Source organism: Bradyrhizobium sp. Kon58, assembly GCF_055807455.1.
On sequence record NZ_JBVVOT010000020.1, the window covers coordinates 1 to 56,439 of the forward strand.

The 56,439-nt window shown below is 64.3% G+C and carries 54 protein-coding genes (1 of these 54 only partly in view); 43 read left to right on the forward strand and 11 right to left on the reverse strand.

The window, feature by feature from the left end:
- Positions 1–128 (forward strand): SbmA/BacA-like family transporter (locus AC0L20_RS27090; RefSeq protein WP_473293877.1); only part of this gene is annotated, 128 nt, incomplete at its 5' end.
- 2,515 nt (positions 129–2,643) lie between these two features.
- On the opposite strand, the gene AC0L20_RS27095 is transcribed toward AC0L20_RS27090, so the two are convergent.
- Positions 2,644–3,378, reverse strand: a complete 735-nt coding sequence (locus AC0L20_RS27095) for an outer membrane protein (protein WP_473293878.1) — start codon at positions 3,376–3,378, stop codon at positions 2,644–2,646.
- A 1,215-nt stretch (positions 3,379–4,593) separates the two neighbouring features.
- Between AC0L20_RS27095 and AC0L20_RS27100 the strand changes: the two genes are divergently transcribed.
- Both AC0L20_RS27100 and AC0L20_RS27105 read left to right on the forward strand, forming a co-directional pair.
- The gene (locus tag AC0L20_RS27100; protein WP_473293788.1) at positions 4,594–4,998 is read left to right on the forward strand and encodes a YbgC/FadM family acyl-CoA thioesterase; all 405 of its coding nucleotides are present in this window, start codon (positions 4,594–4,596) and stop codon (positions 4,996–4,998) included.
- Between the two features lie 77 nt (positions 4,999–5,075).
- Complete coding sequence (locus AC0L20_RS27105; RefSeq protein ID WP_473293789.1) at positions 5,076–5,543, forward strand: nuclear transport factor 2 family protein; 468 nt, start codon at positions 5,076–5,078, stop codon at positions 5,541–5,543.
- 208 nt (positions 5,544–5,751) lie between these two features.
- On the opposite strand, the gene AC0L20_RS27110 is transcribed toward AC0L20_RS27105, so the two are convergent.
- Together AC0L20_RS27110 and AC0L20_RS27115 are read right to left on the reverse strand one after the other, a co-directional pair.
- The gene (locus tag AC0L20_RS27110; RefSeq protein ID WP_473293790.1) at positions 5,752–6,465 is read right to left on the reverse strand and encodes a type 1 glutamine amidotransferase; all 714 of its coding nucleotides are present in this window, start codon (positions 6,463–6,465) and stop codon (positions 5,752–5,754) included.
- Positions 6,466–6,482: 17 nt separating this feature from the next.
- The gene (locus AC0L20_RS27115) at positions 6,483–7,415 is read right to left on the reverse strand and encodes a LysR family transcriptional regulator (protein WP_473293791.1); all 933 of its coding nucleotides are present in this window, start codon (positions 7,413–7,415) and stop codon (positions 6,483–6,485) included.
- 151 nt (positions 7,416–7,566) lie between these two features.
- Between AC0L20_RS27115 and AC0L20_RS27120 the strand changes: the two genes are divergently transcribed.
- Genes AC0L20_RS27120 through AC0L20_RS27160 form a run of 9 tightly spaced genes read left to right on the forward strand, consistent with a single transcriptional unit; the run spans position 7,567 to position 16,334 of the window.
- A complete protein-coding gene (locus AC0L20_RS27120) occupies positions 7,567–8,523 on the forward strand; it encodes an N-carbamoyl-D-amino-acid hydrolase (RefSeq protein WP_007596405.1) in 957 nt (318 codons plus the stop codon).
- A gap of 35 nt (positions 8,524–8,558) precedes the next feature.
- Positions 8,559–9,383 carry an ABC transporter substrate-binding protein gene (locus AC0L20_RS27125; RefSeq protein ID WP_473293793.1) on the forward strand — a complete coding sequence of 275 codons (825 nt, stop codon included), beginning with the start codon at positions 8,559–8,561 and terminating at the stop codon, positions 9,381–9,383.
- Positions 9,380–10,237, forward strand: coding sequence for an amino acid ABC transporter permease (locus AC0L20_RS27130; RefSeq protein WP_473293794.1), 858 nt, complete (start codon positions 9,380–9,382; stop codon positions 10,235–10,237). The genes AC0L20_RS27125 and AC0L20_RS27130 overlap by 4 nt, the downstream gene beginning before the upstream one ends.
- Positions 10,234–10,998 (forward strand): amino acid ABC transporter ATP-binding protein, encoded by a 765-nt coding sequence (locus AC0L20_RS27135; protein WP_473293795.1) that lies wholly within the window; start codon positions 10,234–10,236, stop codon positions 10,996–10,998. Before AC0L20_RS27130 ends, AC0L20_RS27135 begins: the two co-directional genes overlap by 4 nt.
- Before the next feature lie 14 nt (positions 10,999–11,012).
- Complete coding sequence (locus tag AC0L20_RS27140; protein ID WP_473293796.1) at positions 11,013–11,828, forward strand: ABC transporter substrate-binding protein; 816 nt, start codon at positions 11,013–11,015, stop codon at positions 11,826–11,828.
- The gene (locus AC0L20_RS27145; protein WP_473293798.1) at positions 11,815–12,699 is read left to right on the forward strand and encodes a polysaccharide deacetylase family protein; all 885 of its coding nucleotides are present in this window, start codon (positions 11,815–11,817) and stop codon (positions 12,697–12,699) included. Before AC0L20_RS27140 ends, AC0L20_RS27145 begins: the two co-directional genes overlap by 14 nt.
- An 8-nt stretch (positions 12,700–12,707) precedes the next feature.
- Positions 12,708–13,358, forward strand: coding sequence for an aspartate/glutamate racemase family protein (locus AC0L20_RS27150; protein ID WP_473293799.1), 651 nt, complete (start codon positions 12,708–12,710; stop codon positions 13,356–13,358).
- Positions 13,359–13,380: 22 nt separating this feature from the next.
- Positions 13,381–14,964, forward strand: a complete 1,584-nt coding sequence (locus AC0L20_RS27155) for an ABC transporter substrate-binding protein (RefSeq protein ID WP_473293800.1) — start codon at positions 13,381–13,383, stop codon at positions 14,962–14,964.
- On the forward strand, positions 14,961–16,334 hold the full coding sequence (locus tag AC0L20_RS27160) for an amidohydrolase family protein (RefSeq protein ID WP_473293802.1): 1,374 nt from the start codon (positions 14,961–14,963) through the stop codon (positions 16,332–16,334). Before AC0L20_RS27155 ends, AC0L20_RS27160 begins: the two co-directional genes overlap by 4 nt.
- Here the strand turns inward: AC0L20_RS27160 and AC0L20_RS27165 are convergent.
- A complete protein-coding gene (locus AC0L20_RS27165; protein WP_473293803.1) occupies positions 16,324–17,238 on the reverse strand; it encodes a LysR substrate-binding domain-containing protein in 915 nt (304 codons plus the stop codon). The genes AC0L20_RS27160 and AC0L20_RS27165 overlap by 11 nt on opposite strands.
- Positions 17,239–17,509: 271 nt before the next feature.
- On the opposite strand from AC0L20_RS27165, the gene AC0L20_RS27170 reads away from it, so the two are divergent.
- The 10 genes from AC0L20_RS27170 (at position 17,510) to AC0L20_RS27215 (ending at position 27,392) form a co-directional block, all read left to right on the forward strand.
- On the forward strand, positions 17,510–18,544 hold the full coding sequence (locus AC0L20_RS27170; protein ID WP_473293804.1) for an ABC transporter substrate-binding protein: 1,035 nt from the start codon (positions 17,510–17,512) through the stop codon (positions 18,542–18,544).
- Positions 18,545–18,567: 23 nt separating this feature from the next.
- Positions 18,568–19,602, forward strand: a complete 1,035-nt coding sequence (locus AC0L20_RS27175) for an ABC transporter ATP-binding protein (protein WP_473293879.1) — start codon at positions 18,568–18,570, stop codon at positions 19,600–19,602.
- On the forward strand, positions 19,599–20,474 hold the full coding sequence (locus AC0L20_RS27180; protein ID WP_473293805.1) for an ABC transporter permease: 876 nt from the start codon (positions 19,599–19,601) through the stop codon (positions 20,472–20,474). Before AC0L20_RS27175 ends, AC0L20_RS27180 begins: the two co-directional genes overlap by 4 nt.
- Positions 20,471–21,277 (forward strand): ABC transporter permease, encoded by an 807-nt coding sequence (locus tag AC0L20_RS27185; protein WP_473293806.1) that lies wholly within the window; start codon positions 20,471–20,473, stop codon positions 21,275–21,277. The genes AC0L20_RS27180 and AC0L20_RS27185 overlap by 4 nt, the downstream gene beginning before the upstream one ends.
- An 8-nt stretch (positions 21,278–21,285) precedes the next feature.
- Positions 21,286–22,422 carry an NAD(P)/FAD-dependent oxidoreductase gene (locus AC0L20_RS27190; protein WP_473293807.1) on the forward strand — a complete coding sequence of 379 codons (1,137 nt, stop codon included), beginning with the start codon at positions 21,286–21,288 and terminating at the stop codon, positions 22,420–22,422.
- A gap of 19 nt (positions 22,423–22,441) precedes the next feature.
- On the forward strand, positions 22,442–22,738 hold the full coding sequence (locus AC0L20_RS27195) for a (2Fe-2S)-binding protein (protein ID WP_473293808.1): 297 nt from the start codon (positions 22,442–22,444) through the stop codon (positions 22,736–22,738).
- Positions 22,735–24,153, forward strand: coding sequence for an FAD/NAD(P)-dependent oxidoreductase (locus AC0L20_RS27200; RefSeq protein WP_473293809.1), 1,419 nt, complete (start codon positions 22,735–22,737; stop codon positions 24,151–24,153). The genes AC0L20_RS27195 and AC0L20_RS27200 overlap by 4 nt, the downstream gene beginning before the upstream one ends.
- Positions 24,150–25,271 carry an NAD(P)/FAD-dependent oxidoreductase gene (locus tag AC0L20_RS27205; protein ID WP_473293810.1) on the forward strand — a complete coding sequence of 374 codons (1,122 nt, stop codon included), beginning with the start codon at positions 24,150–24,152 and terminating at the stop codon, positions 25,269–25,271. The genes AC0L20_RS27200 and AC0L20_RS27205 overlap by 4 nt, the downstream gene beginning before the upstream one ends.
- A gap of 15 nt (positions 25,272–25,286) precedes the next feature.
- Complete coding sequence (locus AC0L20_RS27210; protein ID WP_007596366.1) at positions 25,287–25,634, forward strand: RidA family protein; 348 nt, start codon at positions 25,287–25,289, stop codon at positions 25,632–25,634.
- Between the two features lie 174 nt (positions 25,635–25,808).
- Positions 25,809–27,392 (forward strand): ABC-F family ATP-binding cassette domain-containing protein, encoded by a 1,584-nt coding sequence (locus AC0L20_RS27215; RefSeq protein ID WP_473293811.1) that lies wholly within the window; start codon positions 25,809–25,811, stop codon positions 27,390–27,392.
- 176 nt (positions 27,393–27,568) lie between these two features.
- On the opposite strand, the gene AC0L20_RS27220 is transcribed toward AC0L20_RS27215, so the two are convergent.
- Positions 27,569–28,903: a dicarboxylate/amino acid:cation symporter gene (locus AC0L20_RS27220; RefSeq protein ID WP_473293812.1), complete on the reverse strand. Its 1,335-nt coding sequence runs from the start codon at positions 28,901–28,903 to the stop codon at positions 27,569–27,571.
- 125 nt (positions 28,904–29,028) lie between these two features.
- Here AC0L20_RS27220 and AC0L20_RS27225 point away from each other — a divergent pair, with 125 nt between their 5' ends.
- The 14 genes from AC0L20_RS27225 to AC0L20_RS27290 all read left to right on the forward strand — a co-directional run bounded on the left by AC0L20_RS27225 (position 29,029) and on the right by AC0L20_RS27290 (position 45,806).
- Positions 29,029–30,348: a solute carrier family 23 protein gene (locus tag AC0L20_RS27225; RefSeq protein ID WP_473293813.1), complete on the forward strand. Its 1,320-nt coding sequence runs from the start codon at positions 29,029–29,031 to the stop codon at positions 30,346–30,348.
- 73 nt (positions 30,349–30,421) lie between these two features.
- Positions 30,422–31,258, forward strand: coding sequence for an SDR family oxidoreductase (locus AC0L20_RS27230; protein WP_473293814.1), 837 nt, complete (start codon positions 30,422–30,424; stop codon positions 31,256–31,258).
- 277 nt (positions 31,259–31,535) lie between these two features.
- Positions 31,536–32,894 (forward strand): hypothetical protein, encoded by a 1,359-nt coding sequence (locus tag AC0L20_RS27235; protein WP_473293815.1) that lies wholly within the window; start codon positions 31,536–31,538, stop codon positions 32,892–32,894.
- Between the two features lie 16 nt (positions 32,895–32,910).
- Positions 32,911–33,534: a hypothetical protein gene (locus AC0L20_RS27240; protein WP_473293816.1), complete on the forward strand. Its 624-nt coding sequence runs from the start codon at positions 32,911–32,913 to the stop codon at positions 33,532–33,534.
- A gap of 52 nt (positions 33,535–33,586) precedes the next feature.
- Positions 33,587–34,717 (forward strand): helix-turn-helix transcriptional regulator, encoded by a 1,131-nt coding sequence (locus tag AC0L20_RS27245; RefSeq protein WP_473293817.1) that lies wholly within the window; start codon positions 33,587–33,589, stop codon positions 34,715–34,717.
- A gap of 37 nt (positions 34,718–34,754) precedes the next feature.
- On the forward strand, positions 34,755–35,606 hold the full coding sequence (locus tag AC0L20_RS27250) for an NAD-dependent protein deacetylase (protein WP_473293818.1): 852 nt from the start codon (positions 34,755–34,757) through the stop codon (positions 35,604–35,606).
- A 140-nt stretch (positions 35,607–35,746) separates the two neighbouring features.
- A complete protein-coding gene (locus AC0L20_RS27255) occupies positions 35,747–37,831 on the forward strand; it encodes a hydantoinase/oxoprolinase family protein (protein ID WP_473293819.1) in 2,085 nt (694 codons plus the stop codon).
- 3 nt (positions 37,832–37,834) lie between these two features.
- A complete protein-coding gene (locus AC0L20_RS27260) occupies positions 37,835–39,493 on the forward strand; it encodes a hydantoinase B/oxoprolinase family protein (RefSeq protein ID WP_473293820.1) in 1,659 nt (552 codons plus the stop codon).
- A 39-nt stretch (positions 39,494–39,532) separates the two neighbouring features.
- The gene (locus AC0L20_RS27265; protein WP_473293821.1) at positions 39,533–40,531 is read left to right on the forward strand and encodes a TRAP transporter substrate-binding protein; all 999 of its coding nucleotides are present in this window, start codon (positions 39,533–39,535) and stop codon (positions 40,529–40,531) included.
- A 9-nt stretch (positions 40,532–40,540) separates the two neighbouring features.
- A complete protein-coding gene (locus tag AC0L20_RS27270; RefSeq protein ID WP_473293822.1) occupies positions 40,541–41,134 on the forward strand; it encodes a TRAP transporter small permease subunit in 594 nt (197 codons plus the stop codon).
- A 34-nt stretch (positions 41,135–41,168) separates the two neighbouring features.
- Positions 41,169–42,473: a TRAP transporter large permease gene (locus tag AC0L20_RS27275; RefSeq protein WP_473293823.1), complete on the forward strand. Its 1,305-nt coding sequence runs from the start codon at positions 41,169–41,171 to the stop codon at positions 42,471–42,473.
- Positions 42,474–42,830: 357 nt separating this feature from the next.
- Positions 42,831–44,549, forward strand: coding sequence for an outer membrane protein assembly factor BamB family protein (locus AC0L20_RS27280; RefSeq protein WP_473293824.1), 1,719 nt, complete (start codon positions 42,831–42,833; stop codon positions 44,547–44,549).
- Between the two features lie 63 nt (positions 44,550–44,612).
- Positions 44,613–45,005 carry a c-type cytochrome gene (locus AC0L20_RS27285; protein WP_473293825.1) on the forward strand — a complete coding sequence of 131 codons (393 nt, stop codon included), beginning with the start codon at positions 44,613–44,615 and terminating at the stop codon, positions 45,003–45,005.
- A complete protein-coding gene (locus AC0L20_RS27290; protein ID WP_473293826.1) occupies positions 45,006–45,806 on the forward strand; it encodes a substrate-binding periplasmic protein in 801 nt (266 codons plus the stop codon).
- A gap of 86 nt (positions 45,807–45,892) precedes the next feature.
- Here AC0L20_RS27290 and AC0L20_RS27295 read toward each other — a convergent pair whose 3' ends face one another.
- Complete coding sequence (locus tag AC0L20_RS27295) at positions 45,893–46,537, reverse strand: glutathione binding-like protein (protein ID WP_473293827.1); 645 nt, start codon at positions 46,535–46,537, stop codon at positions 45,893–45,895.
- A 115-nt stretch (positions 46,538–46,652) separates the two neighbouring features.
- Between AC0L20_RS27295 and AC0L20_RS27300 the strand changes: the two genes are divergently transcribed.
- Positions 46,653–47,297, forward strand: coding sequence for a TetR/AcrR family transcriptional regulator (locus AC0L20_RS27300; RefSeq protein WP_473293828.1), 645 nt, complete (start codon positions 46,653–46,655; stop codon positions 47,295–47,297).
- A gap of 168 nt (positions 47,298–47,465) precedes the next feature.
- Here AC0L20_RS27300 and AC0L20_RS27305 read toward each other — a convergent pair whose 3' ends face one another.
- Positions 47,466–49,433 carry a methyl-accepting chemotaxis protein gene (locus AC0L20_RS27305; protein WP_473293829.1) on the reverse strand — a complete coding sequence of 656 codons (1,968 nt, stop codon included), beginning with the start codon at positions 49,431–49,433 and terminating at the stop codon, positions 47,466–47,468.
- A 118-nt stretch (positions 49,434–49,551) separates the two neighbouring features.
- Positions 49,552–50,517: a 2-hydroxyacid dehydrogenase gene (locus AC0L20_RS27310; protein ID WP_473293830.1), complete on the reverse strand. Its 966-nt coding sequence runs from the start codon at positions 50,515–50,517 to the stop codon at positions 49,552–49,554.
- Positions 50,518–50,661: 144 nt separating this feature from the next.
- On the opposite strand from AC0L20_RS27310, the gene AC0L20_RS27315 reads away from it, so the two are divergent.
- The 4 genes from AC0L20_RS27315 (at position 50,662) to AC0L20_RS27330 (ending at position 53,423) form a co-directional block, all read left to right on the forward strand.
- The gene (locus AC0L20_RS27315; protein ID WP_027570323.1) at positions 50,662–51,030 is read left to right on the forward strand and encodes a YciI family protein; all 369 of its coding nucleotides are present in this window, start codon (positions 50,662–50,664) and stop codon (positions 51,028–51,030) included.
- Complete coding sequence (locus AC0L20_RS27320) at positions 51,027–52,337, forward strand: RNA polymerase sigma factor (protein WP_473293831.1); 1,311 nt, start codon at positions 51,027–51,029, stop codon at positions 52,335–52,337. The genes AC0L20_RS27315 and AC0L20_RS27320 overlap by 4 nt, the downstream gene beginning before the upstream one ends.
- A gap of 99 nt (positions 52,338–52,436) precedes the next feature.
- The gene (locus AC0L20_RS27325; RefSeq protein WP_473293832.1) at positions 52,437–52,973 is read left to right on the forward strand and encodes an SRPBCC family protein; all 537 of its coding nucleotides are present in this window, start codon (positions 52,437–52,439) and stop codon (positions 52,971–52,973) included.
- Positions 52,974–53,009: 36 nt separating this feature from the next.
- Entirely contained in the window at positions 53,010–53,423 is a 414-nt protein-coding gene (locus tag AC0L20_RS27330) for a VOC family protein (RefSeq protein WP_456768012.1), read from the forward strand.
- Between the two features lie 107 nt (positions 53,424–53,530).
- Here the strand turns inward: AC0L20_RS27330 and AC0L20_RS27335 are convergent, their stop codons facing one another.
- The 3 genes from AC0L20_RS27335 to AC0L20_RS27345 form a co-directional block, all read right to left on the reverse strand.
- Positions 53,531–53,884 (reverse strand): hypothetical protein, encoded by a 354-nt coding sequence (locus tag AC0L20_RS27335; RefSeq protein ID WP_473293833.1) that lies wholly within the window; start codon positions 53,882–53,884, stop codon positions 53,531–53,533.
- 434 nt (positions 53,885–54,318) lie between these two features.
- A complete protein-coding gene (locus AC0L20_RS27340; RefSeq protein ID WP_473293835.1) occupies positions 54,319–54,756 on the reverse strand; it encodes a hypothetical protein in 438 nt (145 codons plus the stop codon).
- An 82-nt stretch (positions 54,757–54,838) separates the two neighbouring features.
- Complete coding sequence (locus AC0L20_RS27345; RefSeq protein WP_473293836.1) at positions 54,839–55,627, reverse strand: SDR family NAD(P)-dependent oxidoreductase; 789 nt, start codon at positions 55,625–55,627, stop codon at positions 54,839–54,841.
- 154 nt (positions 55,628–55,781) lie between these two features.
- Between AC0L20_RS27345 and AC0L20_RS27350 the strand changes: the two genes are divergently transcribed.
- Together AC0L20_RS27350 and AC0L20_RS27355 are read left to right on the forward strand one after the other, a co-directional pair.
- Positions 55,782–56,147 (forward strand): nuclear transport factor 2 family protein, encoded by a 366-nt coding sequence (locus AC0L20_RS27350; RefSeq protein ID WP_473293837.1) that lies wholly within the window; start codon positions 55,782–55,784, stop codon positions 56,145–56,147.
- A gap of 159 nt (positions 56,148–56,306) precedes the next feature.
- On the forward strand, positions 56,307–56,439 hold the 5' portion of the coding sequence (locus AC0L20_RS27355; RefSeq protein WP_473293838.1) for a YciI family protein. 314 nt of this gene lie beyond the right edge of the window; the window shows 133 of its 447 coding nt (coding positions 1–133); the start codon lies at positions 56,307–56,309; the stop codon falls past the right edge of the window.

The window sequence follows — 56,439 nt, forward strand, 5'->3', positions numbered from 1 at the left end:
TCAACTCCTGGAGCACGATCGTCGAACTGATCTCGATCTATCAGCGGCTGCGGAGCTTTGAGGCAAAGATCCACGGTGGGCCACTGCCGTCGATCGAGATAAGGAAGCCAGCCACAAGATTCCTATAGCTGTAGGGAGTTGACGGACACCTGACCTTCCGTTCCGCGTCAATCGGTCGCAACGCTGCTACTTGAGAGAATGGCGCTCGGCGTGGAGAAACTTAGAAACTGCATATCGGAACCCCCGTGACGTGTTGTTGTGGATGACGGCTAGCGCGCTGTTGCAGCGCGCGGACTGAGGCAAAGGGGCGGCGGATGGCTGTAGGGGCCATTACAGCCGCGGCGGGTAAGCTACAAAGCAGCCGCGTCGCGTTCGACCTGCAGTCGAGCCAGCGGGTTCATGACACCGAAGACTTGCTCCGAGAAAACAGCCATGAATCTGATTTGCTCCTGGAAATGGGTTCTCAGAGTCCACACCGCCTAGCTCTACAAATAAGTACCAGCGTGTCGTAAGTTCGACAGTGTGAGTCAGACACGCCTCAACGGTGTTGTCCCGCGAGCAATCATAATTGTGTCACACATGGCACCGGACACTGACTGACTAGCCAGAACGACCATGCGGGATGTTTCAAACTTGATCCGCCTCCATGGAATACGGTGCTAAACAGGGGTAGGCATTACGTGGGACGGCGAGCCCTTGTGACCGCCGGATGTGTTGGTGTCCATTCTGGTTCTGGCGGAACGGTAATCGAGCCCAGTGGCACCCAAGCTCGTTCTAGCGTCACTGGATCGCGCAGCTGGGCGAAAGTTTCGGTGCGAATATCGAGCCACTCGAACCAGCGATCCTGGACGGCGACAAGCTGGGCTGGCCGGAGCACGCCGAAATGATCTCGAAGAGAAATTCTTATCACCGTAAGCTCAACTGTGAACCGTGCCAGAAGAGTTCAAGATGATGTTGCGTCGTGTTTCAACTACCAGAACCGGGATTTGACAACTCTGAGCCTGCGGACCAATCCGTTTCCGCCGAGCCGGAGCTCTGGCCGTGAACATGACCGCCAGATTGAGCAGCGTGGATTCACAAGCGTGGCTCGCCGACTATAGCAACCGCGCCGCACATCCGGCTCAAAAGGCGCGACGAGCTCCTAAGCTGGAATTGGCGCGATCGGAACAAGCAATCCACTAAGGCTGCCCAATTCACGGCTCGGCGATCCTCACCAAATGCTTTACGAACTTTTGTTGATAGCGTCAGCAAGCGTCGACTTGAAAACCAAAGGACCTATCCGCAGGATGCTTTCTTAAGCCGTCATGCATCCAGAATGAGCGGAGCACGAACTGTCACATTACCGAAACCTAGCTCTTGTACTTGTAGGCTCGGCCGTCTCCCTTACTCCTCCCGCTCCCTGGAGCGAAGAAGGTTTATTCCGCACGGCTTTCCGGGGGCCACCGGCCAGGCGGGCCGGAGCCGAGGTCGGGCAGATCTCCGTTGTTTTTGGATTAGCGCCATGACACCGAAAACCAAACTATGCGCTTTGTTGCGAGGTGTTCTGGACGATGCGATCGGGATGGTGCCCGAAGCAAACCGGACGTCTTCGTTGAAGGCGTGCCTCGCCGAAAAGGTATTAGCTCTGGCCGCAAAAGGCCACTTGGATCCAACTGTCTTGACGCGTCTCGCGCTACGGAGTCTGCAGGAATCCTGTTGTGGTTGCTACGGGTGCGAACTGCAGAACCCCCTTCGAGGTGAAGGACCGAGAATGAACTCCAAACCTATTCCCCGCGCTCCGGCGTGGCTGACCGACTGGGTTTCGGCGGGTTGCAAGGCGACGCGAGACTAGAGTTCTGCCCGGCCATGGAGCTTGCGCCCGGCAGCGATGCCATCTGAGCGCGAGGGTTATGGCGTCCTGGCCGGAGAAACTCGGGTCAGTCCTGCTGTGGATGCCGCCTTGCTTCATCATGGAGTCGCCCGTGTCCGCGGCTTTCACTGACGTCATTGCGCCCCGCCCGCGGCACAGATGATTTCTCCTCGGTCCGCAACGGCGCTTGGCGCGCGATGTCGGCGATGTCGGAGGGCAGGTGCTCGCCTGCTCGGTTGCCGCTCGTAGCCGAAGCAGGCGAGGCCGAGTGATCCGAAAGATCGGACGGGCCGGTGAGATGCTGGAAAGCCGAGCTGCCTATCGTCCGGGTTCGCGACAGACGCGGATGAGCCGATCTATTATGTCCTCAACGCTTGCAGGCGGATCTTGCCGTGCCGCCTCAGCGGAGGCAGCTGTGTTCGACGATCTCGTCTGCCTCGATTGCGACGGCGATGCGCCGCTTACCCTGGCAAGGCGGCAGCCGCAAGCTAAGCAGTATCATTCCCGCGGGATCGACGCAGGTTCCGAGCTCGTCGCCCTTGCGACTACCCTGTCCACGATTACGGCCGACTTTCGGTGTCGAATGTGCTCCAGCGCTGAGCCGGCGGTTCCCCGCCAAGTGCTGCCGAGCTTGCCGTCCGGAGAAGGAGGGATCGCAGGCCAGCGAAAGGCGAAGGGCCGGGATCGCGCGCTTGAATCTCACGTCGGAATTGCCTGAATGGCCGGGCTCTGAGCGGGCCATGCTTTCCTTCGAATGGCCCCGGCTAGGCCGGGGCCATCGACACAAGTACGGATCAATATTTCAGGAGAATCGGACCGCCAAACTTATAGTTGACCCGTACCGTGATAAGGTCGAGACCCTCGCGGATGCGATCGGCCCCACCAATGTTCCCGCTGAATTTCGCCGTGCGGGGCTGGAAGAACAGGTGGTCGTACTCGAAGCCCACCGTCCAGTTCGGTGCGAGGCCGTGCTCGAATCCGACCCCCAACACACCGCCCCAAAGAACGTCACTTTTCCTACTGGCTCCTGCCACGGTCGAGCTGATCTGATGGATGTTGCTCATGACTGCGGCGCCGCCTTTGCCGTAAAGTACGTTGTTCCCGAAGGCATAACCAATCTGCCCCGTCATGAGACCGAACGCGTCAATCTTAGTCTGGTTGGTAGTATCGGAAAACGCGATGCTGTGATTGGACCCGGTCAAATCAGCCCAGTTGCCCTGGCCCTCAACACCCAGCACGATCTGGCCCATCTGCCATCGATAGCCGATCTGGAGGCCCACGCTACCGCCTGTCGGATGATGACAGCCCTCGGGCGTGCTGCCAAGGTACTCCCAACAACTCTCGCCTGAGCTCAGACCACCGTTCACGCCGAAATAGTAAGCACTCCAATCGTAGATTGCAGCCGCGACAGGTCCTGGAGCCGTGGTGTAGAGAGGCCTGATGGGTTGCGCAGGCAGATCAGCACTGAATGCGGGGGCCACCGCAGCAAGCGCCACCGTACTGACTGTCATAAGCAACAAGTTCTTCATTTCTATTCCCATGTCTTGAGTGCCCCCGAGCCGGCTGCGTCTTAACAACGTGCACGCAAATTGCTGTAACTGCATCGCAACATTGGCGCTGGAAGAAATGCGTGAATCAAACGCCGCGTCAGGTTGCGGCGTTGCAGATATCTCCAACTCCTTGACATGCCCCTTCGCTTGCGAGCGTAGATCAGCGCGGTGTCCTGCCTCTTGCGCACCCGACAGCTTGACGGCATCGCTCCACGTCGCGACGTAGTAGCGTGGTAGGTCGACGGGGCGCCCGGTAAGTGCGTGTTCCAGCCGTTCGTGATCACGAAGTCCAAGCCATCGTGATCGCCCATTCCAGAGCATCGTGATCACCGTTTCCAGCCGATCGTGATCGCTATTTCAGCGATTGCGATCGGGGGTAACCAGGAGGCGCGCACCGCTGACAGTCTGCAACCCAGCTACCTTGGTCTTTTGCCTAACTCCGACTGCTTCAGCTATGCGAACGCTACAAGCAATGGGCCGGCCCCCTCAAGCCCATCCTGTCCCCAGGTCCATGTCGCCGGCGAGAAGCTGTTCGTCGACTATTCCGGCCAGGCCATGGAGCTGGGTTGACGGAGTACGATACACGCCAGTCCTGCTCCGGCTCCGCGGACGCAACCGTCAATGCAGGAGCGATCGGTTGGGCTTTCGGTCAGGGGCGGCACCGACGGAGCAACGAACCCGGAAACTCTCACGCAAATAACCGCACACGTTCTTAATGTGGGTCAGTGGTGTGAGGTCCGCGATAGGATCTCCCGAAATCAGGCTCATAAGTGCCGCGGTTTCGCCCATGGCACAAGTACGGGTCTAATTAGGTTGGGGGCGCGTCCGCTCCGCGGACGGGGCTCTATGAGCCAGCTTGCCGAGCCATGCTGTCTCGGCCCTTCGGATCACGATGCCTCGCGCAAGCCATAAAGTGCTCCTCGCCGGGGGCACTCGGAAAACGGGCTCGCCTGTGGCGAGCGTTATCACGGCCCCGTTCCCGCGTACCGCTCAAACACCGGTGTTGTCGCTGCACTCGTCCCGCATGCCCCTTCGGGCCGCTATGCTCGCGGCCGGGGTGACATTTCTCTCGAGGCGAGCTAGGTGAACACTGAAGCTGATCCCGAAGGCGCTGCGGCTCGCCATGAAAGGGACGTAGAAAAATCTGCGCTTGTTCACGCTATCGCCCTCCAGCGCCCCAACGAAATCAAGAAGTTGGTATTCTGTTGCGATATCGTCAAACCAGAGTTTTCCGGCATCGTCTATCACGCCAACTATTTGCGCTTCATGGAGCGCGGACGGACCAATCATCTGCGGCTGATGGGCGCCGAGCAGCAGGCATTGTTCGAGCAGGCCGAGACGGAAGACGCAAGCTTCGCCTTCGTGGTGCGCTCGATGCATCTCGATTTCCTCAAGCCTGCCCGGATGGACGATGTGCTCGATGTCGTGACCTGGCCGGTCGCGGTGAAGGGCGCCTCCATCATGCTGGCGCAGGAGGTGCGACGCGGTGAAGTCGTGCTGGTAAAAGCCGAGGTGCGCGTCGCTTTCATCAGCGGCGGCCGCGCCCAGCCGATCCCGAAATCGATCCGCGCCTTGATGAAGGCTGATCTGATTTCGTGATCGGGCGATAGCGGACGGCCTCTCGACTCCCCCGTGGGCGGCGATAGATTGCACTCCCGCCAACCGATGAGGCCCCCATGTCGCGCCCGCCGCTTCCGCCCTTTACCCGTGAGACCGCAGCGCAAAAGGCCCGCATGGCCGAGGATGCCTGGAATTCACGCGACCCGGTGCGCGTCTCGCTCGCCTATACCGAGGACAGCCGCTGGCGCAATCGCTCCGAGGTTTTTCAAGGGCGTGACGCCATCGTCGCATTCCTCACCCGCAAATGGGAGAAGGAGCACGACTATCGCCTGATCAAGGACCTCTGGGCGTTCGACGAAAACCGCATCGCCGTGCGCTTCCAGTACGAATGGCACGATGCGAGCGGCCAGTGGTATCGCTCCTACGGCAACGAGCAGTGGGAGTTCGACGAGCACGGCCTGATGCGGCGCCGCGAGGCGTCGATCAACGACGTGGTCATTGCGGAGAAGGATCGGCGGTTTCACTGGTCGGCGCCGGGACCGAGGCCGGCGGACGTGGCGGGGTTGGGGACGGATCCGTTCTGAGGCCTATCAAGACGAGCTTGTCGCTTTCTTCCCCTCTCCCCTTGTGGGAGAGGGTGGCTCGCCGCGAAGCGGCGAGACGGGTGAGGGGTCTCTCTCAGCGAGCACCTCTCGCGATTGAATCCGCGGATAGAGACCCCTCATCCGGCGCTTCGCGCCACCTTCTCCCACAAGGGGAGAAGGGAAGAGTCTGCGTGGCGAGAGCTGCGGACTACAGTGACGCACGCCTTGCCAGAAATCTCGTAATCGCCCGTCCGAGCCTGGCGTGGTCCATCGGCTCCGCCAGCGACTCCCTCGCCGAGGCAACGACCGCGTCCGGCGCTTTGCCGTCGCGCAGCTCGCAGCACACTTGCGCAAACTCTACGTCGAATTCCGGATGGGGTTGCACCGACAGCGTCGCGCCGTTGGCGTAGAGCAGGCCGGCATGCGGGGTGAAGTCCGAGGAGAGGATCGTCAGCGCATCGTTCGGCGGCTCAATCACCTGGTCCTGATGCGAGCAGGCGATGGCGACCGCTCCGCCGTCGACGACGCCGTTGTCCGGCAGCACCTGATAGACGTGCCGGCCGATGCCCCAGCCCTTCTCCGATTTGCGCACGGTGCCGCCGAGCGCCTGCGCGATCAGCTGATGACCGAAGCAGATGCCGACCATCGGTGTCCTGTTGGCGTAGGCCGCGCGCACGAAATCTTCCAGCGACGCGATCCAGTCGAGCCCGTCATAGACGCCGGCAGCCGCGCCGGTGATCAGCACCGCCTCCAAACTGCGCGGATCGGGCAGCGCATCGCCGTTCGGGATGCTGACGATGTCGACCGTGGCTGTCGGATCCTCGGCGCGGACCATGCGCTCGAACATGTCCGGGAACGAACCGTGGCGCTCGCGATATTTTTGTGGAACCTGCCCGGTCTCGATGATGGTGATGCGTGCCATGTGCCCTCCGGTAAAGGTCAAGCCTTGTCGCTTCCTGCCCCATGTTGCTGGTGTGGCGCTGTGCGCTCCAGCAGCGCACTCTCTTTGCGGACCTCGTTGAGAAACGCCTTGGCCAGGCGCGACAGCGGCTCGGCTTCCGACCATAGCATATAGGCCACCGCGTGCGTCGTCGGCGCGAACGGCCGCACGACGAGGCCGGTCCCGCCGTTCTGCCGCGGCGAGAAGGGATCGACCACCGCGGCGCCGACGCCGGCGGCGGCGAGCACGCAGGCCGTGTTGCAGTAGCGCACCTCGACGGTCGGCTGGAACGGCGCGCCGGCACGGGCGAAACTATCGCGCACGGCTTCACCGAGCCGTGTGCCGCGCTCGAGCCCGATGAAGGGCAGGCCGGACAGGTCCGCGGCCGAGATCACCGGCCGGTCGGCGAGCGGGTGCTGCGGCGGCAGCACGCACACCATCTCGCCGGTGTGCACCACCTCATGGGCGATGCCTGGATGATGTGTCAGCCCGAGCGCGAAGCCGAGCTCTGCGACGCGGTTGAGCACGCCTTCGATGATCCCCTCGTAGCGCCGCACGTCGAAGAACACCCGTGTCTCCGGGCGGCGGCGTAGGAAGCCCGACAGCGCCGAGGGGATGATGCTGTAGGCGAGCGGCGGCGTCGCGACCAGCGCGAGATGCCCGGAGCGGTTCTCGCGCAGATCGCGCACACGGTTCTCGAGCTTTGCGTGCAGCGCGAAGATCGCCTCGCTCTCCTTGTAGAGCGCCATCGCTTCCGTGGTGGGAAACAGCCGGTTGTTGACGCGTTCGAACAGCGCAAAACCCGCCTGCGCCTCCATCGTCTTCAGCGCGTTGCTGACGGCGGGCTGCGACAACGCCAGTTCGTCGGCGGCCGCAACCGTGGTGCGGTGGCGGATGACGGCGCGGAGAATCTCGAGCTGGCGCAGGTTCATATCACTGCCGATTATACTCTGGGCCAAAACATCATAGCAGAACGAATTGATTTTGCAGCCCCGCTTCCGCGTAATGGCAGCGGATTTGCACGTGGCATCAAAGGGTTCATTCGCCCATTGAGGCGCCACTGCGCACAGATTGGAGGCAATCTTGGTTCGTGTCCTTCGCGCCGCCGCCGCACAGATGGGGCCGACGCAAAAAGCCGATACGCGCGAGCATACGCTGTCGCGGATGCTTGCGCTGCTGGAGGAGGCGGCCGGCCGCGGCGCCAGCCTCGTGGTGTTTCCCGAGCTTGCCTTCACCACATTCTTTCCGCGTTGGCTGCTCGAAGGCGAGGCGCTCGACCATTATTTCGAACGCGGCATGCCGAACCCGAACGTCGCCGCTTTGTTCGACCGTGCGCGTGCGCTGCGCGTCGGCTTCTATGTCGGCTATGCCGAGCTGACGCCGGATGGACGCCGCTACAATTGCGCCATCCTGGTCGATCGCGACGGCGAGCTGCTTGGCCGCTATCGCAAGGTGCACCTGCCGGGCTCGGTCGAGCCGCGACAAGGTGCGCGCTACCAGCAGCTCGAGAAGCGCTATTTCGAATATGGCGACCTCGGCTTTCCGGCCTTCCGCTCCGGATCGGCATGGGCCCACGCCATCATGGGCATGATGATCTGCAACGATCGCCGCTGGCCGGAATCCTGGCGCGTGCTTGGCCTGCAGGGCGTCGAGCTCGTCTGCATCGGCTACAATTCGGCAGCCTATGATCCCAATGGCGGCAGCACGGAAGACGCCTCCTTGCGCACCTTCCACTCCACGCTGGTGACGCAGGCCAACGCCTACATGAACGCGACCTGGGCGATCTCTGTGGCGAAGGCGGGCGAGGAGGACGGCTCCGGGCTGATCGGCGGCTCCTGCATCGTCGATCCCAATGGCCGCATCGTCGCGCAGGCCGCAACGCTGACTGACGAGGTGATCGTCGCCGACATCGATCTCGACCTCTGCCGCCAGGGCAAGGACAAGATGTTCAACTTCGCCGCACACCGGCGGCCGGAGCAATACAGGGTGATCACCGAACGCGCCGGCGTGATCGAACCCGCGGTTCTCGACGCAGACTGACAGGACGTTCCAACAACGTTGGCAAAGGAGCCGATATGACGCGCCTCTCGTATTTCCTCGGCATCGCAGCGGTGGCGGCCGCGACGTCCGCGCAGGCGGCAGAGCTTCCGGCTGAGATCAAGCAGGCGGGCGCGTTGAAGCTCACGGTCAACTCGACATACGCGCCGATGGAATATCGCGATCCCGCAACCAATGAGCTCGTCGGGCTCGACGTCGATCTCGCGAACGAGCTCGCAAAGCGCCTCGGCGTGAAGATCGTCTGGAGCGAGACGCCGTTCGCCGAATTGATCCCGTCGCTTCAAACCAAGCGCGCCGATTTCATCATCTCCGGCATCTCCGATCGCGCCTCGCGGCGCGAGACAGCGGATTTCGTCGATTATCTCGGGACCGGCCCCCAGTTCTTCGTGATGGCGGAGAACGAAGCCAAGGCTGCGACCGATCTCTGCGGCAAAAAGGTCGGGACCACCCGCAGCACGAGCTTCCCGGTCGAGATCGAGAAGTGGAGCAAGCAGAATTGCGAGGCGGCCGGCAAGCCGGCGATCCAGTACGTGCCGGGCGAGAACTCGATCGACGTTCGCAACCAGCTCAAGCAGGGCCGCATCGACGCCGCCGTGCAGGGCAGCGAGACGCTGCCTTATGCGCAGACGCAGGAAGCCGGCAAATACCGCGTGATCGGCGAACCCTTTGCCAAAGGATATCAGGGCATCATGTTCCGCAAGGACGATGCGGTGCTTCGCGAGGTGGTGACGGAGAAGCTCGCGGCGATGATCGCCGACGGTTCCTACAAGGCTGTCCTCGACAAATGGGGTCTCGGCGCCAATGCGGTCGCCCAGCCCATGCTGAACGTGGCGCCGCAATGAAGACGGTACCGGCACTCGCGGAGGGTTTTCCCGATCTGTCGGGAATGCGGATCGCGCGCGAGCCGCACTGGTTTCGCTGGCTCAGCGCCGCGCTGATCGTTCTTGTGCTCGGATTGATCGTGCGTGCGTTTGCGGCTGGCCAGATCGAATGGTCCTATGTCAGCCGCTTCCTGACCGCAAAGGTCATTCTCGAGGGCATCGTCAACACCATGGTGATGGCGGTGCTGGCGATGGCGCTTGGCATCTTCCTCGGCGTCGTCATCGCGATCATGCGGCTGTCGCCCAACCCGGTGCTGAAGACCGTCGCCGCCGGCTATACCTGGTTGTTCCGCGGCACGCCGCTGATCCTGCAACTGCTGCTGTGGTTCAATCTCGCGCTGGTGTTTCCGACCATCGGCATTCCCGGCCTGTGGAGCGCGCGCGCCGTCGACGTCATGACGCCGTTCCTCGCCGCGCTGCTCGGGCTCGGCATCAACCAGGGCGCCTATACGTCGGAAGTGATGCGCGCCGGCATGCTGTCGGTCGATATCGGGCAATATGAGGCGGCGCAGGCGATCGGCATGGGACGCTTGCGTGCGCTGCGCCGGATCGTCCTGCCGCAGGCGATGCGGGTGGTGATCCCGCCGCTCGGCAACGAGTTCATCGGCATGGTGAAGGCGACCTCGCTCGCCAGCGTCATCCAGTATCCGGAACTGCTGCACAACGCCGAGAACATCTACTACGCCAATTCGCGCGTGATCGAGCTCCTGATCGTCGCCGGGCTCTGGTACCTGCTCGTCGTCTCGGTCCTGACGCCGCTCCAGATGCTGCTCGAACGCCGTTTTGCGCGCGGCACATTGCGGCTCGCGCGATGACAAAGCCTCTCGTCGCGATCCGCTCCGTCAGCAAGAGTTTTGGCGAGTTTCAGGCTCTCAAGAATGTCTCGCTCGACATCCGGCCCGGCGAGGTGATGTGCCTGATCGGCGCCTCCGGCTCGGGCAAGACGACGCTGCTCCGTTGCATCAACCAGCTCGCCACGATCGACAGCGGCGGAATCTGGCTCGACGGCGAGCTCCTGGGCGTGCGCGAGCAGGGCGGCCGGCTGCATCGGCTCAGCGAGCGCGAAATCGGGCGGCAGCGGTTGAAGACCGGCATGGTGTTCCAGCGCTTCAATTTGTTTCCGCACAAGACCGCGCTCGAAAACATCATAGAAGGTCCGCTCCAGGTTCAGGGCCGAAAATCCGACGAGGTGCGTGCGGAGGCGATCGAGCTGCTGCGGCGCGTCGGATTGTCCGCCAAAGCGGACTCGTATCCCGCCCAGCTCTCCGGCGGCCAGCAACAGCGCGTCGCGATTGCCCGCGCGCTTGCCATGAAGCCGATGCTGATGCTGTTCGACGAGCCGACCAGCGCGCTCGATCCCGAGCTCGTCGGCGAGGTCTTGGCGGTCATGAAGGAGCTGGCGCGGAGCGGCATGACCATGATGGTCGTGACGCACGAACTCGGCTTCGCGCGCGAGGTCGCCGACCGCGTCGTCTACATGGACCAGGGCGCGATCATCGAGCAGGGCAGCGCCTCGGACGTCTTAGGCACGCCGCGCGAGGAGCGCACCAAGGCATTTCTTTCGGCAGTGATCTGAATGGGGGCGTATCGATGAAGAGACTTCTGGTTACGGCGGCACTCGTTGGCGCCATGAGCGCTCCGGTCATGGCAGTCGAGCTGCCGGCGGAGATCGCCAAGCGCGGCAGCATCAAGGTCGCGCTGGTGCCGAATTATCCGCCGATGGAGTTCCGAGATCCCGCCACCAACGCGTTGTCCGGCTTCGACATCGATCTCGGCGAGGCCATCGGCCGCAAGCTCGGCGTCAAGATCGACTGGCAGGAGACCAGCTTTGCCGAGTTCATGCCGTCGATCTCGACCGGGCGGGTGGACGCCATCCTGTCCGGCTTCACGGACTATGCCAGCCGGCACGAGATCGCGTCCTTCGTCGATTATTTGCGCAGCGGTCCGCAGTTCTTCGTGCAGCAGTCGCGCAAGGCGGAGTTCAAGGACACAGCCGCGCTCTGTGGCAAGAAGGTCGGCGCCAGCCGCCGCACCATGTTCCCGGCGCAGATCGCGGCCTGGAGCGAGAAGAATTGCGGCACCAACCCGATCCAGTTCGTCGGGACCGACGGCTCGGCCGACGCCCGCACCCAGCTCAGGCAGGGCCGCATCGATGCCGCCGCCCAGGGCAACGAGACGCTGCCCTACATCATGGACCTCGAGCCCGGCACCTATGCGACTGTGGGCGAGCCCATCGCGCAGCAATTCACCGGCATTGCTCTGCCGGTCAAGGAAAAGGCGCTGCAGCAAGCCATGCTAGAGGCGGTCGATGCGCTGATCGCGGACGGCACCTACCGCACGCTGCTCGCCAAGTGGAAACTGACCGACAACGCACTCGAAAAGGCGACCATCAATGCTGGACAGTAAGGCACTCCAGAGCATTCCGCTCACCCCAGCCAACACCGCGGATCCTGCGCCGGAATACCCCTGGCCGAAGCCGTACAATTCCGCGATGTTCCTGTCGTTCGACGTGGACGCGGAGAGCGCCTGGACCAGCAAGGACGCGGTGCATGCGCAGCGGCTCATCACCATGAGCTATGGCGGCTATGAGGCGCGCGTCGGCACGCCGAAACTCCTGGAGCTGCTCGACCAGCTCGATCTCAAGGCGACCTTCTTCGTCACGGGATGGTCGGTCGACGCGCATCCGGCGATGGCCGAATCCATTCTCAAAGCTGGTCACGAGATCGGCCACCACGGCTATCACCATCTCCTTCCCGATCCCGGCGATCCCTGGATCGAGGAGGAGCTCGATCGCGGTTTTGAGGCGCTCAAGCGCCGGCTCGGCGTCAGGCCGACCGGCTATCGCGCGCCTTACGGCGAGTTCACCGAGGAGCTGCGGGTGGCGCTGGTGCGTCACGGCATCGTCTACACCTCATCGTTCCGCGACGACGTTCGGCCCTATCGCCATCGTCTCGCCGACGGCAAGCCCGGCACGATCGAGCTGCCGGTGACTGCAAGCTATGACGACTGGATGCACGGCCTGTCCGCGCGCTTCAGTCCGCGCTCGATTTTCCCCAAGGAGCATGTGCTTTCGATCTGGAAGGACGAGCTCGACGAAACCAGAGACTGGGGCGCGATGGTGACGACGGTGCTGCATCCGCAATGCAGCGGCCGTCCGATGCGGCTGCGCCTGCTGCGTGAGTTTCTGACTTACGCAAAGTCGTGCCCGGATGTCTGGATCACGACCGGCGAGAAGATCGCGGAAAACTTCCTGCGCCACGAAGCCGGGAAAAGTTGAGCCACGCCATGACCCGCATCCTCGTCATCAACCCCAACTCCTCCGCATCGGTGACGGCGGCGATCGATGACGCCGTCGCGTCCCTGCGCATCGCCGGCGGACCCGAGATCGAGGTCGTCGGCCTTGCCGAGGGGCCGCCCGGCATCAGCTCACAACGCGACGCCGACAGCGTTGTGATGCCGCTGGTCAACCGTGTGTCGCGCGACGATGCGGATGCCTTCGTGCTCGCCTGCTTCAGTGACCCCGGCCTGCATGCGGTGCGCGAGGCGGCCGGCGGGCGCCCGGTGATGGGGATTGCCGAGTGCGGCATTTTTCGCGCGCTGATGCTGGGCGAACGTTTTGGCATCATCGCGCTGTCGCCGTCGAGCATTCGCCGCCAGCAGCGGATGGTGCGGCTGATGGGTGTCGATAGCCGCTATGCCGGAAGCTGGTCGGTCGGTGCGAGCGCGGCCGAGACGGCAGGCGCGGATATCCGGGGACGGTTGATCGAAGCCGGCCGCGCGCTGGTTGCGCAATGCCGCGCCGACGTCGTGGTGATGGGCTGCGCCGGCATGGCCTCGCATCGCGCGGCGATTGCGGATGCCATCGGTGTGCCCGTGGTCGAGCCGGCGCAACAGGCGGCGGCCGCTGCGATCGGCGCCGTCTTGCTGAACACGTAAGATCCTTCAGGAGCCTCTTGCAATGCCCGTCTCTCGCCGTTCGCTCCTCAAGGCCGCAGCCGCTGTGCCGGCGCTGTCATTCCCGGGTATCCTGCGCGCCGAATCCCAGACCACGCTGCGCTTCATTCCCGTGATCGACCTCGCCTTCGTCGACCCGATCTATTCCACGGCGCAGGTGTCGCGAAACCATGGCTTCATGGTCTACGACACGCTCTATGGCATCAGCTCTTCGCTCCAGGTCTCGCCGCAGATGCTGTCGGGCCATGTCGTCTCCGGCGACGGACTGCAATGGGACCTCAGCTTGCGCGACGGCCTGTTCTGGCACGACGGCGAGCGCGTGCTTGCCCGCGACTGCGTCGCGAGCATCCGCCGCTGGGCCGCGCGCGACGGCTTTGGCGGTGAGCTGATGGAGGCGACGGACGAGCTGTCGGCCACTGACGACCGCACCATCCGCTTCCGCCTCAAGCGTCCGTTCCCGCTGTTGCCGCAGGCGCTCGGCAAGGCCGCGATCAACGCGTGCTTCATGATGCCGGAGCGGCTGGCGAGCCAGGATCCGTTCAAGCCGCTGACCGAAGTGATCGGCAGCGGGCCGTTCCGCTATCTCGCCGACGAGCGCGTGCAGGGTGCGCGCAACGCCTACGCCAAATTCGAGCGCTACCAGCCGCGCAGCGACGGCAAGCCGGATTGGACGGCGGGTCCGAAGATCGTGCATTACGATCGGGTGGTCTGGACCACCACGCCCGATGCCGGCACCGGCGTCGCCGCGCTGCAGACCGGCGAGCAGGACTGGCAGGAGACCACGCCGCATGACCTGCTGCCGATCATCAAGGCGGCCGGCGACATCGAGACGCGCATCCTCGATCCCCGCGGTTACGCCTGCATGCTGCGCCTCAATCATCTTCAGCCGCCGTTCGACAACCCTGCCGTCCGCCGCGCGCTGTTGGGGGCGATCGATCAATCCGCCTTCATGACCGCGGTGGCCGGGACCGATCCGAACTTCCAGGTCTCCCCGATCGGCTATTTCGCGCCGAATACGCCGATGGCGAGCGAGGTCGGCCTCGACGTGTTCCGGGGCCCGCGTGACTACGCCAAGGTGAAGGCCGATCTCAGGGCCGCCGGCTATAATGGCGAGAAGATTGTGGTGCTCGTCCCCACCAACTCACTGGCGCAAAAGCCGCTCGGTGAGATCGCCGTCGATTCCTTGCGCAAGGCCGGCATGAACGTCGAATATGCCGGGCTCGATTTCGCGGTGGTGTTGCAGCGCCAGCTCAAGAAAGATCCGATCGGGCAGGGTGGCTGGAGCGCGGCGGTCGGCAATTGGCAGGGCATCGACTGGCTCAATCCGGCCGGCAACACCAACATCCGTGGCGAGGGCAAGGTCGCCGGCTGGTATGCGAGCGAGAAGATGGCCGGTCTGCGCAGCCAATGGCTCGCGGCCTCCGAGCTCGCGGAGCAGCAGCGCATCTGCCGTGAGATCCAGGCGGTGGCTTTCCAGGAAATCCCCTATATTCCGATCGGCCTGTACAAGCAGCCGACCGCCTATCGCAAAGCCATCACCGGCATTCTCGACGGCACCGCCGTCTTCTGGAACGTACGCCCCGCATGAGCACGATCGCAATCTTTGGCAGCTATGTGCTGTCACGCAAGGAGGGCGCGCAGAACGTGTTGCGCGACCATTGGGTCTTGGTCGAAGGCAAGACAATCGCCGCGGTCACGCGCGACAAGCCGCGGGCGGACGAGGTGCATGACCGTCCCGGCCGTTTCGTTCTCCCGGGCCTGTTGAACCTGCATAATCACTGCTTCTCGGAAGCGGTTGCGCGTAGCCACACCGAGGACGGCAACGGCCGCCGCAACAACCAGAGCATCGTCTACACGGTGCTCTTGCCGCTGACCAAGCGCGGTGCAGATATCTTGTCGGCGGAAGAGCGCATGGCGGTCGCGCGGCTCGGCATCCTCCAACTCCTGAAGGGCGGCGCCACCACGGTGATGGAGCCGTTCCGCAATTCAATCCCGGAAATGTTCGACGCCGCCGAGGAGATGGGCATCCGCTTCTACGGCGCGCCCTATCTGTTCTCGACGTCGGACGCCAAGGCCGGCCCCGACGGCGTGGTCCATTATGCGGGCGATGACGGCACTGCCGACATGGCGACCTGGGATGCACTCTACCAGCGCTGGAACAATCGCGGCGACGGTCGCATCGGCCTTGCGATGAGCCCGCATGCGACGGACACTTGCGGCCCGGATCTCTTGAAAGCCTGCGCCGCGCGGGCGCGCGAGCTTGGGGTGCCCATCACGACGCATATGGCGCAGAGCCGCGCCGAGGTCGAAACCATCGGCAAGCGCTATGGCGGCCGCACGCCGGCGCAATACCTCGACTGGCTCGGCCTGCTGGGGCCCGACCTGATGGCGGCGCACTGCATGTTCAGCACCGACGACGATCTCAAGCTGATGGCCGCGCGTGGCATGACGGTTCTCAACTGCCCGCGCGTGTTCGCGCGCGCCGGCGTCACCGCCGCGTTCAGCCGGTTCGCGGAGCACGGCGTTCGCACCGTGGTCGGCACCGACGGCTACAACATGGACCTGCTCGGCGAGCTCAATGCGGCGTCGCTGATCTCCAAGGTCACCTCAGCGCGCGCCGATGTCGCGAACGCGCCCGAATTGATCGAGGCGAACACGGCAATCGCCGCCGATGTCATCAAGCGGCCCGACCTCGGCCGCATCGAGCCGGGCGCGACCGCCGACCTCACCATCGTCGATCTCACCCATCCGCATCTTCAGCCGCTGTTCGACCCACGCCGCGCGCTGATCGCGCTCGCCAATCGCGCCAATATCGATCAGGTCATGGTCGACGGCCGCATGCTCATCGATGCCGGCCGCTATCTCGGCGCTGACGAGGCGGCGATCACAGCGGCGGGGACTGCTGCGATCGGCAAGATCTGGGACCTGCCGGAGGCGCAGGCCGCGTTCAACGGCTGAGGGTTGCCTCGTCGAATTCGGCGAGCGACTTGCGCATGGTCTCGACCAGATCCAACGCCACCGGCGAGGGGCTGCGCTGCGCCGGAAAGACCGCCGAGAATTCGAAGTCGATGCGCGGCAGGAAGCGGCGCACGATGACGCCGCGGGTGGAAAATTCCTGCGCGGTGAAGGGATCGCAGATCGCGACGCCAAGTCCTGACGACACCATGCCGCACATGATCTCCGATAGCGTGGTCTCCACCCGCAGCACGCGGCGGACATCGTGGCGATGGAAGACCTGGTCGATGAGATGGCGGCTCGACGAGCCCGCCGACAGCGAGATGAAAGTCTCGCCCTCGAAATCGCGGGGCTCCAGCACTTCTTTTTCCGCGAGGCGGTGACCGGTGGGCAGTACAGCCACACGTGCGGGCGCCGGCAGCTTCTGGCTCGGCAAGCCCGAATGCGCGATCGGCACCTCGGCAAAGCCGACGTCGCACTGGTTGTTCAGCACCCAGTCGACCACGATCGGCGAGATCACACCGAAGAAAGCGAGGTTGAGGTTCGGCCGCTCCTTCAGGAAGTGCCCGGTGAGTCGCGGCAAATAGCCATTCGACAATGCTGGAAGTGCCGCGATCCGCAGCGAGCCGGTGCGGCGGCCGCGGATTTCCTCGGCTGCCGCGGTGATGCGTTCGAGGCCGACGAAGGAGCGCTCCACTTCGGTATAGAGCGCCATCGCTGCGGCGGTCGGCACCAGCCCGGTGCCGCGCCGTTCGAACAGCTCCATCTTCAACAGCGCCTGGAGGTCGCGCAGCAACCGGCTGACCGCGGGCTGCGTCACTTTCATCAGCGCCGCCGCCTCCGTCACGCTTCCGGTCAGCATCGTCGCCCGGAAGGCTTCCACCTGCCGCGAATTGATCCGCGCCATCCCGAATTCCATTCATAACATTTAGGCATGCAGAAGCTGCCATTATTCATTGGACGATGGAAGCCGGAGTTTGCGATCTTTTTCATCAGAGCTGGAGACGGCCCGCTTTTTCGGCAGATCGGAGGGGCTCGAACCTCCGGATCGCGCCAAAACCAGCCGCGCAGGGGCCGGAGCCCTGTCGCGGAGGGATTTGCGCGGAAGGAAATGCGGAAGGTTCAGCCAACGAGACTCGTCGGCACGTCACCTCATCCCGGTATGGAGATCGGACCACATGAAGACTTTTCGCCTTCTGACAGCGGTCAGCATCGCGGCGCTCATTGCCGCCCCGTCGGTGGCCTCGGCCCAGCAGAAAACGCTCTATGTCGCCGGCTATGGCGGCTCGTTCGAGAAGACCATTCGTGACGAGGTGATCCCGGCTTTCGAGAAGCAGAACGGCGTCAAGGTCGAATACGTCGCCGGCAACTCCACCGACACGCTGGCAAAGCTGCAGGCGCAGAAGGGCAACCAGCAGATCGACGTCGCCATCGTTGACGACGGCCCGATGTACCAGGCGATCCAACTCGGCTTCTGCGGCAAGCTCGATGGCTTGCCGACCGATCTCTACGACACCGCGCGCTTCAAGGACGATCGTGCGGTCGCCATCGGCATCGTCGCGACCGGCCTGATGTACAACACCAAGGTGTTTGCGGAGAAGGGCTGGGCGCCGCCGACCTCCTGGAACGATTTGAAGGACACGAAATACGCCAAGCAGCTCGTGATCCCGCCGATCAACAACACCTATGGCCTCGAAGCGCTGGTGATGCTGTCGAAGATGAACGGCGGCGGCGAAACCAACGTCGATTCCGGCTTCAAGATCTTCAAGGAGCAGATCAATCCGAACGTGCTCGCCTATGAGCCGTCGCCGGGCAAGATGACGGAGCTGTTTCAGTCCGGCCAGGCTGTGATCGCCGTGTGGGGCACGGGGCGCGTGCAGAGCTTTGCCAATACCGGTTTCCCCGTCGACTTCGTCTACCCGAAGGAAGGCGCCGCGACGCTGCTGACCACCGCCTGTCCGATCACCAAGCCGAACGCCTCGCCGCTTGCGTCCAGCTTCGTCAAGATGCTGCTCGAACCCAAGATCCAGCTCGTGATGCTGAAGGACTACGGCTACGGCCCGGTGCTGAAATCGCTGGTGATCCCGCCCGAGCTCGGCAAGATGGCGCCGATCGGCGAGCGTGCGGCAAAGCTCTATAATCCGGACTGGACCGTCATCAACGACAAGCGCGAGGAATGGACCAAGCGCTGGAATCGCGAGGTCGAGCGCTGATCGGTCATACCGGAGACAGTATGATGGCCTATCTCGAGCTCGAAGGGGTCGCCAAGCAATTCGGAGCGCAGACTGTCGTCGACGACTTCAGTCTCGCGGTGGGGAAGGGGGAGTTTGTCTCCTTCCTCGGTCCCTCCGGCTGCGGCAAGACCACGACCCTGCAGATGATCGCGGGCTTCCTCGATCCCAGCCGCGGCGCGATCCGGCTGGAAGGCAAGGACCTGACCGCGATCCATCCGGCCAAACGCGGGCTCGGGATCGTGTTCCAGAGCTACGCGCTGTTTCCGCACATGACCGCGGCCGAGAATGTCGCCTTCGGCCTCGAGATGCGCAATGTGCCGCGCGGCGAACGGACCGAGCGCGTCCGCGCCGCGCTCGCGATGGTCGGGCTTGCCGGCTACGAGGATCGCCATCCGCGCCGCATGTCCGGCGGCCAGCAGCAGCGCGTGGCGCTGGCGCGCGCGCTGGTGATCAGGCCGAGCGTATTGCTGCTCGACGAGCCGCTATCCAATCTCGACGCCAAGCTGCGCGAGGAGATGCAGATCGAGCTGCGCCAGATCCAGCGCACCATCGGCACCACCACGATCCTCGTCACTCACGACCAGAACGAGGCGATGTCGCTGTCCGACCGTATCGTGGTGATGAGCCAGGGCCGAATCGAGCAGATCGGCACGCCGCAGGAGACCTATGAGAAGCCGGCCTCGGCCTTCGTCTCGCAGTTTTTGGGCAAGACCAACGACTTTGCCGCGACGATCGATCGGACGAGTGTGCCGGCACGATTGATCGCCGGCTCGTGGAGCGCGCCTGCGCCTGCCGGGCGCAGCGGTCCCGTCACCATCAGCATTCGCCCCGAGCGGATCGACTTTGGCGACGCAGGCCTCAGCGCAAAGATCGTCACGCGCATCTTCCAAGGCAATCACTGGCTGTTCCAGTGCGAGAGCGAATGTGGCCCGGCGACCGTAATCCGCCAGAATGACGGCCGATCGCAGCCGGTCGAAGGCGAGGCCGTTCACCTCACCTGGCGGCCCGAGGACATGGGCGTGAGGGGCGTCGCATGAGCGCTTCCGCCGAGGAACGAAACGTACGCACGCCTTGGGCGCTGACCGCGCCCGCTTTGATGCTGTTCGTCGGCGTGCTCCTGATTCCGCTGGCAATGACCGTGATGCTGTCGTTCCACGATTGGGGCCAGTACAAGGGCATCGAGCCGGTTTTCATCCTCAAGAACTGGCGAGAGATTGCGACCGATCCCTACTATGCCGAAATGTTCGGGAGGACGTTTCGCATCGCGATCCTGACCACGCTGCTCACGGCTGTTCTCGGTGCGCCCGAAGCCTACATCCTCAACCGCATGGGCGGACGCTGGAAGAGCGTTTTCCTGCTGGTTATCCTGGGGCCGCTGCTGATTTCCGTGGTGGCGCGGACGCTCGGCTGGGCGCTGCTGTTCGGCGGCAACAACGGCCTCGTCAACAAACTGCTGATGTCGGCCGGGCTGATCCGGGCCGCTATCCCCTTCATGTTCACCGAAACCGGCATGGTGGTTGCGCTTGCGCACGTGATGATGCCGTTCATGGTGCTATCGGTGTGGGCGGCGCTGCAGCGTCTCGATCCGCAGATCGAGAATGCCGCGATGTCGCTCGGCGCCGGCCCCGTGACCATCATCCGCCGCATCATCATGCCGCAGATCATGCCGGGCGTGCTGTCGGGGGCGATCATCGTGTTCTCGCTCTCGGCCAGCGCGTTCGCGACGCCCGCGATCATCGGCGGCCGTCGGCTCAAGGTCGCGGCGACGCTCGCCTATGACGAATTCCTCAACACGCTGAACTGGCCGCTGGGTGCGGCGGTCGCCACGCTGCTGCTGGCCGCGCTGGTCTTGATCGTCGTCGGCAGCAACGCACTGATCGAGCGCCGTTACGCGGAGGTGTTCCGATGAGCCGGAATGGCCCGCTGGCGCTGATCTTCCACACCATCTTCGTCATCGTCATGGTGGCGCCAATCCTCGTCGTCTGCCTCGTCGCGTTCACGCCTGAAGGCTTCTTGTCGCTGCCGACCAACGGCTTTTCGTTGCGCTGGTTCAGGGCGATCGCCAACTATCCCGAATTCGTCCATGCTTTCTGGGTCAGCCTTGGCCTCGGCGCACTGTCGTCGTTCGTCGCGCTACTATTCGCGGTACCGGCGGCGCTGGCGATTGCGCGCTATCGGTTCCGCGGTCGAGATGTGCTGGCCGCGCTGTTCCTATCGCCGCTGATGATCCCGCATGTCGTGCTCGGCATCGCGTTCCTGCGCTTCTTCACGTCGGCTGGCCTGGGCGGCAGCTTCGCCGCGCTGATCATCGCGCATGTCATCATCGTGTTTCCGTTCGCGCTGCGGCTGACGCTGGCTGCGGCGACCGGCATGGACCTTTCGGTCGAGATGGCGGCGGTCTCGCTCGGTGCCGGCGGCTGGACGCTGTTCCGCCGCGTGACCTTGCCGCTGATCCTGCCCGGCGTCATCAGTGGGTGGGCGCTCGCCTTCATCCAGTCCTTCGACGATCTCACCATGACCGTCTTCCTCGCGGCACCCGGCACCGAAACACTGCCGGTGCGCATGTTTCTGTACATCCAGGACAACATCGATCCGCTGGTGACGTCGGTCTCGGCCTGCGTGATCGCGATCACCATGACCGCCCTCATTCTGCTCGACCGCTTCTACGGGCTCGACCGCGTGCTCGCCGGCAAGGGCGATACGGGGCGATAGGAGAATCCATGCGAACAGATTACGACGTCGCCGTCGTCGGCGGCGGATTGCTCGGCTCCGCCATCGCCTGGGGTCTTGGCCGGCTCGGCAAGCGCGTCGCCGTGCTCGACGAAGGCGACATCACCAAGCGCGCCTCGCGTGCCAACTTTGCGCTGGTCTGGGTGCAGAGCAAGGGCTTGGGCATGCCGGCCTATACCGTGTGGACCGTGCAGGCATCACAGGCATGGAGCCGGCTCGCGTCCGAGCTGAAGCAGCAGACCGGCCTCGACGTCTCGCTTCAGCAGAACGGCGGCTTTCATCTCACGCTCGGCGAGGACGAATTCGGCCAGCGCACCGAGCTGGTCAAGCGCATGCACAACCAGACGGGCGCCGCCGACTACAAGATGGAGATGCTGCCGGCGTCCGAGGTCAAGAAGGTGCTGCCGCTGATCGGGCCTGAAGTCTCAGGCGGCAGCTTTTGTCCACTCGACGGTCACGTCAATTCGCTGCGCACGTTTCGTGCGTTCCACACCGGCTTCAAGGCATTCGGCATTGACTATCTTCCGGAGCGTCCGGTCTCGGCGATCAGCCAGAGCGGCGGCGAATTCCGCCTGACGACGCCGCAGGGCGAGCTCCGTGCCGCCAAGATCGTGCTCGCCGCCGGCAATGCCAACCAGACGCTGGCGCCGATGGTCGGTCTCTACGCCCCGATGGGCCCGACCCGTGGTCAGATCGTGGTGACCGAGCGCACCATGCCGTTCCTGCCGCATCCGCTGACCACGATCCGTCAGACCGACGAGGGCACGGTGATGATCGGCGACAGCAAGGAAGACGAGCTCGACGATCGCACGATGAAGCATTCGATCAGCGCCGTGATGACCGATCGCGCCCAGCGCATGTTTCCGCATCTCGCGCGGCTCAACGTGGTCAGGAGCTGGGCCGGCATCCGCGTCATGCCGCAGGACGGCTTCCCGATCTACGACCAGTCGGAGACGCATCCCGGCGCCTTCGTCGCCTGCTGTCATTCCGGCGTGACGCTCGCCTCCAACCACGCGTTCGAGATCGCGCGGATGGTCGCGCAGGGCGCGCTCGAGCCGGAGCTGGTCGGCGCGTTCTCGGCCAGCCGTTTTGGCGCCGCCGGTGCTGCGAACAACAGCGGCTACTAGGGATATTGAAGGAGCCAGGATGTTCAAACGATCCGAACAGGACAAACGGCCGCCGGTGCAAATCTTCGTCGACGGCGTCGCCGTCCCCGCGCGCCAGGGCGACACCGTCTCCGCGGCACTGCTGGCCTCGAGCTGCGATGCACGCCGTTCGACCGCGGTGAGCGGCGCGCCGCGTCTGCCCTATTGCATGATGGGTGTGTGCTTCGATTGCCTCGTCACCATCGACGGCGTCGGCAACCGACAGGGCTGCCTGGTGCCGGTCACTGAGGGCATGCAGATCGAGATTCAGAAGGGCAAGCGGGAGATCGGGAAATGACTGTGGCTCCCAAGCGCCAGGAATACGACGTCGTGGTAATCGGGGCCGGGCCTGCCGGCCTCGCCGCCGCCGCGACGTCCGCCGAAGCCGGCCTGTCGACGTTGCTGCTTGACGAGAATATCGGTCCCGGAGGCCAGGTGTTTCGTGCCATCGCCTCGACGCCGGTGATCGACCGCGATCAGCTCGGTGCTGACTATTGGGCGGGCGCCGATCTCGTGCAGGCGCTGCGCGCAGGCAACGCCGAGGTCATCCACCGTGCCACCGTCTGGAGCCTCGACCGCAACCTCGATATCGCCGTCTCGGTCGGCGGCGCGTCCGCCTTCGTCAAGGCCAGACGCGTGATCCTCGCGACCGGCGCGCTGGAGCGGCCGTTTCCGATTCCCGGCTGGACGCTGCCGGGCGTGATGACCGCAGGCGCCGCGCAGACGATGTTGAAATCATCGGCCCTGGTGCCGGATGGCCGTACAGTGATCGCGGGGCAGGGGCCGCTGCTCTGGCTGCTCGCCGCGCAGATTTTGCGTCTCGGCGGCCGCATCGATCGCATTCTCGACACCACCGCGCGCGGAAACTATTTCGCGGCTCTCCCCCACGCCTTTGCCTTCCTGACCTCGCCTTATTTCGCCAAGGGCCTGTCGATGATGCGCGAGGTGAAGGCGAAGGTGCAGGTCGTCTCAGGCGTCAGCGAGCTTGCGGCCTCTGGCGACGGCCAGCTCGCGAGCGTGAGCTATGTCGCCGGCGGCAAGCGCGAGACCGTCCTTGCGGATCTCTTGCTGCTGCACCAGGGCGTTGTGCCCAACGTCAATCTGGCGATGGCGGCCGGAATCGAGCATCGCTGGGATGATTTGCAATTGTGCTGGTCTCCGGTGCTCGATGCCAGCGGCAATTCTTCGGTCGCCGGCATTGCGATTGCCGGCGACGGCGCCGGCATCGGCGGTGCGAACGCAGCCGTGGTGCGCGGCCGCATCGCGGCGCGCGCGGCAGTGGAGGCGTTGGCGCCTGCGGCTGCCACAAAGCTTGCGCCGATGGCGAGCCTCCGCGCCGATCTCGCCAAGGCCGAACGTGGCCGCGTTTTTCTCGACACGCTGTTCCGTCCGGCGCGGCAGTTTCGCATTCCCGCGGGCGACACCATCGTCTGTCGCTGCGAGGAGGTCACGGCAAAGGATATTCTCGACGCCGTCGCGATCGGCGCGACCGGGCCGAACCAGCTCAAGGCCTATCGCCGCACCGGCATGGGGCCGTGCCAGGGCCGGCTCTGCGGCCTCACCGTCACCGAGCTGATGGCGCAGGCCCGGGGAAAAAGCCCGCAGGAGATCGGCTATTACCGGCTGCGCGCGCCGGTCAAGCCGATCACGCTCGCCGAGCTTGCCGCGGTTCCGAAGAGCGAAGACGACATCAAGGCGGTGGTGCGCGGATGACGAAAAACGTGGATGCGATCGTCGTCGGCGGCGGCATCCACGGGTGCTCGACTGCGCTGCATCTGTGTCTCGCCGGCCTGAAGCCGGTGCTGATCGAGAAGGACTATGCCGGCCGGCACGCCTCCGGCGTCAACGCAGGCGGCGTGCGCCAGCTGGCGCGGCACATCCCCGAAATCCCGCTTTCGATCCGCTCGATGGGAATCTGGGAGAAAATCACCGATCTCCTCGACGACGATTGCAGCTTTGAGAGCTATGGCCAGGTCCTTGTCGCCGAGAACGAAGAGGAACTCGCGGTCTGCCGCGCACGTGTGGCCGAGCTCAACGCGCTCGGCTTCACCCACGAAGAGCTGATCGATGCCGCAGAGCTGCGGCGCCTCGTGCCTGCGGTCGCCGAGAGCTGTCCCGGCGGCGTGGTCTCGCGCCGCGACGGTGCGGCCAATCCCGCGCAGGCGACGACGGCGTTCCGGCGCAAGGCGGAACAACTCGGCGCGACCGTGCGCGAGGGTATTGCCGCCACGAATATCCGGCACACCGACGGTCTCTGGCACGTCGATGTCGGCGCCGAGAGCTTTGCCGCGCCGGTGCTCGTCAATGCCGCCGGCGCCTGGGCCGGGACCATCGCTGCCGCGCTCGGTGAGCCCGTTCCGGTCGAGACCGTAGCGCCGATGCTGATGATCACCTCGCGCGTGCCGCATTTCATCGACCCCGTCGTGATCCTGCGCGGCCGCAAACTGTCCTTCAAGCAATTCAAGAACGGCACGGTGCTGATCGGCGGCGGCCATCTGGCAACGCCGTATCAGGATCGCAACGAGACGGTGCTGGACTGGAAGAGCCTCGCGACCAGCGCCCGCACCGTGTTCGAACTGTTTCCGGTTATGCGCGACGCGACGATCATGCGGGCCTGGGCCGGCATCGAGGCCAAGACCAAGGACGATCTGCCCGTGTTTGGACCGAGCAGCCGGCACAAGGGCCTCTATCACCAGTTCGGCTTCTCGCTGCACGGTTTCCAGCTCGGCCCCGGCGCGGGCGCCGTCATGGCGGAGCTGATCGTCAACGGCGGCACCCAGACACGCATCGGCGATCTCGGTATCGACCGTTTCTATTCCCCCACGCTCTAGCAACAAGAGGACATCATGAGCATTACCCGCAGCATCCGCACGCCCATCATGCACCGCGCCGTCGAAGCCAATGGCTTTGTCTTCATTGGCGGCACCATCGCCGACGACACCTCGGTGTCAATGGGCGAGCAGACCCGCAATATCCTCGGCAAGATCGCCGGCTATCTGAAGGAAGCGGGTACTGACAAGTCGCGCGTCGTGAGCACCTCGATCTTCGTCACGGATCTTTCCAAGAAGAAGGAGATGGACGCGGTCTGGACCGAGTTCTTCGGCGACAATCTTCCGACCCGCGCCACCGTCGGCGTCGCCGATCTCGGCGGCAGCGCGCTGATCGAGGTCGTGGTCACCGCGCTAAAGGGTTGATCGCGCGGGCCAGCGGGGCACGTCAGCGCTTCCCGCGCGCCGTCGTGCCTGCGAGCCTCGCCTTGATCTCGCCCTTCGATGGGATTAGTTAGAGAGCGCCTCAAACAGGATATTCGAGAGTCATGGATTTTACCCCGACCGCAAAGCCGATCTGCCTTGCTCACGGGGAATTCCATGCCTGCTTCAATCATCCTGTCCAACCTGTCGCTGTTCACGCCTGACGGCCGCTCTCTTTTTTCCAGTATAGATCTGACGTTCGGCGCCGAGCGGACCGGCCTCGTCGGCCGCAACGGCGTCGGGAAGACGACGCTGCTTGCGTCGATTTCGCGAGAGCACATTCCTCAGTCGGGGCGCATTGTCGTCAAAGGTACCGTCGGTCTGCTGCGCCAGGACGTCCAGCCCCTTGCGGGTGCGAAGGTGATCGACCTGTTCGGTGCGCGAGCCGCGCTCGATCTGCTTCGCCGTGCCGAGCGCGGGGATGCCTTGGCCGAGGAGGTTTCCGAGGTCGATTGGACCGTCGAAACACGGCTTGCATCCGCCCTTGCGCGTGTCGGGTTCGACGTCGCTCCGGAGATCGAGCTCGACCGCCTGTCGGGCGGGCAGGTCACGCGGGTTCGTCTCGCGGCGCTGATCTTTGCGGAGCCGGACTTCCTGCTGCTCGACGAGCCCACCAACAATCTCGATCGGGAGGGGCGCAAGGCCGTGATCGATTTCCTTGCGTCCTGGCGCGGTGGGGCGATCGTCGTCAGCCAGGATCGGAGCCTGCTCGAAACCATGGATGCGATCGTCGAGCTGACGTCGCTCGGAGCTGCGCGATACGGCGGCAATTGGAGCAGTTATTGCGAGCAGAAAGCCGTTGCGCTTGCGGCTGTCAGGCACGACCTCGCGCATGCCCAGAGGCGCCTGTCCGAGATCGATGGGAAGGCGCAGGAGGCCGCGGAGAGGAAAGCGCGCAAGGACAGCGGGGGCAAGAAGAAGCGCGCCAAGGGCGACATGCCGCGCATTCTGGCCGGCGCGCGCAAGGACCGTAGTGAAGACACCGGCGGCAAGAACGCTGAGATCGCCGAGCGGCGGCGCGCGGATGCGCTCGAGGCCGTCGATACGGCGCGGCGGCGCATCGAGATTCTTCAGCCGCTGTCGGTGAAGCTGCCCTCGACCCAACTGCCGGCGGGCAGGGAGGTGGTTTGGCTCGATCGCGTCAGCGCCGGCTATCGGCCGGATCGGGAAGTCTTGCGCGATCTATCGCTCGCGATCGTCGGTCCGGAGCGCGTGGCAATCGTCGGGCCCAACGGCTCCGGCAAGACGACGCTGCTGAAACTCGTCGCCGGCGAGTTGCATCAGCTCTCCGGCACCGTGCGGGTCAGGCCGGATCTTGCGCTGTTCGATCAGAGAGTCAGTCTGCTCGATCCCGCGATCTCCATCCTGGACAATTTCGGGCGCCTCCATCCGAAGGCGGGTGCAAATGAATGCCATGCGGCACTGGCCCGGTTCATGTTTCGCGCCGATGCGGCCTTGCAGACCGCAGGACATTTGAGCGGCGGGCAGATGTTTCGCGCCGGCCTTGCCTGCGTGCTGGGCGGAGCGACGCCGCCGTCGCTGCTGATCCTCGACGAGCCGACCAATCATTTGGACATTGAATCCATCGAAGCCGTCGAAGCGGGCTTGAGGGCCTATGACGGCGCGCTGCTCGTCGTCAGCCATGACGAGGCGTTCTTGCAGGCGATCGGGATCACGCGCAGGGTCGAACTGGCCGGCTAAATCGGCTGCCCATCGTTGATTAACAAAAACCCGACGCCCTGCCCCCAGCGCGTCGGGTGGAAAAACATGAGTATCAATCCGTGATCCCAACCTAATTGTTGTGACTCGCGCCGCGCCAATTTACCACTCCGGGAAACTACCGCGTTGGAACCGGACGCCGCCAACCTGCGCCCGGCCTAGGAGGCGGCGCTGCCGCCCGGTTCAAGCGCCTCACCCATCTCCAGCGGATGGGCCATGGCCTCGTGCAGCGCCTCGCGATCGAGCTCGCCTTCGGAGATGCTGATGACGACGCAGGCGACGCCGTTGCCGATCAGATTGGTCAGCGCGCGGCACTCGCTCATGAACTTGTCGATACCGACCAGGATCGCGATCGACTGGATCGGGATGTCAGGAACGATCGAGAGTGTCGCCGCGAGCGTGATGAAGCCCGCCCCGGTCACGCCCGAGGCGCCCTTCGAGGTGATCATGGCGATGCCGAGAATGCCGAGCTCCTGCCAGATGGTCAGATGGGTATTGGTCGCCTGCGCCAGGAATAGCGTCGCCAGCGTCATGTAGATGTTGGTGCCGTCGAGGTTGAAGCTGTAACCGGTCGGAATCACGAGGCCGACCACCGAACGCGAGGCGCCGAGATGCTCCATCTTCTGGATCATCTGCGGCAGCACCGTTTCCGACGAGGAGGTGCCGAGCACGATCAGGAGCTCGTCCTTGATGTAGGCGATGAAGCGCAGGATCGAGAAGCCGGCGAGCCGCGCGATTGCGCCGAGCACGACCACAACGAACAGGATGCTGGTGAGATAGAACGTGCCGATCAGGGCCGCGAGGTTGATCAGCGAACCGAGGCCATAGGCGCCGACGGTGAACGCCATCGCGCCGAACGCCCCGATCGGGGCGACGCGCACGATGATGCGGATGATGCCGAAGAACATCTTTGCGGCCTTGTCGATCGCCTCCGCAATGGGCTCGCCGGCCTTGCCGAGAAAGGCGATGGCGAAGCCCGACAGGATCGAGATCAGCAGCACCTGCAACAGATCGCCGCGTGCGATGGCGCCCAGATAGCTGTCTGGGATGATCGCCATCAGATGGGCGACGATGCCTTCTTCCTTGGCCTTGGTGACGTAGGTCGCCACCGATTTCGGGTCGATCGTGGCGGGATCGATGTTGAAGCCGTGTCCGGGCTGGAGCACCTCGCCGACCAGCAGGCCGACCGCGAGCGCGACGGTCGAGACCGTCTCGAAATAGACCAGCGACTTCAGCCCGACGCGGCCGACGCGCTTGAGGTCGCCCATCGAGGAGATGCCGTGCACCACCGTGCAGAAGATCACCGGCGCGATCATCATCTTGATCAGCGCGATGAAGCCGTCGCCGAGCGGCTTCAGGGCCTTGCCGAGATCGGGATAGAAATAGCCAATGAGCACCCCGAGCGCGATCGCGATCAGCACCTGAATGTAGAGAATCTTGTACCAGGGCTGGTGCCGGCGGTGGATGGCTGGCTGGATCGCAATCTGTGTCATAGAATAGGCCCCGGAACGTATTGATCTTGTTTGATTTGCATCATGTGATGGCCGCCGCAGAAGCGACAATCACATTTTTGTCTGTTCGCACGAAGATCGATCGCTGCACCGCAACTGGGGGGAACATGCCGATTGCAACGGGCTCCGAACAGCGAGCGCGAGGCTATTTTCCGCGTTGGACTCTGAAGTCCTCCGGCGTGATCATGCCCGAGCAGCGGCTGCCGCTTGGCCAGACCGTCGTCTCCGGTCTCCAGCATTGCGTCGCAATGTCGGGCTCGACGATCATCGCGCCGCTGCTGATGGGGTTCGATCCCAATGTCGCGGTGCTGTTTTCCGGCATGGGCACGCTGATCTTCTTCGTCATCGTCGCGGGGCGTGTGCCGAGCTATCTCGGCTCGAGCTTCGCGTTCATCGCGGTCGTGATCGCCGCGACCGGCTACGTTGGGCACGGGCCGAACCCGAACCTGTCGGTTGCGCTTGGCGGCATCGTCGGAGCCGGCGTCCTCTACGGCGTGATCGCGCTGATCGTGATGTGGTCGGGGGTTGGCTGGATCGAGAGGCTGTTGCCGCCGGCCGTCACCGGCGCCGTGGTAACCGCGATCGGTCTCAACCTCGCACCCGTGGCGGTTAAGGCCGTGAGCGCCAATGCGTTCGACACAGGAATCGGGCTCGCGACCGTTCTGATCATCGGCGTGGTTGCCGTTGGCGCACCTGGCTTGTGGCGCCGCCTGCCGATCATTCTGGGCGCAATCGGCGGTTATCTCTTGTACCTGCTGTTCGCGAACGGCCTCGGCTTCGGCAAGCCGATCGACTTCACCCCGCTTGCGGCTGCGCCGTGGATCGGCCTGCCGACTTTTACCACGCCGACCTTCCAGGCCGATGCGATCGTCCTGATCGCGCCGGTTGCGATCATTCTCGTCGCTGAGAACCTCGGTCACATCAAGGCCGTCGGCGCCATGACGGGCCGGAGCCTCGATGACTATCTCGGCCGCGCCTTGCTCGCCGACAGCCTCGCGACCATCGTGGCGGCCTGCGGCGGCGGCACCGGCGTTACCACCTATGCCGAAAACATCGGCGTCATGGCGGCCACGAAGGTCTATTCGACCTCGCTGTTTGCCTTCGCGGCGGTGGTGTCGATCGTGCTCGGCTTCTCGCCGAAATTCGGCGCGCTGATCTTGTCGATCCCGGGTCCTGTCATCGGTGGACTCTCGATCGTGCTGTTCGGATTGATCGCCGCGATGGCCGGCCGGATCTGGGTCGAGAACAAGGTCGACTTCTCAAGTCCGGCAAACCTGATCACCGTGGCGGTCGCGCTCACCGCAGGCGCCGGCGACCTCACGCTCAAATTCGGCGCCTTCACGATCGGCGGGATCGGCACCGCAACCTTTGGCGCCATCATCCTGTACCAGATCTTGACTTCGCCATTCGCGCGCCGCGTCGAATGAATCACAGCGATGCGCTGGGGGATGGAACAAAAAGCCGGTTCCGTCGCTGATCAGGGCATCCCGGAGAGAACCCATGCCACAAACCGATCGCTCGACCTCGTTCCACTCGCGTCTTGTCGGCCAGTACGCGCTGGTGACCGGCGCCTCCCAAGGCATCGGCCGCGCCGTCGCCATCCGGCTTGCCCAGGAAGGCGCGACCGTGGCCATCAACTATTTCGGTCACCCTGAAGGGGCTGAGGAGACGCTCGCGCTCGCGCGGACGGCGTCGGGTGATCGCGGCCACGGCAGGCTCGATCACATCATCGTCAAGGCCGATGTCGGTCATGAGCAAGAGGTTGCCGCGATGTTCGAGACGATTCTGGCGCGTTGGAAGCGCCTCGACTGCCTTGTCAACAATGCCGGTTTCCAGCGGGAATCGCCGAACGAAGCGCTCGACATCGAAACTTACCGCCGCATCATCGACGTCAATCTCAACGGTGCCGTGTTCTGCGCCCAGAAGGCGCTCGCGCATTTCGTCGCGCGCGGCGCAGGCGGCAGCATCATCAACTGCTCCAGCGTGCACCAGATCATCCCGAAACCCGGCTACCTCGCTTACTCGATCAGCAAAGGCGGCATGGCCAATCTGACGCGTACGCTGGCGCTGGAATTCGCCGGCCGCGGCATTCGCGTCAATGCGGTCGGCCCCGGCGCGATCGACACCCCGATCAACGCCGCCTGGACCGGCGATCCGGAAAAGCGCGGCGTGGTCACCAGCCATATTCCCATGGGCCGCGTCGGCACGCCGGAAGAGATCGCCGCCGTGTTTGCCTTCCTCGCCTCGGACGAGGCAAGCTACATCACCGGCCAGACCATCTACGCCTGCGGAGGCCTGACGCTGTTTCCCGAGTTCCGGGACAATTGGGCGAGCTAGCAAGATCACGAGCGTCCTTGCTGTTCTCGCGGGCTGCCTGCGGCGCCGACGCTCATCGTCGAGACTTTTCGCGATGCAATCCAGCAACAGTCGGAAAAAAGCGGGCTGTCGGCGCTGCACGCGCGGACGAACTCAACCGAACGGTTGATGTGCGGTCCGCCATCTCCCTTCACCCTCGCCGAACCCGGGATCGATGGGACATTCCCATCCGTCCCTTCGCAAATTTGGGCCAACCGATCGATCAAGATCGGCCGATTTCTCAGAATTGAGAGCGCAAATGCTTAGTGTGATTGCTGAGGCGCTGTTTCGCCTGAAATCCCGCACGTCTGCCGCTCAAATTCGGAGGCGGCCAAGGCCTGGGGTCGGCGTCCTTCTATCTGCAGCGCTCTCGATGCTCGTGCTGGCGTTGGCTTCCGCGCCCGCTGCCGCGCAGGTCTGCGGCGAGGCGGTGACAGGCGCCCCTCTTGGCACAGCGCTGGGCGGCGTGTCTTGCGGCGGCGACGCGAGCGGCGGTGGCAGCAGCGCGTTCGGCAACAGTACAGCAAGCGGCAGTGGCAGCGTGGCGATCGGTAACGGAAGCACGGCGAGCGGCACCGCCAGCGTGGCGAGCGGCGTCCTCAGCAATGCGAGCGGTCACAGCGCCATCGCGATCGGCGGAATCGCTCAGGCGACCGCGGACAACAGTACGGCGATCGGCGTGACCAGTCAGGCGACCGGCGTGGCCGCGAGTGCCTTTGGCGCCAACAGTACGGCGGGCGGCGTCTACAGCACTGCGATCGGCGGTGGTGCTTCGGGAGCTTCTGCTGCCAGTTCGACGGGGAATTATAGTCTGGCGATGGGAGGCGGCGATGGCGTCGGCGGCGTAGGTGCCGTCTCGACCGGCAGCAAATCGATCGCGATCGGCATCAGCAGCGTTGCCGCGGGTGTGTCTTCGACGGCTATCGGGAGCGGAGCGAGTGCCGGCACCGCGAACGCCGTTGCCTTGGGCAACGCGGCCATCGCAAGCGGCACCAATTCCCTCTCGGCCGGCAACAGTTCCAGCGCCATCGGTGCAAGTGGTATCGCTATCGGCGATGGTGCAATCGCCGGCACCGGCGCGAATGCCGTCGCCATCGGCACCGGCGCCTCGGCAGGCTTTGCGAACTCTACCGCCATCGGCTCCGGTGCGACAGCAACGGCCGTCAACCAGGTCGCGATCGGGACCGCCAGCAACACTTATCGCATGGCCGGGGTCGCGTCGGCGGCGAGCCTTGCGGCACAGAGTGGACCGGTGTCCTTCGTGACGACCGATGCGGCCGGCAATCTGGCAACGTCCAGCTTCAACCCGGCGAACATCACCTCGCTGCAGTCGCAGGTGACCTCGTTGCAGTCGCAGGTGATGGACAACCGGCTCGAAGCCCGCAGCGGCACCGCTGTCGCGCTCGCGGCCGGCTCGATGCCGGCGCTGCAACAGGGGCGCAAATTCGCGCTCTCGGCCGGCTACGGCAATTTCGAGGGCGCCAACGCGTTTGCGGTCGGCGCAACGGCACTGCTCTATGACGGCAAGAGCTATGCTATTATCGCCAATGCAGGCGGCGGTATCGGGCTCGAGCGCAGCGTTGCAGGTGGACGTGGTGCTGTCTCGATCCAGTGGTAGGAAGAACCCATTCGTCATGACGCTGCGTTGGTTGAGCGCGGGCCTTGGTCTTCCGATTGCCGGTCTTCTGATCCTGGGGGCGGTGACGACAGCTGCGCAGCAGACGCCGCTGCAGCCCCACCAGACGCCGCCGTCGCAGCAGCAGGCGGCCAAGCCCGCCAATATCGACCGCAACGGTGTGCTGATGCTGATCCGCTCGACGCTGCTCGCGCTCGACCACGCCAACAAGACCGGGAACTACACCGTGCTGCGCGACCTCGGCGCGCCCGGCTTCCAGGTCAACACCGCCGCAAAGCTTGCGGAGATCTTTGCCAAGCAGCGTGGCGATAAGCTCGATCTCTCCGGTCTTGCCGTGATCGATCCGCAATTGTCGCTGCTGCCGCAGATCGAGCCGAACGGGCTCCTGCACATGGCAGGATTTTTTCCGTCGGTGCCGTCTCAGGTGAATTTCGAACTGATGTTCGCGCCGGTCGAAGGACAATGGCGTGTGTTCGGCGTGTCATTGTCGGTGGGGCAGTCCGCACCGGTGGCGCCCGCCGCACCTGAAGCTGCGCCTGGCAAGGCCGTCGTCTCACAGAAGCAATCCGCCCCGCCGAAGCCGGGCGCGCCTGCGAAACAGTCCCCGGTCTCGACTCAATGAGGGACGAGGTGCGGATGCCGAATCTGTTGCTCGACAAGTCGGAGAGCCCGCCGTGATATCCGAAGCCGCTCTGCTGTCAGACCTGACCGGCCTGATTTACGACGCCGCGCTCGATCCCGCCCTATGGTCGCGCGCCCTCGAACAGGCCTGCCAGTTTGTTGGCGGGTCGTCCGGCGCCCTGTTCTGGCATGACGCGGCCACCGAGCAAACCGCGGTGCTGCACCTCTTCAATGAGGAGCCGGACTACACAAAGCTCTATCTCGAGAAATATCTCGCCTTGAATCCGTGCTTTCCAGCGGCCACTTTCTGCGAGGCTGGCCTCGTCTATGCATCAACCGACTTCGTCCCCTTCGAGGAGATGGTGGCGACGCGCTTCTACGAAGAGTGGATGAAGCCGCAGGGCATGATCGATGCGCTCGGATCGAATCTGGAGAAGGGCGCAACCTATTCATCGATCGTCAGTGTCCGGATGCATGAGAAAGACGGTCTCGCCGACGCCGACGCCCGCAGCCGGTTTGCTCTGATCGTGCCGCACTTCCAGCGCGCGGTCTCGATTGGCCGGCTGTTCGATCAGAACAGGGCGACACAGGCGGTGTTGACCCAGACGCTCGACAGCGTCACGGCCGCCGTGTTTCTGGTTGGTCCCAACGGACGCCTCGCCTTTACCAACGCGCCCGGACGCGCGATGCTGGACGAGGCCGCGCTGCTCACGGAAAGAAACGGAACGTTGTTCGCTGTTGCCCTCGACGCGCAGCGCGCGTTGCGCGAAGCGCTTGTCGCCGCGGAGAACGGCAACACGCCGACAGACAGCGGCGGCTCGATTCCGCTCGGGACCTCGCAAGGCCGCTGGTTTGCCAATGTGCTGCCGTTGACCTCGGGGGACCGGCGGCGTACCGGCGCGCTGCATTCCGCGGTTGCCGCGGTGTTCGTGCGCAAGGCCTCGCCGGCCAATCCGCCGCCGCTGGAGGCGCTTGCAAAACTCTACAGGCTCACCGCAAGCGAGGTCCGCCTGATCGACGCCGTCATGAAGGTGAGCGGTGTCAAGGCGCTGGCCGAGCTGCTCGGGCTGACGCAGGCGACCGTCAAGACACACCTCCACAACGTCTTCCGCAAGACCGGTACGGCGCGGCAGAGCGAGCTCGTGAAGCTGATTGCGGGATTCGACCGGTCCGAACGGCCGTGATCTGGCAAAACCGGCCTGCGCGGACTACATCTGCGCCATGGCAAATAATCCTCTGGCAAATAATCCTCTGGCAAATGATCCGCTGGCAAATCATCCGCTCCGGGACTTCGTCGGCCGGCACGAAAATCTGTTCGTTCTGACCGGTGCCGGCTGCAGCACCAATTCGGGCATTCCCGACTATCGCGACAGTCACGGCAACTGGAAGCGGACCCAGCCTGTGAACTTCCAGGCTTTCATGTCGGAAGAGCATACGCGCCGGCGCTATTGGGCGCGCAGCCTGATCGGCTGGCGGCGGTTCGGCCAGGCGAGGCCGAACGATGCGCATCACGCGCTTGCCCGGCTCGAGGCGAGCGGACGTTGCGGAATGCTGCTGACCCAGAACGTCGACCGGCTGCATCAGTCCGCCGGCCACCGCCAGGTAATCGACCTGCACGGCCGGCTCGATCTGGTCCGCTGCATGGACTGCGGCCAAAAGACGCCGCGGAGCGAATTCCAGGAGATGCTCGGCCGCGCCAATGCGGAATGGTTGACGCTCGATGCCGCCGATGCACCCGACGGCGATGCGGACCTGGAGCATGCGGATTTTTCGTCGTTCAAGGTGCCTCCTTGCGAAGTCTGCGGCGGCATCCTCAAGCCCGATGTCGTGTTCTTCGGCGAGAACGTCCCGCGCGACGTGGTTGCTACCGCGCAGGCTCATCTGGCGCAGGCCGACGCCATGCTCGTCGTCGGCTCGTCACTGATGGTCTATTCCGGCTTCCGCTTCGTGCAGGCTGCCGCGCAACGGCAAATCCCGATCGCTGCGGTCAATCTCGGACGCACCCGCGCCGATGATCTCCTTACGCTGAAGGTCGAGGAGCGCTGCGAGGCGGCGCTTGCATTCCTGCTCTGATCGCGCGGGCTGCGAACACGCCTTGCCTATTGCATGGGTGCCAAGCAGAATAGCTGGACACAGCATGTTCCTGTCACCCATGGCATGGAAATTGCTGCGCTTTTGTCCTCAGTCTTGACGATCAGCACGGAGAATTTGGAATGCTTGAGGGAGCCGAGGTGCGGCTTGCCGTCGATATCGGTGGCACGTTCACCGACATCGTGCTGGACGTGGGGCAGGATCGCAAGACGCGCAAACTGCTGACGACGCCGCAGCGCCCCGAACAGGCGGTGCTCGATGGCATGCGGCTCATTCTCGCCGATGCGCGCGCCCATATCAGCGACATCGACGTCTTCATTCATGGCACGACGCTGGCGACCAACGCCATCATCGAGCGTCGCGGCGCCAAGACGGCGCTGATCGCGACGGAGGGCTTTCGCGACGTGCTCGATATCGGCACCGAGAGCCGCTACGACCAGTATGACCTCTCCATCGACAAGCCGAAGCCGCTGGCGCCGCGATCCCTGCGCTTCACCGTGCCCGAGCGTATCGACGCCCACGGTGCCGTCCGCCTCCCGCTGGACGAAGCTGCGGTGCGCGCGCTCGCGCCAAGATTGCGCGCGCTGAATGTCGAGAGCGTCGCGGTCGCGTTCCTGCACTCCTACGCCAATCCCGAGCACGAGCGCCGCACGGCCGCGATCATCAGTGAGGAGATGCCCGGCATTTCCGTGACCGTATCGTCCGCGGTGTGCCCGGAGATCCGCGAATATGAGCGCACATCGACCGCGGTGGCCAACGCCTACGTGCAACCGCTGATCGACGGTTATCTTGCCCGCATGTCCGATGCCTTGCAGGTCGAGCAGTACCGCGGCGCGATCTATCTCGTCACCTCCGGCGGCGGCGTCACCTCGATCGAGACGGCGCGGCGTTTTCCGGTGCGCCTCGTCGAATCCGGTCCTGCCGGCGGCGCCATCTTCGCGGCGCAGATCGCGGCGCGTCTCGGCGAGAGCAAGGTGCTGTCCTTCGACATGGGCGGCACCACGGCAAAGATCTGCCTGATCGAGAAATACCAGCCCGAGACCTCGCGCGTGTTCGAGGTCGATCGCGCTGCGCGCTTCCTGAAAGGTTCAGGTCTGCCGGTGCGGATACCCGTGATCGAGATGGTCGAGATCGGCGCCGGCGGCGGCTCGATTGCCCATGTCGACGCGATGAAGCGCGTCACGGTCGGTCCCGAAAGTGCCTCGTCGGAGCCAGGGCCCGCCTGCTATGGCCGCGGCGGCCTGCGCCCGGCGGTGACGGATGCCGACGTTGCGCTGGGCATGATCGATCCCGACGATTTCGCGGGTGGAACGATCAAGCTCGACCCTGAACTCTCGAAGCAGGCGCTGCTGCGCGCCGTGGGCGAGCCGCTGGGTCTGTCGGCTGAGACTGCAGCCTATGCCGTGCACGAGGTCGTCTGCGAGAACATGGCGAGCGCGGCGCGCGTGCATGCGGTCGAGCGCGGTGAGATTGTCGGGCAGCACACGCTGATCGCCTTCGGCGGCGCGGCGCCACTGCATGCGGCGCGCGTCGCCGAGAAGATCGGTGTCTCCCGCGTGATCGTCCCTTCCAACGCCGGCGTCGGCTCGGCCGTGGGCTTCCTTGCGGCTCCGATCGCCTACGAGCTGGTGCGCAGCCGTCATGTGCGGCTCGACGATTTCGACACCGATGGTGTTTCCGACCTGCTCCAGGAGATGGTGACCGAGGCGCGTGCGCTGGTCGAGACGGGAGCAGCAGGCGCGCCGGTCCGCGAGCGCCGCGCCGCCTTCATGCGCTATGTCGGCCAGGGCCATGAGATCTCGATCGAGTTGCCGAACCGGCGGCTGGAGACGGCCGATCTGGCCGGACTGCGCCAGAAGTTCGAGGCGGATTATGCGGCGATGTTCGAACGATCGATCCCGGGTGCGGCAATCGAGGTGTTGAGCTGGTCCGTGCTCGCGACGACCGAGGCGCGCAATCCGGCTACGGTCGCGGCCGTGACGCGCAAGCCGGCCGGCAAGGCGACCGGCAGCCGCAAGTTCTTCGACGGCCGGGCCGGGGAGGTGATCGAGATCCCGCTCTACCGCCGTGAGGACATGGCGCCGGGCGCGACGATTGCAGGTCCCGCCGTGATCGCGGAGGACGAGACCTCGACATTCGTCTCCAACAGTTTTGATGCCCATATCGACGGTGCCGGCAGCATCGTCATGGAACGGAAGGCAGCTTGATAGATGAGCAAGGCAAGCGGCGCGAGCCTGATCGACCTCCAGATCATGTGGCACCGGCTGATCGCCGTGGTCGAGGAGCAGGCGCAGGTGCTGCTCCGCACCGCCTTCAGCCCGATCGTGCGCGAATGCGGCGACCTCTCGGCCGGCGTGTTCGACCTCAAGGGACGGATGCTGGCGCAGGCGGTGACCGGCACGCCCGGCCACGTCAACTCGATGGCGGAATCGGTCAAGCACTTCATCGCCCACTTTCCCATCGAGACGATGAAGGAGGGCGACGCCTACATCACCAACGATCCCTGGATGGGCACCGGCCATCTCAACGATTTCGTCGTCACCACGCCCTGCTTCAAGGACGGCAAGCCGGTCGCGCTGTTTTCCTGCACCAGCCATCTCATGGACATCGGCGGCATCGGCTTCGGGCCCGACGCCACCGATGTGTTCATGGAGGGGCTCTACATCCCCATGCTGAAGCTGATCGACCAGGGCGTCGTCAACGAGACGCTGATGGCGATGATCCGCACCAACACGCGGCTGCCGATCGACACCGAGGGCGACACCTACTCGCTCGCCGGCTGCAACGATGTCGGCTGCGAGCGCCTGGTCGAGATGATGACCGAGTTCGGCATCGACTCGCTCGATGCGCTCGGCGACTACATCTGCGACCGCTCGCGCGAGGCCGTGCTGGCCGAGATCGCCAAGCTGCCGAAGGGCACCTGGCACAACACCATGGTGGTCGACGGCTATGACGCGCCGGTCTCGCTCGAGGCGACGCTGACGATCTCGGATGAAGGCATCCACGTCGATTTCGACGGCACCTCGGCCGCGTCCAGGTTCGGCATCAACGTGCCTCTGTCCTACACCATCGCCTACACCGTGTTCGGTCTCGGCTGCGTCGTCGCCTCGCAGATCCCGAACAATGCCGGCTCGCTCTCGCCGCTGACGGTGTCGGCTCCCCCGGGCGCGATCCTCAATGCACCGAAGCCGGCGCCGGTCGCCTCGCGTCACATCATCGGCCAGATGCTGCCCGACGTCGTGTTCGGCTGCCTGCGCCAGATCATTCCCGAGCGCGTGCCCGCGGAAGGCACCTCGTGCCTGTGGAATCTCAACGTGCGCGGACAGACCCGCTCGGGTGCCGGCGGCAATTACGGATTCTCCATGGCGGTGACCTCCAATGGCGGCACCGGCGCGCGCTTCGCGAAGGACGGTCTGTCGGCGACCGCCTATCCCAGCGGCGTGCGCGGCACGCCGGTCGAGATCGCCGAGACGCAGACGCCGCTGATCTTCTGGCGCAAGGAGCTGCGTCCGGATTCGGGCGGGGCAGGGCGCACCCGGGGTGGCCTCGGCCAGATCATCGAAGTCGGCAGCGGCGTCGATGCGCCGTTCGACATCCTGGCGGCATTCGACCGCATCGATCATCCGCCACGCGGCCGCGATGGCGGCAAGAACGGCGAGGCCGGCTATGTCGGCCTGAAGTCCGGCAAGAAGCTGCGTGGAAAAGGCTTTCAGCAGGTGCCGCCGGACGACCGGCTGGTGGTGCTGACGCCAGGCGGCGCCGGCATCGGCGATCCCCGGGAGCGCGCGCCGACAGCCGTCAACGACGACATCGAAAGCGGCCTCGTGTCTGCCGACAACGCGGTTGCAGTTTATGGGCATACGCGATGACGCTTCAGGCGTCGTGCGCGTAGCAAACGGAGGGGCTCAATGATCACGCGACGGAATTTTACAGCGGGCGCAGCGACGTTGCTCGCAGCCGGCCACATCTCGACCCGCGCGCGGGCCGCGACGGTGAGCTGGGACATGTCGACGGTATGGCCCGACGGCAATTTCCACACCCAGAACGCGTTTGCCTTCGCCGACGAGGTGAAGAAGCAGAGCGGCGGCTCGGTCACGATCACCGTGAAGGCCGGCGGCCAGCTCGGCTTCAAGGGCCCCGAGCATCTGCGCGCCGTGCGCGACGGCCTGGTGCCGCTTGCCGACGTCCTCAACATCCAGCAGGTCGGCGACGAGCCCTTCATGGGCGTCGAGAGCATTCCCTTTCTCTGCGGCTCGATGGACGAATTGAAGGTGCTGCACAAATATGTGCGGCCCGAATACGAGAAGGTCGCCGCGCGCAACAACCAGAAGATCCTCTACATCGTGCCCTGGCCGACGCAATATCTGCACCTCAAGGTCAAGGTCGCCGATGTCGACGGCTTGAAGAACATCAAGATCCGCGTGCCCGACAAGAACGCCGTCGATATGCTGGCCGTCGTCGGCATGGCGCCGGTGATGATCCCCTGGGGCGAGACCATCCCGGCGCTGGCCTCCGGCGCGGTCTCCGGCGTCTCCACCTCGGCGGTGTCGGGCGTCGACGGTAAATTCTGGGAATTCCTGAAATACATCTACCCGACCAACCACGTCTGGTCGTCGCAGATGCTCACCGTCAACCTCGATTCCTGGAAGGCACTGAGCGCCGATCAGCAACAGCTCGTCGCGGGCATTGCCGCCAAGATGGAGCCGGGCTTCTGGGCGAACTCGCTCAAGGCGGACGTCGACAGCCTCAACCGCCTCAAGGAAGGCGGCATGGAGGTGGTGCCGGTCTCGGAAGCCATGATCACGGACATTCGCGCCAAGACCGCGCCGCAGCTCGACGCTTTCGTCAAGCGCGTGCCGGCGGCCGACAAGCCGGTGCGGGCCTATCTCGCCGAAATGAAGCGCTGAGGACGGGCCGTGGCGGATGTCCTGCCTGCGTCGTCCCAAAGTCTCAACGCGGCGGCGCCAGCGCCGCTGCGCATTCTGCTCGACGGCATCGACCGTCTTGGCCGGCTGGACGGTTGGATCGGAGGCGGCTGCCTCTTGATGCTGACGTTGCTGATGCTATGCGAGGTCGCAACGCGCTTCCTCTCGAACTTCCTGCCGTTCTTCCCGCCCACGATCTCGATCGCGTGGGAATATTCCTCCTATCTGATGGCGGCGTCCTTCACGTTCGGCGCCGCCATGACCCTGCGTGTCGGCGGCCATATCCGTGTCGTGCTGCTGCTGAAGAACGTCCCGGCCCCCTTTCAGCGCGCGATCGAAATCCTGTCGGCCGCCGCAGGCCTCGCCTTCATGGCCTTCCTGACATCGTCGATGGCGAAGTTCGCCTTCGGCGCCTATGTGCGCGGCCAGGTTTCGACCTCGAGCGACACCCCGCTGTGGTTTCCGCAAGGAGTCGTCACCTTTGGCATGCTGCTGCTGACGCTGCAGTTCCTGGCGCGCGCGATCCAGGCCGTGCTCGGCCTGCCGCTGGAAGATCACCGCATGAAGGCCTCGCCCGTCGAATGATCGCCCACGCGCCAGCCAGCGGACACCGGATTCCATGACCATCGAAGTCGTTGCACTCTTTGCGATCCTGTTTGCGCTTCTGGCATGCGGCGTATGGATCGGCCTGACGCTTGCGCTCACCGCGACGCTGCTGCTGGCGATGTTCCGCTCGATCCCGCTCGACAAGCTGCTGCCGCAATACGCCTGGAACATCTTGACGACGCAGGAACTGCTGGCGTTGCCGCTGTTCATCCTGATGGGTGAGTTGCTGTTTCGCACCCGTCTGTCGCGTTCGCTGTTCCAGGGGCTCGCGCCATGGGCGGGGCTGCTGCCGGGTCGTCTTCTGCATGTGAACGTGATCGGCTGCACCATCTTCGCGGCGATCTCCGGCTCGTCGGCGGCGACGACGCAGGTGATCGGCCGCATGTCGCTGAACGAGCTCACGCGCCGCGGCTATTCCCGCGACATCGCGATCGGCTCGCTCGCCGGCGCCGGCACGCTCGGCTTTTTGATCCCGCCATCCAACATCATGATCATCTATGGCGTGCTGGGCGACGTCTCTATTCTCAAGCTCTTTACCGCCGGCGTGCTGCCTGGCCTTCTGCTGGCGGCCACCTTCATGGGATGGGTGATGCTGCACACGACGTTCAACCGCACGTTGGTGCCGGAGTCCGAGGCAAAGCTCTCGCAGGTGCCGTGGCGCGAACGCTTTGCGGCGCTGAAGGACCTCGCGCCGGCGCTGTTCCTGATCGCCTGCGTGCTCGGCTCGATGTATGGCGGGCTGGCGACGCCGTCGGAAGCCGCCGCGGTCGGCGTGTTCGGCGCCGCGCTGGTCGCCTGGGCGCAGGGCTCGATGTCACAGCAGGTGATGCGCGACGTGCTGATCGGCTCGGTCGTGACCTGCTCGATGATCGCGCTGATCGTGCTCGGCGCCTCGATCCTCGGCAACGCCGCGGCCTTCCTCGGCATCCCGCAGGCCGTCGCCGCCTTCGTGAAGGGCTTGGGGCTATCGCCCTTCATGCTGATCGTGGTGCTGATTATCTTCTACCTGATCCTCGGCTGCTTCCTCGACGGCTTCTCGATGATCGTGATGACGCTGCCGATCGTGCTGCCGATCGTGAAGGGGGCTGGCTTCGACGAGATCTGGTTCGGTATCTTCCTCGTGCTCGCGGTCGAGATGGCCCAGATCACGCCGCCGGTCGGCTTCAACCTGTTCGTCATCCAGGGCTTGACCGACGATGGCCTCGGCTACATCGCGCGCGTCACGATGCCGTACCTGCTCATCATGGTCGGCTTCGTGCTGCTGCTGACGCTCTGGCCCGGCATCGTCACGATCCTCCCGCGCGTGCTGTACGGGTAAATCCTTCCTCCGGCCTTGGCGCTATCGCGTCCGCCCGCAGCAGTCTGAGACTGCGAGGCCAAACGAACCGGACAGCGCAACTGACGTTTGTGATCCGCGCCGCGCGTCAAATTCGCGCCGTGCGCGTGTTCCATCTTTGCGCTCGTCGTCATCCGGCGTACGCTGCCGGAGCGAGGATAAGCACAACTGCAACCAGTCCAAAGACGTAGCACCTTTTGGCGATGTCCGCCGAGAGAGATCGAGAGCCGTTGGCGGCTCGTATGCGATGGAGAAGAACCGACAGATAGTGGACCGCAACATCCCTCGCGGCGGCGTCTGTGAGACGCAAGTTAAACAAACATAAAGCGGGAGGAACGGATGAAGAAGCGTTGGTGTAAGTCTGGTCTACCTCTTATTGCCGGCGCGACGCTGATGGTGTCGTCGGCCTTGGCCCAGTCCGTGGATACTGCGCGGATCGAGAACGGCGGTCAGAACGATTGGCTGACCTATCACGGTTCATACAAGTCCTATCACTACAGCCCGCTGGCGCAGATCAATGCAAATAATATCGCCAATCTGAACGTTGCCTGGACCCATATTCCAGGACGCTCGACCCGCGGCCTGCAATCGATGCCCCTCGCGGCGGATGGCGTGCTCTATTACTCGGGTTCTTACAGCCGGGTTTTTGCGCTCAACGGCGCGACAGGCGAGGTGATCTGGTCCCATTTTCCGGAGCTGGACGAAGCCCTGATCTCCCGTCAGACCCATTCTCCCTACAATCGCGGCGTAGCGCTCGGCGAGGGCAAGGTTTTCGTCGGCACCATGGACGGCAGGGTTCTTGGCCTGGATATGAAGTCGGGGAAGGTCCTCTGGGAAACCAGGCTGATCGACTCCCAGAAGCTCACGGTCGGTTTCACCGGTGCACCGCTTTACGCGAAGGGTACGGTGATCATCGGAGCGCAAGGCGGTGAATGGCCGGGCCGCGGCCCGATCTTCGGCCTGGATGCCACCACCGGGAAGAAGAAGTGGGAGTTCTTGACCGTCGCCGGCACCGACGAGGCCATGAAGACGTGGGGAAACGATTCCTGGCGCACGGGCGGTGGCGGTGGCTGGATGCCGGGCACTTACGATTCCGAGACCAACACGATCCTGTGGGGCACCGCAAACCCGGCGCCGCTCTACGATTGGTCGGGCGCCGATTACAAGACGCAAGGCGCGCGTCCCGGCGACAATCTCTACACGAGTTCGGTGATTGGTCTCGACGTCGATACCGGCAGGCTGAAATTCCATCATCAGGAATTGCCGCACGATGCCTGGGATTTCGATAGCGCGGTCGGCGAATTTGTGATGCTCGAACGTGACGGTCAGAAGTTCGTGGTTCACCCGAACAAGGGCGGTTTCGTCTTCGTCTATGACCGCAATCTCGCCGTGAAGAATGTCTGGCGGCTCGTTGAGAACATCAATTTCGTCAAGGATATCGATCCCAAGACCGGTGCCTTGATCGGCCGTCGCGACTTCAGCGCCGGGAAGGTCACCGAACCGCCGCTGTGCCCCTTCATTGGCGGCGGCGTCAGCTGGAACGCCGGCTCCTACAACCCGAAGACCGGCCTGTACTACAAGATCGGCCAGGAATGGTGCATGACGCTCGACGTCCAGAAGACGACGCCGGTCACAGCGCCCCAGGTCCAGCTCAACATCGGCGCCGATTTCAAGATGGTACCCCCTCCGGGCGGAGAGATCTATGGACATCTCGACGCGCGCGACCCCATCACCGGCGCCAAGAAGTGGGAGGTTCGCTATCCCGAGCCGCCGCTCGGAAGTGTGCTGTCGACTGCGGGCAATCTCGTATTCGTGCCCGACTCCCGCGGGATCCTTCATGCCTACGATGCCGAAACCGGGGCCGAGCTGTGGAGTCACAACAACGGCACCGGCCACCAGGGCGGCATCGTCAGCTATTCCGTCAATGGCAAGCAGTACATTGCCGTGGCCGCTGGCTTTGGCGGCATGCTGGCAGACGAATACGCGCCAAACTTCGGCGGCGTCTACAAGAGCATGCCGCGTGATGACGGGGCGCTCGTCGTCTTCAGCTTGAAATAGATCATCGCAGATTGCCGGGGAGCAGGCGTAAGCTTGCTTCCCGCGCATTGGGAATTTCCGGGCGTGCTTCAGGACATCGTGCTTCAGGATATGGAGCTGGGTACCTTGAACTTGCATTTGAAGAAGATCACCGCGCTGCTATCGGCGGTGCTGGGCGCCTCGTCGCTGTATGCCGCACCGGTTCAGGCGCAGTCTGCCGCTCCCGTACCCGACAACGGGACGTTCGACGTCGAGCAGTTATTCGCAGGGACTTGCGGCTTTTGTCACTCCGCTGGCGGCCGGGCTGCCGGCAAAGGACCGCAGCTGATGAATTCGCCGCGCGACGACGACTATCTGCACAGCCGTATCAAAAACGGCAAGTCTGGTGCGATGCCGGCATTCGGCGGGGCCTTCACCGACGCGCAGATCGACCAGATCGTCAAATACATCCGCGCCCTGAAGCCGCGCGAGGGCTGAATGGACCAGCCGATGTCGATACGAGAACGCGGAACGAAGACAGTTCTCCCGCTTGTGGTCGGCGCCGTGATCGGATTGCTGAATCCTGCGCAGGGGCGGACCCTGGACGCGATCCGCGCGTCCGGTGTGCTCGGATTATGCGCCCATCCGAACTCGCTTCCGTTCGCAAGCAAGGCCGCCGATCCTCCCGGCTTTCAGATTGAATTGGGCCAGGCGCTGGCACACGAGCTCGGGGTGTCGCTGCGGCTCGACTGGATCATCACCCAGTACCAGATGCGGAGCGCCGGATGCGACATCGTTCTGGATGTCATCGCCGACCGCGAAGCGCAGGGTGAAACCCGCCTGAAAATCTCAAAACCGTATTATCGCACGGGCGTCGCGCTCGCCGTCCCCTCATCCAGCGCGCTCGCCTCGTTCCAGAGCCTCAACGAGCATACCAAGGTCGGCGTGCAGGTCGGATCCGTCGCTGCCATGATCATCAGTCAACGGCACGTCCCGACGTCGACTTTCGGCTTCGAGAGCGACAGCCTCGATGCCTTGTCAAACCATGAGATCGATGCCGCTGCGGTCACACCCACTGCGGCGAGTTATTTCAATCTGACGCATCCGGACAAGGCATTTCGTATCCTGGATCGCGACGAGTCCGTAGCCGATCTCAACTGGAATGTCGCGGTCGGCATGGTCCGTCCGGATGATGCATTGCGCGACACCATCGATGGAGCGGTTGAACGGCTGCGAAACGACGGCACGATCGATCGGATATACGGCCGCTACGGGGTCGTAGTGCAGATGCCAAAATAGCCAATTGTTCCGGGCGCGTCAGTCGCGCTGTTTAACCCGTCGCCCCGGCCGAATTGTCCGGAACGACGGGTTATTTCGAATGTCGCTTACGCCGCGGCCTTCTTCCGCGCCTGCTCGGCCTTGTACAGCTCGAACTCTTCCGCGATCGCGCGTGCGACCGACGGCCGTTGACGCAGGCGTTCGTAATAGGCCTTCACGCTCGGCCATTTCGCGAGCTCGATCGGCGGCGTCGCCATGGTCCAGTTGATGACCGTGACGAGATAGGCGTCGGCGACGCTGAAATGGTCGAGCAGGAAGTCGCGCCCCTTCAGGTAATTGTCGAGATAGTCCAGCCGCGACAGGTTCTTCTCCAGCGCATAGGCTTTCGTCTCCTGCGGCGCCTTGCGGTCGAGCACCGGGATGAACAGGCCCTTGTGCAGTTCGGTGCCGATGAAGCAGAGCCATTGATGCAGCCGCGTGCGATCGATGCCCGCTGCGGCGCCGAGGCCCGATTGCGGGAAGCGGTCGGCGATATATTGCAGGATCGCGGCGTTCTCGGTCAGCACCACGCCTTCATCGGTGCGCAGTGTCGGCACCAGGCCGATCGGATTCACGGTCCGGAAATCAGTGCCGTCGCTCAGCACTGTCTTGGTCGGCGGATCGACTTCGAGATAATTGGCTTCCGCTCCGGCTTCATACAGCGCGACGCGGCTCGCCATCGAACAGGCGAGGGGCGAGAAATAAAGATCCATCTTGAGCCTCCTTGGGCAATTCTTCGATGTGACTTTTGGAGTGTCGCTCAACCCGGCCAGATTGATTTTTGTACTGTCTTGCATATTATGGGGGCGGTCAAGGATTAAATTCGAAATGGTACAAAAAGCGAAACCGCCAGCTGCTGCCAGTGAGCCCAAACGCCGCGGCCGTCCGCGCGCCTATGAACCCGACGTCGCGCTGGGCAAGGCGCTCGACCTGTTCCGCACGCAGGGTTTCGCGGCGACCTCGCTCGACGATCTCAGCGAAGCCACCGGCATGAATCGCCCCAGCCTCTATGGCGCCTTCGGCGACAAGCGCGAGCTCTACATCAAGAGCTATCAGCGCTACCGCGAGGAAGCGCGCGCATCGATGGTGGAGATCTTTCGCCAGGAGATGCCCGTGCGCCGGCGGCTGGAGCGCATCTTCGCCTCCGCGCTGAACATCTATCTCTCCGGCGAGACCGGTCCGCGCGGCTGCTTCACCGTGGTCACGGCGGCCTCCGAGGCGGTCGGCGATCCCGACATCCGGGCCATGGTGCTCGATGGCCTCAACGAGCTCGACAAGGCATTTGCAAGTTGCTTCCGCCGCGCCAAGGAGAAAGGCGAGTTGTCCGAGAGCGCCGATCCCGCCGTGCTGGCGCAGCTCGCTTCAGCGACCGTGCATTCAATTGCCATCCGCTCCCGCGCGCGTGTGTCGCGGAAAGAGCTCGAGGCGATCGTGAAGGGGGCGATCGACCTGATGGTGGGAGGAAAGAGCTAGGCGGTTGCGTGGCGCGAGCTATCTCCCAAACGTCGTCCTGGCGAAAGCCAGGACCATAGCCACCGAATTCGATTTGGCGAAGATTCGGAGTTGCCGCCGTCGCGCCGCAGCTCCTCCCTGGGGTAATGGGTCCTGGCTTTCGCCAGGACGACACTGAGTTGTAGCCCGCTACGCTGCGCGAATATGCGCGAGGAAGCGGTCCACCTCGTCGCGCAGCCGCTGCGATTGTTTCGACAGCTCGATCGCCGAGCCCAGGACTTCCTCGGCCGCTGTTCCCGTCGCGGCGATGCCGGCGGTGACGCCCGCGATGTTTTGCGAGACCTCGCCGGTGCGGGCGGCTGCCTGCTGGACGTTCTGCGCGATCTCCTGCGTCGCGGTACCCTGCTGGCCGACGGCGGCGGCAATCGCGGCGGAGATCTCGTCGACCTCCTGAATCGTCGCGCAGATCGACTGGATGCCGTCCACTGCGCCGGTGGTCTCGCCTTGTACCGCCGTCACCTGCGCGCCGATCTCCTCGGTCGCCTTGGCAGTCTGGGTGGCCAGCGCCTTCACCTCGGAGGCGACCACCGCAAAGCCGCGGCCGGCTTCGCCCGCGCGCGCCGCCTCGATCGTCGCGTTGAGTGCCAGCAGATTGGTTTGCTCGGCGATGCCGCTGATGAAGGAGACGACGTCGCCGATTTTCTGCGCGGCGTCGGCCAGACTCTGCACTCGCTCATTCGACCGTCGTCCGTCGCTCGCAGCTTTGCCGACCACCGCGGTCGCGTGCGCAAGGCGCCGGCTGATCTCTGTCATCGACGACGACAGCTCTTCCGCGGCGGCAGCAACCGTCTGCACATTCTCCGAGGCGAGCGCCGAGGCGGACGACACCGTGCCGGTCTGCTGTCGTGATCGCTCGACGATATCGGACATCGAGCGCGCCGTGTTCTCCATCTCGACCGCGGCCGAGGAGACCGTGGTGACGACGTCGCGGATGCTGGCCTCGAAATTGTCGGCGAGCGCGGCGAACGCGCGCCGTTTCTCCGCTTCGGATTGCGCCTTAGTGTCGGCCTGTTCGGTCTGGAGCCGGTTGAAGTTGAGGGCGTTGTCGCGGAACACCGCGACAGCCTTGACCATCGCGCCGACCTCGTCATTCGCCTTGCTGGCGGGGACGGCGACATCGAGGTGTCCGTCGGCCAGCTCGCGCATCACCGTGGTGATGGAGATGATCGGACGCGAGATGCTGCGGGCGATGAGATAGCCGACGATGGCGGCGAGCACGAGCCCGAGCGCGGCGATGCCGAATGCCAGCAGCCAGGCACGGTCGGCAGAGGCCACATAGTCGGCATTGTCCATCACCAGTTCGACCGCGCCGAGCGACTTGCCGGAAAAATCCCTGATCGGTCCGAGCAGCGCGGCCACCGGCGTGGTGTCGAGCTTGGCCTGCCGTATCGTGAAGTCGCCGCCGGCGGCGCGGCCGTAATCGGCCGCATCGAAGAAGCTCTTGCCCTTCAGCGTGCCGCCGAACAGCTTGAAGCCGCCGCCGTCCGCGAGGTGGAAGGCGATGTCGACATGGCGGTTGCTCTTGAAATCGTCCAGAAAGGACTGGCCGAAGGTCAGGCCAAACTCGACTGAGCCGAGATGCTTGCCGCCTTGCGCGATCGGCACGACGCCGCGGATGCCGAGCCCGGCCAGGCCACCCTCGAGGCCAACCACGACCTTGTGCTCCTGGTTGGCGATGATCACGGTTTTGCGGAAGCCCGAGAGGTCGTCGCCAAATTTAGCAGGCTGGTGCACGCGCAGGAACGAGGTCGCGGGTGCCACGTGGAACTGGAACTGTTCGACGCCGTACTCCGATTTGGTCGCGGCAAACACCGGCCCGAACAGGCCGACCAGGGCGTTGCGATCCTGTTTGGCCATCGCGTCCTGCGTAGCTGGTATTGCGGCGACGACGGCGCTCATGGCGGCGGCGCGGCGGGACTCCTCAGTGATGCGCGATTGCAGGGCATCGTAATGGCTGCGCAGCTCGCGCTGGTCGGCGCGGTCGATGATCCCCGCGATGATCCACATCGCCCCGAGCACCGCAAACAGCGCCGTCGCGGCTGCCGTCACCGCCAGCGCAACCGTGATCCGCATCCTGAGGCCGAGCGTGAAGCGCATGTCCGACTCGTTCGTTGAGCGTTGATTAACAACGCCTATCAACTTCTCGCTAAGAGAGGGTGAACGGGATACCGGCCGGCGATCAGTGATTTTACGGGCCCGGGTGGCCCGTGAGGTCTCAATACCCCCGCGTCCGGTCCACCACGTTCTCCAGCACCCCACCCGCCTCGAACCGCGCGATCTGCTCGGCGACATAGGTCGAGATCGCATCGGCGTCGGTATCGGCGGCGTTGTGCGGCGTCAGCAACACTTTGGGATGGGTCCAGAACCGGCTATCCGCCGGCTGCGGTTCCTGCACGAAGACGTCGAGCGAGGCCGCGCCCAGCGTGCCGTCGTCGAGGCAAGAAAGGATGTCGGCTTCGTTCTGAAGGCCGCCGCGGCCGGCGTTGATCAGCACGGGCGCACCGAGTGGGCTTTTGCGGTTGAGCTTGGTGAAGACGTCGCGGTTGAGGATGCCGTGCGTATCAGGCGTCAGCGGCAACAGGCTAACGAGGATATCGGTCGTGCGCAGGAACGCGTCGATCTGCCCGGCGCCATGGAAGCATTCGACGCCTGCGATGGTGCGCGGGCTGCGGCTCCAGCCGGCGACGCGGAAACCAAGCCGCCGCAGCACATCGGCCGCGTCAGCGCCGAGCGTGCCCAGTCCCATGACACCGACCGTGACGGCGCTCGCCGGCCATTGATATGTCGGCTCCCAGCGCTTTTCGCGCTGCGACTGGCGCAGATAAAGCTCCTGGCGGTGGTGCATCAGCACGTGCTGCACGACGTATTCGGTCATGCGGCCGGTCAGATCGGGCACGGCGACACGCACCAGCGGCACGTTCGGAAGGCTCTTGTCCGCCATCAGCGCATCGACGCCGGCGCCCAGATTGAAGATCGCACGCAGATTGGGGAAAGAGCCGAGGTCGCCCGGCACCGGCTTCCACACCGCGGCATAGTGCACCTCGGCCGGATCGAGCCCGGCATCGGGCAGCAGCACGACGCGGCGGCCGCCGCCGACCGCGTCGAACCGGGCCTTCCAGCGCTCCGGCAGCCAGTTCTGCTGCGTGCTGTTGATCAGGACGGCCAGTGTGCCCACGGTCATTCGAAGTGCCTCTTGAGGTTCCGCTTTTGAAGGCCCTCCTTGGCACGATCTGCCGGATTTTTCTTGCAATTTTTTTCCGCAGCCATGTCGGGGCAAGGCATACTGGATCGTCTTCAAAACAAGCGCTCAGAGAAGGTACTGCCCATGCTTTATGCGATCCTTTGCTATCACGACGAGGACTTCGTCGGCTCCTGGAGCAAGGACCAGGATGAGGCCGTGATGAAGAAGCTCGCCGTGGTGCAGGAAGGTCTCGCGAAGCAGGGCAGGCTCGGCCCCGTGGCGCGGCTGCTGCCGACCACTGCGGCAGCGACGCTGCGCAAGGAGGACCCGCCGCTGGTGCTCGACGGCCCCTACGCGGAGACCAAGGAGCAGTTGCTCGGCTTCTATATCGTCGATTGCAAGAATCTCGACGAGGCGCTCGACGTTGCGCGCGACCTCGGATCGGCCAATCCCGGCGGTGCCTATGAAGTGCGGCCCGTGGGCGTGTTCAGGCCCGGAGGGAATCTGACGTGAGCGAGGCCGATACCGCCTGGATCGAGACCGCGCTGACCTCGGCGCGCCCCCAGGCGGTCGGCGCGCTGCTGCGCTATTTCCGCGATCTCGACACCGCCGAGGAGGCCTTCCAGAACGCCTGCCTGCGCGCGCTGAAGACCTGGCCGCAGAACGGGCCGCCGCGCGATCCCGCGGCCTGGCTGATCATGGTCGGCCGCAACGTTGCGATCGACGAGGTGCGCCGCACCCGCAAGCAGCAGCCGCTGCCCGAAGACGACCAGGCGATCTCCGATCTCGACGACGCCGAGGGCGCGCTCGCCGAGCGGCTCGACGGCTCGCACTACCGCGACGACATTTTGCGGCTGATGTTCATCTGCTGCCATCCAGGGCTGCCGGCGACGCAGCAGATCGCGCTGGCGCTCCGTATCGTCTGCGGCCTGACGGTGAAGCAGATCGCGCGCGCCTTCCTGGTGTCGGACGCGGCGATGGAGCAGCGCATCACGCGTGCCAAGGCAAAGGTCGCGGAGGCCGGGACGCCGTTCGAAACGCCGGGCGCGGTCGAGCGCTCGGAGCGGCTCGCCGTCGTCGCCGCGATGATCTATTTGATCTTCAACGAGGGCTACTCGGCGAGCGGCGACACCGCCGCAATCAGAAAGCCGCTGTGCGAGGAAGCGATCCGGCTGGCGCGGCTGCTGTTGCGGCTGTTCCAGAGCGAGCCGGAGATCATGGGCCTCACGGCGCTCATCTTGTTGCAGCATGCGCGCAGTGCCTCGCGATTTGCCGCGGATGGCTCGCTGATCCTGCTGGACGACCAGGATCGTTCGCTGTGGAACGGCACCATGATCGCGGAAGGCCTCGCGCTGATCGACAAGGCGATACGCCATCGCCGTAGCGGGCCCTACCAGATCCAGGCCGCGATCGCCGCGCTGCATGCCCGCGCGTCGAAGCCCGAGGAGACCGACTGGGCGCAGATCGACCTGCTCTATGGTGCGCTGGAGGTGGTGCAGCCCTCGCCGGTGGTGACGCTCAACCGCGCGGTTGCGGTGTCCAAGGTGCGCGGACCGCAAGCCGCGCTCGACCTGATCGAGCCGCTGGCGCCAAAGCTTGCCAACTACTTCCATTTCTACGGCGTACGCGGCGCCTTCCTGATGCAGCTCGGCCGCAATGACGAAGCCCGCATCGCCTTCGACCGCGCCATCGCCCTCGCCAACACGTCCGCAGAAGCCGCCCACATCCGCATGCATCTCGATCGCCTGATCCGGGACAGCCAGCCCAAGGGCGCCAATGGCGGCGCCAGGCAAGACGCCAAGGTCAAGGCGCCAAGGTGACGTAGAGAGCGCCTGCTTCGGGCGGAGCAAAATTTCCGCTTCGCCTTGTCGGACCCGGCCCCCTCCCTTCGTCCTAGGACCGTATCCAGGGAGCCATTCATGCTGAGAGCCATTGCCGTCATCGCCCTCCTGTTCGCAGTCGGAATCGTGGGGGTGCTCGTCTTCGCCCTGACGAAGCCCGACACATTCCGCGTCGAACGCAGCCTCGCCGTCAAAGCGCCGGCCAATGCGGTCTATCCCTTGGTCGCCGATTTCCATCGCTGGACGGCCTGGTCCCCCTACGAGGGCCGCGATCCCGCCATGAAGCGCAGCTTCGGCGGAACTACGGAAGGAAGGGGCGCGACCTATGCCTGGGACGGCAACAACAATGTCGGCGCCGGCCATATGGAGATCCTCGAGGCGAGTGCGCCGTCAAAACTCCGCATCAAGCTCGATTTCGAGCGGCCTTTCGAAGGCCACAACACCGCCGAGTTCACCTTTGTGCCGCAAGGCGATGCCACACTGGTCACGTGGGCGATGTCCGGTCCGGCCCCGTTCCTGTCCAAGATCATGCAGGTGTTCATCAACATGGACAGCATGATCGGCAACGATTTCGAGGCGGGCCTGGCCAGCCTGAAGAATCTCACCGAGAAGTAGCGCCGTCACCCCGAATGAAAGCAAAGGAGAGAAACGATGCTCAATCCCTATCTGTTCTATCAGGACACCTGCGAAGCGGCATTCAATTATTACGCCAAGGTGCTCGGTGGCAAGATCGACGCCATGATGCGTTCGTCGGACGCACCGCCGGACATGGCCGCGGCGCCCGGCCGCGAGAAGACGATCATGCATGCGCGGATGTCGCTGCCTGACGGCACCGTGCTGATGGGGTCCGATGTACCGGGCGAGCATTTTCACAAGCCGCAGGGCTTCTCGATCTCGCTGACGGTCGCGGACCCCGCGGAGGGCGAGCGCAAGTTCAACGCGCTCGCCGATGGCGGTGCCGTCACCATGCCCTTCAGCAAGACGTTCTGGGCCAAGGGTTTTGGCATGTGCGTCGACAAGTTCGGCATTCCCTGGATGGTGAACTGCCCGGCCGAGGGAATGTGACAAGGCGCGATCGTTTGACGCGCCAGGCGGCGATCCCCTCTCCCCGACGATGCGGAGAGGGGCGCGCATGAGACGTTGAGTCATGTGCCGATCGACTGTGCGCCCTCTCAGCGGATCGATCCGGTCACGTCATTGCTCGGTGGTTGGGCGGAGGGAACGCAGCGCGGACAGATCACGAGCTTGGTCCCGAGCTGCCTGTCATTCTCCGCTTCGATTTCGTCATGGATTGCCCACCACGCCGCGGAGTACGGGCGCAAGGTGCCGAGGACTCTCTCCCGCTCCTGATTCGGATCACTCGCCGCGGGAGCTTGGGTCGCCACACGACGTTTCATGACAGAGGGACGGTTCGGATCCTGACCGAGGCCGTCCCATGCGATCGGACGGCGTTCCTGCGCAGGCGCGACCACGCATCCCATGAGCGTTGCGCAAAAAGTGAGCAAGACAAAGCCGTGTCGCATCATGCCGGGCCCTTGGGTGTTGTATGCGACGCGCCAAGTCCGCTTGCCGAAGCTTGCGTCGCACCGCTCAAATGGAACCTAAGGGAAACGCCTGGCCGACACGGCCGAATATGAATTTTGGTGTCGCACCACATTGCGAGAGCAGTGAGGCCGCTTCGTGAAATGATGCGGACCGCATCGCACAACAACTGGCGCAATATTAGGCTGTGAACTCCGGGGCAGAATCGTTATTTATTTCGTCATAAAATTTTAAAAACTGGGGCGGGCGTACTTGGAAGGGGAGCGACCGATGGCGGCGGCGCTGCAGATCAACTTTGCACTTTGGGGTATGCTCATCTGCGCGAGCATGGAATTGACCGAGCTGATCCAGAGTTTCTATTAGAACTCAGGAAGCGTGTGACGGGCGGAATTGGCGGGCGCTTCCGTCCACCTGATCGTCACCGGCAGCGCGGATAGATCGCGGCGAGGTCGCGCCCCTTCAGCAACAGCAACCGCGACGAGAGGCCGCCGCGGCGGCTGATCCAGTCGCGCACCGGGCCGGGATAGGCCGCAAGCACCGCGTCGGATGCTTCCGGCTCGGCGTAGAAGCGTCCGCGCCGATCGACCGATCGCGCCGCATGGAAGCCGAGCACGGCACGCTTCGTCACACAAATCCGCTCGCCCGGCACGATGCTCAGCACCAGCGTGCAGGCGGACAGGCAGGGACCGTCGATCACCACGCGCTCGCCGCTCTCGCGCACCTTCTCGAACAAATCGAGGAACGGCCCGACCTGTCCACCGGGCGACTGGATGATGCGGATTTCGGCCGAGGCAGGCGTGGCGGCGAGCAGCGCGGATGCGAGCATCGAGGCCTTGAGGAAGGTGACGCGTCGCATGAAGCCTCCGCGAATTCGAGTCCGTAGGATAGGCCAATGAGAAGAGGTGGGTGACGCTTCGCTAGGCCAACCTACGCCGTGTCTATCCGTTCCGCCGTTCGCCGCGCAGCGTCGGCAGGCCGATGCCAGCCGCATCGAAGCCGCCATCGACGGCCAAAATTTGGCCGGTGATGTAGCTCGATCGTTCCGAGCACAGGAAGTAGATGGCTTCGGCGAGTTCCTCTTCCAGGCCGTAGCGGTTGAGCGGGATGGCGTCGTGATAGTCGGCGCGGATCTCCCTGGTGTGCACCTGCTTCGCCATCGCGGTATCGACCGGTCCCGGCGCGACCGCGTTGACGCGGATGTTGAGGGACGCGAGCTCGACCGCGAGCTGCTTGGTAAGGTGCGCGAGGCCGGCCTTGCTGGTGCCGTAGGCCGAGCGCAGCGTCGAGGCGCGCACCGCCGAGATCGAGGTGATGTTGACGATGGCGCCGCCATTGCCGTCGCGCATCAGCGGCACCGCCGCCTTGGTGCAGAGGAACGGCCCGGTGAGGTTGACCTCGAGCACGCGTCGCCAATCGGTCTCCGACGTCTCCATCAGCGGCGCGAACACGGCAATGCCGGCATTATTGACGAGCGCGTCGAGTCGGCCAAACCGCTGTTCGACGGTCGTCATCGCGGCGGCAACCGCGGCGGCGTCCGAGACGTCGCAGGTCAGCGCCAGCGTGGCGTCGTGCCGGCCGATCTCGGCGACCGCGCGGCCGAGCAGCTCGCCCTCGATGTCGAGCAACGCCACCCGCCAGCCCTCGGTCAAAAACTTCTTCGCGGTCGCAAGCCCGATGCCACGCGCGGCTCCGGTGACGAGGGCAGCGCGGTGCGGGGTAGGGGGCATTGGCTGATCGTCCTTATGAAAGATTGGTCGCGCGAGCGCGAGCCTCTTTTACTTCGCTTTCGTTCCGACGAGGAAGGTCTTAACTCGAAGGCACGATGTCGGGACGGTCCTCGATGGATCGTCTTCCAGGGGATCATTGCCAGGGAGACCCGGAATGTCCAACGATCACGAGCGCCGGATTCGAGACCTTTTCGCCGCATATCTCGCCAACGACCGGCAACGGGTCGCCGACGCGTTAGCCGACGATTTCCGCTTCACCAGCCCGTTCGACGATGACCTCGACAAGGCGGCCTATTTCGAGCGTTGCTGGAGGGACACCGGCTGGATTGCGCGGCACGACATCGAGCGGATTTTCGTCCAGGGCGACGAGGCCTTCGTCACCTATCTCTGCTTGGCGACAGATGGCAGGAGCTTTCGCAATACCGAGTTCTTCACCTTTGCCGGCGGCAAGGTCCGCCGCATCGACGTCTATTTCGGCGCTGCCCGGCAGGACGGGCGGTTCCTGCCGCAGGCGCGCTAGCGCCAGCCAATAATCTCCAGAATAATTTTCGTCACCTGTCGGTTTCGTCAAGGTTCCTTCGTCTTGGAGGTGAGGGCGGGCGCCCGGGCCGTCGCTCCCGTCCATCCGGAGTGGCGCCTCGCCGCGCAACCCGAACGAAAAAGCACGCAAGGAATGCTCATGCGATTCATGATGCTGATGATCCCGCTCGGCTACGAGACCGCGGCGCCCGACGTTCAACTCGATCCCGAGCGGGTCGCTGCGATGATGCGCTACAACGAGGCGCTGAAGGACGCCGGCGTGCTGATCACGC

Excerpts from the sequence above, each read along its gene's own strand:
- AC0L20_RS27200 (WP_473293809.1), top strand. The coding sequence starts at position 22,735 with ATGACTGTGGCTCCCAAGCGCCAGGAATACGACGTCGTGGTAATCGGG.
- AC0L20_RS27220 (WP_473293812.1), bottom strand. The coding sequence starts at position 28,903 with ATGACACAGATTGCGATCCAGCCAGCCATCCACCGCCGGCACCAGCCC.
- AC0L20_RS27305 (WP_473293829.1), bottom strand. The coding sequence starts at position 49,433 with ATGCGCTTCACGCTCGGCCTCAGGATGCGGATCACGGTTGCGCTGGCG.
- AC0L20_RS27310 (WP_473293830.1), bottom strand. The coding sequence starts at position 50,517 with ATGACCGTGGGCACACTGGCCGTCCTGATCAACAGCACGCAGCAGAAC.
- AC0L20_RS27240 (WP_473293816.1), top strand. The coding sequence starts at position 32,911 with ATGACGCTGCGTTGGTTGAGCGCGGGCCTTGGTCTTCCGATTGCCGGT.
- AC0L20_RS27180 (WP_473293805.1), top strand. The coding sequence starts at position 19,599 with ATGAGCGCTTCCGCCGAGGAACGAAACGTACGCACGCCTTGGGCGCTG.
- AC0L20_RS27340 (WP_473293835.1), bottom strand. The coding sequence starts at position 54,756 with ATGCGACGCGTCACCTTCCTCAAGGCCTCGATGCTCGCATCCGCGCTG.
- AC0L20_RS27250 (WP_473293818.1), top strand. The coding sequence starts at position 34,755 with ATGGCAAATAATCCTCTGGCAAATAATCCTCTGGCAAATGATCCGCTG.
- AC0L20_RS27235 (WP_473293815.1), top strand. The coding sequence starts at position 31,536 with ATGCTTAGTGTGATTGCTGAGGCGCTGTTTCGCCTGAAATCCCGCACG.
- AC0L20_RS27230 (WP_473293814.1), top strand. The coding sequence starts at position 30,422 with ATGCCACAAACCGATCGCTCGACCTCGTTCCACTCGCGTCTTGTCGGC.
- AC0L20_RS27135 (WP_473293795.1), top strand. The coding sequence starts at position 10,234 with ATGACAAAGCCTCTCGTCGCGATCCGCTCCGTCAGCAAGAGTTTTGGC.
- AC0L20_RS27145 (WP_473293798.1), top strand. The coding sequence starts at position 11,815 with ATGCTGGACAGTAAGGCACTCCAGAGCATTCCGCTCACCCCAGCCAAC.
- AC0L20_RS27265 (WP_473293821.1), top strand. The coding sequence starts at position 39,533 with ATGATCACGCGACGGAATTTTACAGCGGGCGCAGCGACGTTGCTCGCA.
- AC0L20_RS27190 (WP_473293807.1), top strand. The coding sequence starts at position 21,286 with ATGCGAACAGATTACGACGTCGCCGTCGTCGGCGGCGGATTGCTCGGC.
- AC0L20_RS27280 (WP_473293824.1), top strand. The coding sequence starts at position 42,831 with ATGAAGAAGCGTTGGTGTAAGTCTGGTCTACCTCTTATTGCCGGCGCG.
- AC0L20_RS27325 (WP_473293832.1), top strand. The coding sequence starts at position 52,437 with ATGCTGAGAGCCATTGCCGTCATCGCCCTCCTGTTCGCAGTCGGAATC.
- AC0L20_RS27215 (WP_473293811.1), top strand. The coding sequence starts at position 25,809 with ATGCCTGCTTCAATCATCCTGTCCAACCTGTCGCTGTTCACGCCTGAC.
- AC0L20_RS27350 (WP_473293837.1), top strand. The coding sequence starts at position 55,782 with ATGTCCAACGATCACGAGCGCCGGATTCGAGACCTTTTCGCCGCATAT.
- AC0L20_RS27205 (WP_473293810.1), top strand. The coding sequence starts at position 24,150 with ATGACGAAAAACGTGGATGCGATCGTCGTCGGCGGCGGCATCCACGGG.
- AC0L20_RS27165 (WP_473293803.1), bottom strand. The coding sequence starts at position 17,238 with ATGGCGCGGATCAATTCGCGGCAGGTGGAAGCCTTCCGGGCGACGATG.
- AC0L20_RS27195 (WP_473293808.1), top strand. The coding sequence starts at position 22,442 with ATGTTCAAACGATCCGAACAGGACAAACGGCCGCCGGTGCAAATCTTC.
- AC0L20_RS27150 (WP_473293799.1), top strand. The coding sequence starts at position 12,708 with ATGACCCGCATCCTCGTCATCAACCCCAACTCCTCCGCATCGGTGACG.
- AC0L20_RS27130 (WP_473293794.1), top strand. The coding sequence starts at position 9,380 with ATGAAGACGGTACCGGCACTCGCGGAGGGTTTTCCCGATCTGTCGGGA.
- AC0L20_RS27095 (WP_473293878.1), bottom strand. The coding sequence starts at position 3,378 with ATGAAGAACTTGTTGCTTATGACAGTCAGTACGGTGGCGCTTGCTGCG.
- AC0L20_RS27335 (WP_473293833.1), bottom strand. The coding sequence starts at position 53,884 with ATGATGCGACACGGCTTTGTCTTGCTCACTTTTTGCGCAACGCTCATG.
- AC0L20_RS27160 (WP_473293802.1), top strand. The coding sequence starts at position 14,961 with ATGAGCACGATCGCAATCTTTGGCAGCTATGTGCTGTCACGCAAGGAG.
- AC0L20_RS27185 (WP_473293806.1), top strand. The coding sequence starts at position 20,471 with ATGAGCCGGAATGGCCCGCTGGCGCTGATCTTCCACACCATCTTCGTC.
- AC0L20_RS27275 (WP_473293823.1), top strand. The coding sequence starts at position 41,169 with ATGACCATCGAAGTCGTTGCACTCTTTGCGATCCTGTTTGCGCTTCTG.
- AC0L20_RS27140 (WP_473293796.1), top strand. The coding sequence starts at position 11,013 with ATGAAGAGACTTCTGGTTACGGCGGCACTCGTTGGCGCCATGAGCGCT.
- AC0L20_RS27255 (WP_473293819.1), top strand. The coding sequence starts at position 35,747 with ATGCTTGAGGGAGCCGAGGTGCGGCTTGCCGTCGATATCGGTGGCACG.
- AC0L20_RS27295 (WP_473293827.1), bottom strand. The coding sequence starts at position 46,537 with ATGGATCTTTATTTCTCGCCCCTCGCCTGTTCGATGGCGAGCCGCGTC.
- AC0L20_RS27115 (WP_473293791.1), bottom strand. The coding sequence starts at position 7,415 with ATGAACCTGCGCCAGCTCGAGATTCTCCGCGCCGTCATCCGCCACCGC.
- AC0L20_RS27155 (WP_473293800.1), top strand. The coding sequence starts at position 13,381 with ATGCCCGTCTCTCGCCGTTCGCTCCTCAAGGCCGCAGCCGCTGTGCCG.
- AC0L20_RS27110 (WP_473293790.1), bottom strand. The coding sequence starts at position 6,465 with ATGGCACGCATCACCATCATCGAGACCGGGCAGGTTCCACAAAAATAT.
- AC0L20_RS27225 (WP_473293813.1), top strand. The coding sequence starts at position 29,029 with ATGCCGATTGCAACGGGCTCCGAACAGCGAGCGCGAGGCTATTTTCCG.
- AC0L20_RS27315 (WP_027570323.1), top strand. The coding sequence starts at position 50,662 with ATGCTTTATGCGATCCTTTGCTATCACGACGAGGACTTCGTCGGCTCC.
- AC0L20_RS27345 (WP_473293836.1), bottom strand. The coding sequence starts at position 55,627 with ATGCCCCCTACCCCGCACCGCGCTGCCCTCGTCACCGGAGCCGCGCGT.
- AC0L20_RS27210 (WP_007596366.1), top strand. The coding sequence starts at position 25,287 with ATGAGCATTACCCGCAGCATCCGCACGCCCATCATGCACCGCGCCGTC.
- AC0L20_RS27105 (WP_473293789.1), top strand. The coding sequence starts at position 5,076 with ATGTCGCGCCCGCCGCTTCCGCCCTTTACCCGTGAGACCGCAGCGCAA.
- AC0L20_RS27170 (WP_473293804.1), top strand. The coding sequence starts at position 17,510 with ATGAAGACTTTTCGCCTTCTGACAGCGGTCAGCATCGCGGCGCTCATT.
- AC0L20_RS27290 (WP_473293826.1), top strand. The coding sequence starts at position 45,006 with ATGGACCAGCCGATGTCGATACGAGAACGCGGAACGAAGACAGTTCTC.
- AC0L20_RS27260 (WP_473293820.1), top strand. The coding sequence starts at position 37,835 with ATGAGCAAGGCAAGCGGCGCGAGCCTGATCGACCTCCAGATCATGTGG.
- AC0L20_RS27300 (WP_473293828.1), top strand. The coding sequence starts at position 46,653 with ATGGTACAAAAAGCGAAACCGCCAGCTGCTGCCAGTGAGCCCAAACGC.
- AC0L20_RS27330 (WP_456768012.1), top strand. The coding sequence starts at position 53,010 with ATGCTCAATCCCTATCTGTTCTATCAGGACACCTGCGAAGCGGCATTC.
- AC0L20_RS27125 (WP_473293793.1), top strand. The coding sequence starts at position 8,559 with ATGACGCGCCTCTCGTATTTCCTCGGCATCGCAGCGGTGGCGGCCGCG.
- AC0L20_RS27175 (WP_473293879.1), top strand. The coding sequence starts at position 18,568 with ATGGCCTATCTCGAGCTCGAAGGGGTCGCCAAGCAATTCGGAGCGCAG.